A 40,494-nucleotide genomic window follows, 5' to 3' on the forward strand; every position below is an offset into this window, starting at 1 on the left:
GGGTACAGCATTTCCTGCATGCCCGGGCCGCCCTTCGGGCCTTCGTAGCGGATCACCACCACATCGCCGGCCTTCACTTCGTCGGCCAGAATGCCGGCCACAGCCGCGTCCTGGCTTTCATACACGCGCGCCGTGCCTTCGAACACGTGGATCGACTCGTCCACGCCGGCGGTTTTCACCACGCAGCCATCCACCGCCAGATTGCCGCGCAGCACCGCCAGCCCGCCTTCGGCCGAATAGGCATGCTCGACGCTGCGGATGCAGCCTTCAGCGCGATCCACGTCCAGCGTGGGCCAACGCGTGGCCTGGCTGAAGGCGACCTGGGTGGGGATGCCGGCCGGGCCGGCGCGGAAGAACTCGTGCACGCGCTGCTCGTTGCTGACCGCCACGTCCCAGCGCTCGATGGCATCAGCCAGGGTGCGGCTGTGCACGGTCGGCACCGTGGTATCCAGCAGGCCGCCGCGCGCCAGTTCGCCGAGGATGCCGTACACGCCGCCGGCGCGATGCACGTCCTCCATGTGGTACTTGGGCGTGTTCGGCGCCACCTTGCACAGCTGCGGCACGCGCCGTGACAGCGCATCGATGTGGGTCAGGTCGAAGTCGACCTCGGCCTCCTGCGCGGCGGCCAGCAGGTGCAGGATGGTGTTGGTGGAACCGCCCATGGCGATATCCAGGGTCATCGCGTTGGCGAACGCGGCCGGGGTGGCGATGCCGCGGGGCAGCGCGCTTGCTTCTTCGCCGCCATACCAGCGGTGGCACAGTTCGACGATCAGGCGGCCGGCGCGCAGGAACAGCTGCTCGCGGTCGGCGTGGGTGGCCAGGGTGGAGCCGTTGCCGGGCAGCGACAGGCCCAGCGCTTCGGTCAGGCAGTTCATCGAGTTGGCGGTGAACATGCCCGAACAGGAACCGCAGGTGGGGCACGCGCTGCGCTCGAACGCGGCCACCTTCTCGTCGGAGGCGCTGTCGTCGGCGGCCACCACCATCGCATCGACCAGGTCCAGCTTGTGCTCGGACAGCTGGGTCTTGCCGGCCTCCATCGGGCCGCCGGAGACGAACACCACCGGGATGTTCAGGCGCAGCGCGGCCATCAGCATGCCAGGGGTGATCTTGTCGCAGTTGGAAATGCACACCAGCGCATCGGCGCAGTGCGCGTTGACCATGTACTCCACCGAGTCGGCGATGATCTCGCGGCTGGGCAGCGAGTACAGCATGCCGTCGTGGCCCATGGCGATGCCGTCATCCACGGCGATGGTGTTGAATTCCTTGGCGACGCCGCCGACCTTCTCGATCTCGCGCGCGACCAGCTGGCCGAGGTCCTTCAGGTGCACGTGGCCGGGCACGAACTGGGTGAAGGAGTTGGCGATGGCGATGATCGGCTTGTGGAAGTCGCCGTCCTTCATGCCGGTGGCACGCCACAGGGCGCGGGCGCCGGCCATGTTGCGGCCAGCGGTGGAAGTGCGGGAGCGGTATTCAGGCATGGCTGGCGGAACGGGCGGGCCGTACGACGTGGGGGTCGGCCGATCATGGCCAATTTTTTCGGTTGCTGCTGCAACCACCGGAGGTGGTCCGGCCGGACTGCGCCCGGCACCCGCGGTAGTGCCGGCCGCTGGCCGGCAACCTCAACAGCAACAGCTGGGCTATCCAAGGGATGGCGGGGTGGGTCCGGTTGCGGGGGACGCCGCAAGTACGTCCCTGTAGGCTCGGTCGCGCCCTCCATGGCGCTCACGCCCCCGCAACCGGACCCACCCCGCCTTCGACAGTTGGCCGGTAGCCCGTAGATCTGCTCTGGTAGGTGTCGACCTTGGTCGACACGCTAGATCCGTGCCATGCGTGGATGGAGCTCGGGGGACGACGAAAATGAAAGTCCGTTCATCTTCCGGACTTTGCCGATTCCGGTTGTTGGCCCGGATTTGGCATCATTGGGCCATTGATCCGTCGATAGGGCATGAGGCCATGAAACGTTCCCGCACCACCGCGCTGCTGCTGATGAGCGCCGCGCCGCTGCTGTTCACCGCCTGCCAGAAGGAGCCGGAGGTGAAGGTGCAGGAAGGCCTGTACACCTCCGTCGAGGCCTGCACCGAGGCCACCGGCGATCCGTCGTCGTGCCGCAATGCCTTCGCCGAAGCGCAGAAACAGGCTGCCGATGCAGCGCCGAAGTACGCCAGCAAGGAAGCCTGTGAGCAGGACTACAAGCCGGAACAGTGCGTGCAGCAGCACACCTCGGCCGGCACCTCGTTCATCGGCCCGATGATGATGGGCTTCTTCATGTCGCAGATGCTGAGCAACCGCGGTGGCCTGGCCCCGCAGGCGCCGGCGGCGTCGCCGGCCTACCAGGACAAGAGCGCCGGCTGGGCGCGCCCGGCTCCGGGCGGCAGCGGTGGCCTGAACACCGCCAGCGGCATCGGCGCCGGCAAGGCCGGCCTGGCGCCGGTCACCAGCGAGCCGAACCGTGCGGTCACCGCCAGCCGCAGCGGCTTTGGCAGCACCAGCGCCCGCCGCAGCGGCAGCAGCGTGGGCGGCTGATCGACCCATGCAGCGCATCCGGATTGCCGAGCGTGCCCAGTGGCGGGCACGCGCGGACGAAGCGGGATTCCGCTTCCACACCATCGACGGCCAGCCGTACTGGGATGAAAGCGCGTACTACGCCTTCACCCTGCGCCAGATCGAACAGGACATCGAAGACCCCAGCGCCGAGCTGCACCAGATGGCGCTGGACCTGGTAGGTGATGTCATCGCCAGCGAACGGCTGATGGACCAGCTGGCGATTCCGTCGCATTACCGCGACTGGATCGCCGACAGCTGGCGCCAGCGCCAGCCGCACCTGTACGGGCGCCTGGACCTGGCCTACGACGGCACCGGCCCGGCCAAGCTGTACGAGCTGAACTACGACACGCCGACCTCGCTGTTCGAGGCCAGCTTCTTCCAGTGGCAGTGGTTGGAGGACCAGCGCAACGCCGGCCGCCTGCCGCAGCACGCCGACCAGTTCAACGCCATCCACGAGGCGCTGGTCGAACGCTTTGGCGAACTGGCCACGCAGCTGCCGCCGCCGCTGTACTTCAGCGCGGTGGGCAGCTCGGACGAGGATCGCGGCACGGTCGACTACCTGCGCGATTGCGCCTCGCAGGCGGGCCTGCATGGTCAGGCGATCGCCATCGAGGATATCGGCCTGTCCGAGGACGGCCGTTTCACCGCGCTGGACGATTCGGTGATCGGCACGCTGTTCAAGCTGTACCCGCTGGAAGACCTGATGGCCGAGGAATTCGGCCGCGCGCTGCCTGGTTCGGGCGTACAGCTGCTGGAACCGGCATGGAAGGCGGTGCTGAGCAACAAGGGCATCCTGCCGCTGCTGTGGCAGCGCAACGTGGGCCACCCGAACCTGCTGGAAGCGCACTTCGACGACGGCAGCACGCTGGCTTCGGGCTGGGTGCGCAAGCCGCTGTTCTCGCGCGAAGGTGCCAACATCGAGATGCACCTGGCCGATGGCAGCACCCAGCGCAGCGACGGCCCCTACGATGGCCCCGCGATCATCCAGCGCGCACATCCGCTCACCCGTTTCGAAGGCGGCTACCCGCTGATCGGCAGCTGGGTGATCGGCGACCACGCCTGCGGCATCGGCATCCGCGAGGACGACAGCGCGATCACCCGCGACAGCGCGCGTTTCGTGCCGCACGCGATCGTGGATGAGGCGCCGACGCGGATCTACGTCTGATGGTGGTGCCGCCGCGGCGCCATCGCGATGACGGCCGTGCCCTGTTCCGCTATGCCGACCGGGTGGCGGTGCGCTGCCATCGCTGCGATACGCCGGGCTGGGTGACAGGCCCCTCCAACGCGCGGCGCTTCCGTTGTCTGGGGTGCAGCGAAGCTTTGGACGGCGGGTGTGGCTGCAACCGCTGTGGTGCCGGTGACTGGGTGGGGCCGGTGCGCTACAGCGGTTACCGGCCGTGTGGTTATTGCGGCCACCAGTGGGTACGCATCGAGGTGCGTCGTGCCCGTGCCACCATGCCGCTGCGGACCATGGCTGCGGACTGCAGCCAATGTGGTCGCAGCAGTGATGTGGACGTCACCCTGTCGCGCTGGCGTGGCAACGAAGCCATCGACCCCGACTTCGGCCTGCCGTTGCGGTTGGTGGAAAAGACCGCCGCCGGTCTGCTGTGGGCGTACAACGCCGAACACCTGCAGGCACTGCACGATTACGCCACGGCCACGCTGCGCGAGGGCAGTGGGTACAACCGTTCGAAGTTCTCGCGCCTGCCGCAGTGGATGAAGCTGGCCCGCAACCGGGTGCTGCTGCAGCGCGCGGTGGAGCGGTTGCAGCGGCGATTGCTGCAGGGGTAGTGCCGGCCGCTGGCCGGCAACGCCGTGGTAGGTTGATGCTCGGCTCCGGTCAAGCGCAGGACTACAGCAACCCTTCGCGCTTCACCGCCAGGTAGCGCTCCACCAGCGCACCGGGCAGGGCGTCGGCGGTCACGTCCAGCACCATCACCTTCTCGCTGCGCAGCGCCTCGTGCGCCTTCGCGCGCTGTTGCAGGTACAACGCGGCGGCACCGGCCTGGGCTACGTCCTCCAGCGTCTGCACCCCACCCTCCATCGCGCCGTCCAGCTCGCGCTCACGCAGGCTGGCCACGCACACCAGGTGGCGTTTCTGCAGCAGGCGCACCGCCGCCAGCAGATCCTCGATGTCTTCGTCGCGCACGTTGCTGACCAGCATCACCAGTGCGCGCCGGCGCTGGCGCAGCGACACCTCGGTGGCGGCGGCCAGGTAATCGGTGGCCACCGCGCGCGGCTGCAGGTCGTAGCTGGCACGCAGCAGGTGCTCGACCGTGCCCATGCCACGCTGCGGCGCCACCCAGCGGCGCTCGCCGCCGGCGGCGAACAGGCCGGCCGCATCACCCTGGCGCAGCGCCAGGTACGCCACCACCAGCGAGGCGTTCAACGCATGGTCGAAGTGGGACAGTCCACCTTCGCTGGCCAGCATGCGCCGCCCGCTGTCGAGCATCAGCAGCAGCTGCTGGTTCTTTTCGTCCTGGTACTCGCGCGAGATCAGCTTGCGCGCCCGCGCGGTGGCCTTCCAGTCGAGCTGGCGCAGGCTGTCGCCCACCCGGTACTCGCGCATCTGATGGAAGTCGGTGCCTTCACCACGGCGACGCTTCACGTGCGCACCGACCAGCCGCGAGGCCTGGTCGGCACTGAACAACGCAAAGCGGGTGAGCGGCACGAAGTTTGGGTACACGCGCACGTCCAGCGCCGGTGGCAGGGTGCGCTGCTGCCACCACAGGCGACATGGCGAGCGCATGCGCACGTGCACGCCTTCGAAGCGGAAGTGCCCACGCTGCAGCGGCTGCAGGTGGTAATGCAGGGTGGAGGCGGTGCCGGCCTGCAACCGCACGCGCTGCGGCAGCGATTCCAGCGGCCAGCCGCCCGGCACCAGGTCGAACACCTGCACGGTCATCGCCTGCGCTGCCTGCAGGCGCAGCGCGGCCTCACGGCGAACGCCCAGCGCCAGCGCCTCGGGCAGTTCGCGCTGCACCTGCGGCGATGGGCGCCGCCATTGCCGCCACAAGTCCAGCACCGCCAGCGTGGCCACCACCAGCGCCGCCAGTACCCAGCTCCAGGACGGCAGCCATCCGCCCACGACCAGGCCGCCCAGTGCAGCCCAGCCCAGCAACAGCGCCAGCAGCAGCGGGGCCGGCCTCATCGGCGCGGTGCTTCCACCTTGGCCAGCAGCGCGCCCAGCACGTCGTCGGCATCCTGCCCTTCGATCTGCAGTTCCGGTGCCAGCGCGATACGGTGGCGCAGCGCCGGGCGTGCGATGTCGCGTACGTCGTCCGGGGTGACGAAGTCACGACCGGCCAGCACGGCCTGCGCCCGCGATGCGCGCACCAGCGCGATGCTGCCGCGCGGGCCAGCGCCCACCGCGATGCCCGGCCACTGCCGGGTGGCGGCGACAATCCGCACTGCGTAGTCGATCACTTCGTCATCGATGCTGATCGCCGCGGTGGCACGCTGCAGTTCCAGCAGCTCGCCGGCTCCGAGCACGCGCGGCACCTGGCTCAGATCGAAATCGCTGGCGGCGCGGCCACGAGTGATCGCGGCCACCATGCGCCTTTCGTCCTCCAGCTGCGGGTAGTCGATCAGCACCTTCAACAGGAAGCGATCCAGCTGTGCTTCCGGCAGCGGGTAGGTGCCTTCCTGCTCAAGCGGATTCTGCGTGGCCAGCGCCATGAACGGCGGTGCCAGGGTGAAGGCCTTGCCTTCGATGGTCACCTGGCCTTCCTGCATCACTTCCAGCAGTGCCGACTGGGTCTTGGCCGGTGCGCGGTTGATCTCGTCGGCCAGCAGCAGATGGGTGAACACCGGCCCGCGGCGGATCTTGAAGCTCTCGCTCTTCGGGTCGTACACGGCGTGGCCGCTGACGTCGCTGGGCATCAGGTCCGGGGTGAACTGGACGCGGCCGTAGTCCAGCTCCAGCGCCTGGGCCAATGCCCGCACCAGCAGGGTCTTGCCCAGCCCGGGCACACCCTCGATCAGCACATGGCCACCGGCCAGCAGGGCCACCAGGATCTGGTCCAGCACGTCGGCCTGGCCGATGAAGGCATGGCCGACGGCCTGGCGGATGGCATCGACGCGCTCGATCAGGCGGGCGTGGGCCGCTGCCGGCAGTTCGGGAACTTCGGTCATAGCAGGGATCTCATCTGGAGCAGCAAGCGGATGCGCTCGCGCAGGGCGGAGGAATCATGCGGTGGTGGCGGGGTCAGTGCGCTGGCAACGCGGCTGCGCGGCCAGGCCAACAGTTCGGCGATGGCCTGTTCGCGCGGTGCGCCCTCCAGTGCGGCGGCGACCGGTGCGCGCAGGCGCAGGCGATGCAGGAACAAGGCGTGCACGGCGTCGTACAGGCGCGCACCCTGGCCGAAACGCAGCAGCAGTTCACCGCTGGCGCGCACGTGTTCCAGCAGCGAGCGGCGCTCCAGCACCGGCGATGGCAACAGGCTGCCGAAGCGTTGCGAGCGGCCCCACAGCCAGCCCAGGATGGCCAGCAGCAGCGGTACCCACAGCGGCCAGCCCTGGTAGAACACGCGAGCCCACAGTGACGGCGGGCGGCTGGCGTAGACCAGCCAGACGCTGCCTTTGCCGTAGTTCGGATCAAGCAGGTAACGGGTCAGGTCGCGGTGCGCACGATCGTGCAGTCCGTCGCTGGCGTTGCCGGCGGCGGCCGCCAGGCGCGCAGCAGGCGAATCCACCTCGCCGCGCATGAATGCCATGTCGGCCAGTACGCTCACCCGGCCCTGGCCATGGCGCAGGCGTGCGAACACCAGGTCGTGATCGCTGCCCCAGCGACGCTCGGCCTGCGCGCTGGCGGCAAAGCCCAGGGTGAAGCGCCTGCCCGTGCAGAATTCCACGTGGCCGGGATCATCCTGCACATGAAACGGCTGGCACTGGCTGCGCTGGAACAGGCTGTCCACGCCCAGCTGGTCCAGCAAGGGGCCCTGCGTGCTGCCGGCGTCATCTTCGGCCGGCGGTGGGGTGCGCACCAGCAGATGACCTCCTCGCCCGGCCCAGGCCAACAGCGCACGCGCCACCGGTGCGGGCAGTTCGCTGCTGTCCTGCAGCAGCACCACCGTGTCGTGCCGGCCCAGTGCCATCTGCTGCAGCTCCAGCCGGGGCCGTGCATGCACCTCGATACCGTCGGCGCGCAGCGCCTGGCCGAGCACATACAGCGGGTTGTAGGCGGCCTCGCCCTGCGCGGGCAGCGTGATGGTCTCGGTCACGCGCTCATGCGTGCGCAGGTAGAGGATGGTCAACGGCACGCCAAGCAGCACCAGCACACCCAGCAACAACGACCAGAACAGGCGCGGGCTCATGCCTGCCACCGGTACTGCTGGCGCAGCGTTGCGGCCAGCGCGTCGAAGTCGCTGCGGTTGGGCAGGCGGCCACCATAGGCGGCGTACTGCCACATGCGCACGATGCGCGCGAACAGGTCACGGTCGGCAGCCTCGGGCATGCGCCGCGATGCGCGCAGGCACTGCGCTTCGGTGGCGCCGGGGGGCAGGGCGATGCCGCTGCGCTCACCCACGGTACGCACGCTGGCGCGGTACAACAGGGCCAACGCCTGCCGCGGCCGCCCCTGGTCCCACAGCAGGCCGGCCTGGGTGGCCACATCCGGTGGCAGCACGGCCGGCAGTTCCAGGTGATCTTCCACCACTTCTGGCGCGGCAACGACCTTGCGCCGGCCACTGCCACGCAGCCACGGCAGCCACACCCGGGCGCTCAGCAGCAGCACCAGCAACAGCACGCCCAGCAGACCCCACAGGCCCCACTCGGCCAGGCGCGCCAGCCAGGCGATGCCGCTGCTGCGGGCCTTGCGCTCACCGGTGTTGCGGCTGTCGCGCTGCAGCGCCTTGTCGTCCTTTTTCTTTTCCTCGGCCTGCTCGATCGGTTTCCAGTGTGTGACCTGGCGCGTCGGGCGCTGCAGTGGATCTTCATAGGCGCGGCTCACCGCCTGGCGGAACCCTGCGGTATCCACCGGTGCGGTGCCAAAGATGGTCGCCGGGGCGTTGGCCGGGTCATTGTCGGCCGTGGCGGCTTCCTCGTCCGGCGTCTCGTCCAGGCCCGTCTCGCTGGCCTCTTCTGCGCTCTGCGCTGCGTTCTGCGCGTGCACCGGCCCGACCGCCAGTGGCAGTGCCAGGCACAGCAGCAGGGCCAGCGTCGGGGCGACCGGCAGCAGGCGCCCACGCAGGCGGCGCAGCGCGATCTCCACGTCCCAGGCTTCCATCTGCGTGCGCCGGTTCAGATACAGGCCGAAGCCGGCACCGACGAAGAACGGGCCGATCAGCACCGAGGCCAGCCAGCACACCAGGTTGAAACCGAAGCGTGCCCAGGCCGGCGTGTCCTTGCCGATCATGTCCCACGCCGCGCGCCAGGATTCGGACATCAGCTCCAGCGGCATGAACATGAACACCGCGCCGATCGCGCCGGAAACCAACACCGCTTCGAACACCATGCACAGCACCGTCAGCGCCGTCGCGGCACCGGCCGCACCGGCGGCCACCGCGCGGCGGCGGGGGCCACGCTGGTTCGGCGCATTGCCTTCCAGCAGGTTCACCGGCAGGCACAGGCTGCGCAGCACACTGAAGCGGCGCCAGCCGAGGTAACCCCAGAATCCGCTGTGGCCCCAGCTGTGTTGCGCGCGCAGGGCGCCCACCGCCGTCACCGGTTCGCCGAAGATGCCGCGCGACAGCACGTACAGAGGCGCGCGCTCGAACAGCGGCTTGCACCACCACATGGCCAGCCACGCCCAGCCGAAGGCATCCAGCCACCAACCCACTGCATTGAAGATCACGAACAGCGGTGCACTGGCCAGCAGCCAGCTGCCCCATACCGCGCGGGCATGGCGGCGGGCCAGGGCGCTGCCCAGCTCCATCGCCTCCCAGCCGCTGCGTGCACGCAGCACCACGTCCAGGCGGTCAATCCGCATCGCCGCCTCCGCGCCCGCCACGCCACAGCCAGAGCAGCACGCCGGCCCACAACACGCCGGCCACGCTGAACTTGCCCCATGCCGGTACTTCGGCAATCGACGACCAGAACGCCTCGATGAACGCCGCCACCAGCAGCATGAAGGCCACGCCCAGGCACAGCCGCGCGCCGATGCGTCCGCCTTCGACCAGCGCGTCCAGGCGGCTGCGCCGGCCCGGCGCCAGCAGCTTCATGCCCAGCTGCAGGCCGGCGCCACCGGCAATCACGATGGCGGTGAGTTCGAAGGCAGCGTGGCCAACCACGAAGCGCCAGAACGGGTCGCCGTGGCCGATGTGCTGCAGGTGACCGGCCACCGAACCGAAGATCACGCCGTTGAACAGCAGCACCAGCAGCGTGCCCAGCCCGGCCAGCAGGCCGCTGGCAAAGGTGCGCAGGGCGATGCTGGTGTTGTTCATGATGTAGTGGCCGAACATCATCCAGTCGGTGCCGCTGTCGCGGCCCAGGCGCTCGGCGGCCGGGTCGTACATGCGCTCCATCTCGGCGATCTGGCGGTTGTCCATCAGCTGATGGATCAGGTCCGGGTAGAGCTGCACCAGCACGAAGCAGGCCACGGTCGGCAGCGCGAACATCGCCAGTGCCACGCCCATGCTGCGCGCCTGGCTGCGCACCAGCTGCGGGAAGCCGCCGACCAGGAATTCCAGTGCCGCACGCCAGCGAGTGGGCGGCGTGCGGTACAGCGCGCTGTGCCCGTGCTGCATCAGCTGCTGCAGGCGCTGTACCAGCTGCGGGCTGTAGCCACGCTCGCGGGCCAGGGCCAACTGTTGGCACAGGCGCCGGTAACGTTGCGGGAAGGCGGTATCGTCCAGGGCCAGTTCACTGGCCTGGCGGCGCCGGCGGCGCGACACACCTGCGCGCAGCCGCAGCCATTGCTCCAGGTCCTGCCATTCCTGCTGGTAACGGGCGACGAACTGCTCCTGCTTCATCGCCGCCCCAACAGCCAGTTGGCCATTGCATACAGGCGCAGCACGCCCACCTGGCCGTGGGTACCGGTGAGGGGTTCGGCAATGCCGGCCAGCTCCTGCTGGCGTGCCGGCGACAGCCGCGGCGCGCGCTCGGCGAAGGCCAGCACCGCGGCCTGTTCCTCCGGCCGCAGCGGCTGCGGCGGTACCAGCACGCTGTCGATGGTCGGGGGTGGCGGCAGGTACAGCGCCGGCGCGTGCACCACCACGGTGCCGGCCACCAGGTCGCCGAGGCGCCGGCCATGCGCGTCGAACAGGCTGCTGACCAGGCCCAGTGCATAGCCGAACGGCAGCATGTCCACGGTGCGCAGAAGGTTACGGGTGATCGCCGCCATCCAGCCCACCGGCGCGCCATCGCGGGCGAGCACGCGCAGGCCCAGTGCGCGCTTGCCCAGGGTGCGGCCCCACAGCGCCTCGCAGATGATCGGGTAGAGCCAATAGACCAGGAACATCAGCGCCAGGTAGAGCCCGGAGCCGAACTCGTCCAGCAGCGCGAGCGGAAACGACATCACCACCAGCACGGCGAAGCGTATGCCGAGGTCGACCAGCCAGGCCATCGCCCGCGGCACCGGGCCGGCGGCCGGCAGCTGCAGCGGTACACCCTCCGGCGTCACCACCTCGCGGTAGGTGTCGAGCATCGGGGCGGCCATCAGCAGCGTGGCCTGGGGTGTGGGTGCGGGAGTCCTCTCCGGCAGGCAGCCACGGGCATGGGCGTCTCGACAGGTCCTGGTCGGGCCCAGACTTTAGCAGAGCCGCGTGGCGCTGTTGCCCGCTCAGGCCAGGTACTGGTCCTTCAGCCGCACGTAGTGGTCGGCCGAGTAGTGCAGCGATTCGATCTCCTTGTCGCTGAGCGTGCGTGCCGGACGTGCCGGGTTGCCGACCCACAGCTCGCCTTCGCCGACCACCTTGCCCGGGCCGACCACCGCACCGGCACCCACGAACGCATGGCGTTCCACCCGGGCACCGTCGAGGATGCAGGCGCCCATGCCGATCAGGCTGTAATCACCGATGGTGCAGGCGTGGATGATGCAACCATGGCCGACGGTCACGCCTTCGCCGATCAGGGTCGGGTAGCCGGCCTTGTTGTACGGGCTGTGGTGGCTGACATGGATGATGGTGCCGTCCTGCACGTTGGTGCGCGCGCCGATGCGCACGTAGTTGACGTCACCGCGGATGACCGTGCCCGGCCACACCGATACGTCGTCGCCCAGTTCCACGTCACCGATGACGGTGCAGGCCGGATCGATGTACACGCGCTCGCCGAGGACGGGCATCTTGTCGCGGAAGGGGCGCAGCGGGTTCATCGGTGTCTCCGGAAATCAGGTCGTTCGCGACGATGATACGCGGCAGAAGCATCGGTAGTGCCGGCCGCTGGCCGGCAACCCCATGAGCCCGACTGGATTTCCGCGATTGCCGGCCAGCGGCCGGCACTACCAGAAGCAGGTGCGGCCGCTCAGGTTGGCGCGTGCTCGGCCAGTATCTGCCGGAACAGCGCGTCCAGCCAGGCGCTGTCGCCCTGGCCGGCCGGAAGCTGCGGGGCTTGCGCGGCGCGGGCGGCCATCGCATGGTCGATGTACTCGCTGAGGAGTGCGATGCGCGGGCGGGCGGTGACCTCGGCGCTGGCGCGCTTGACCACCAGCAATGCGTCGATGGCGTCGCGCACCGGGCCGTCCGGCAGCAACCGGTCCAGTAGATCCTCGAAGGCCATCGGCGGCGGCGTGGGCTCGCTCTCGATCCACTGGCAGGCAAGCAGGGCGCGCAGCACATACAGGTACTTCTTGGTGCTGATGGCGGGCTCACCCAGGTGGCGGCTGTGCGTGGTCCTGGCCATGCTCATGTAGTGCCACCAGCTGCCCAGGGGCGAATAGAAGCGTTGGGCCGCTTCCCACAACTGCGACACCGCAGCGTGATCCTGCTGGTAGATGATCGGCGAACGCAGCCATTCGATCAGTGTCGGATTGGATTTTGAGACCAGCCGCAGTGCCTTGCGCAGGTCCCAGCCGCTGACGTCGAGCTCATCGTCGATCGGCAGTTCGATCACATCGCGCTGCGCTTCGCCGGGACCAGTGCTTTCGTTGACGCTGAGATACCACGGCTGGCGATGCACGTAGATGAAGCGCGCGTCGTAGTCGCTGTCCGGCGAGGAAAAGCCCCAGCCGCGGCTGCCCGATTCGCAGGCCAGCAGCACGCGCACGTCGTGGCGCCGTTCGATCTCGGCCAGGGTGGAAAGGATGGCGGCGCGCTTGTCCGGCGCGATCGGGTGGATGTCGTCCATGCAGTCGTGTTGGTAGTCGAGCGTGCTCGACTGTAACGCAGGTGTGCATCGCTGCGCCCGCCGGGCATGGCCCGGCGTTACCGGCGCAGGGGGGCGACATTCGCCGGCGAGGCCTGGCGGGGTGGCGCCGGGCCGTGCCCGGCGAACGCGATCACGGCTCGTAGCTGTACCCCATTCCATACACCGAACGGATCGGATCTTCGTCCATGCCGGCGTCGGCCAGCTTGCGGCGCAGGTTGCGCACGTGGCTGTCGACGGTGCGGTCGACTACCACCCGATGGTCCAGGTACAAGCGGTCGAGCAGTTCATCGCGCGCCCAGATCCGGCCCGGCGTGGCCAGCAGGGTGCGCAGCAGGCGGTACTCCACCGGGGTCAGGTCCAGCCCCTTGCCGTTCCAGGTGGCGCGCGCGGCCGGCTCATCGATGCACAGGCCGGCCCTGGCACGCGTGGCCGGATCGGGACGGTAGCGGCGCAGCACCGCCACCACCCGCGCCACCACCTCGCGCGGGCTGAACGGCTTGCAGATGTAGTCGTCGGCGCCGATCTCCAGGCCCAGCAGGCGATCGATCTCCTCCACCCGCGCGGTCACCATGATCACCGGTACATCGCTGCTGGCGCGCAGTTCGCGGCACAGGTCCACGCCATCGCGCTGCGGCAGCATCAGGTCCATCAGCACCAGGTCCGGCTGGTAGCGCGCAAACGCCTCGATCACCTGGCCGCCGTCGTCCACCCAGTGGCTGGCCATACCGGCGGCGGCCAGGTAGTCGCGCAGCACCGAGGCCAGGCGCGGCTCGTCCTCGACAATCAGGATCTTCGCGGCGTCGGCGGGGGACGTGCTCATGCAGGCTCCGGCAGGATGATGACCACGCGCAGGCCACCCAGTGGCGACGGTTCGGCGTGGATGTGGCCGTGGTGGGCGAGGATGATGTTGTGGCTGATCGCCAGGCCCAGCCCACTGCCGCCGCTGGCGCGGTTGCGCGAGCTCTCCACCCGGTAGAAGCGCTCGAACAGCAGTGCGCACTTGTCGGCCGGCACGCCCGGCGCGGTGTCTTCCACGATCAGCTGCACGCCGGCCGGCACGCGCGCAGCCTGCACGTGTACGTGGCCACCGGTGTGGGTGTAGCGCAGCGCATTTTCCAGCAGGTTGGCCAGTACCTGCTGCAGGCGCCGTTCGTCACCGGACACTTGCAACGGCGTGGCGGGCAGGTCTTCGTCCAGTGCCAGACCTGCATGGGCGAAGCGCACACGCATGCCATTGAGCTCGCTGCGCAGCAGTGCGCCCAGGTCCAGCGGCGCGAAGCGGTAGGCCAGGCCGCCGGACTGGGTCATCGACAGGTCATGCAGATCGTCGACCAGCTTGCCCAGCTGGCGGATCTCACCCTGCAGGGCGCCGAGGTTGGTGCGGTCCAGCGGGCGGATGCCATCTTCGATCGCCTCCAGCTCGGCGCGCACCACCGCCAGCGGTGTGCGCAGTTCGTGCGAGATATCGGCGATGAAGGCGCGGCGGTTGCGTTCGGTATCGTCCAGCGCCTGCGCCATCCGGTTGAAGTCGTTCACCAGCGCATCCAGTTCATCATCGCTGGTGCGCTCGATGCGGGTGGCGTAATCGCCGGCGGCCAGACGGTGCGTGGCCGCAGCCAGTTTGGCCAGGCGCTGCCGCAGCGCGCGCGAGACCAGCCAGGCCAGCAGCACGGTCACCAGCAGCAGTGAAATGCCGATCACCCACCAGGCGCGCACCTGGGTGTTGTAGAAATTCAGATCGTTGGTGGCGATGACGGTCTGGAACGGCACCATGCCCAGCCAGCCCACGGTCTGCCCATCCACCTGCACCGCATGCGGCTCGTCATCGCTGGTGGCGTCCGGGTTGCCGGCCACCCAGCGGTGCTGCGCATCGAACAGGCCCAGCCGCGAGGGCACGCCGGTCTGGTCGGACAGCGGGGGCACCGGGCCTTCGTGGCCATGGGCCAGATCCGGCCGCAACATGCGTGCCCAGCGATCGGCATTGCCGCGCAGATGCTCCCAGCCGCTGTGCTCGCGGAACTCGCGCTGCAGGTGCGGCATCAGGCGCTGCATGCGCAGGTCGCCCTGGTCGTTGAGGTAATCCAGGAAGCCGGTCTGGAATGCCACGCGGCTGGCAATGCCGTTCACTGCCAGCACCAGCAGGCAGGCGGTGAAGATCGCGAGGAAGGTCTTCGCGGTCAGGCCGAATGTGAGTCGAATCTTCGCCATTGCCGGGCCATTAGCGGCGCATGTAGCGCTGAAAGCAAGCGCCAGCTGAGCCGGTCGCACAATCTCCATATTCTCTGCACAGTTTCACGGCAGCGTGCCGGGGTCAACGCAAGGCCCCCACGCCCCCCATGCCACTCCTGCGCCCGCTTTTCCGTACGTCCCGTCCACTGCTGTTGCCCCTGCTGCTGGCCCTGGCGGCCTGCTCGGCAGGCAGGACCGACGCCCCGGCCACGCCCGAGGTCGGCGTCATCACGGCCAGTGCGCAACCGCTGGCGTTGCAGCAGACGCTGCCGGGCAGGGCGGTGCCGTTCGAGATCTCCGAGGTGCGCCCGCAGATCGGTGGTCTGATCCGCCAGCGGCTGTTCACCGAAGGCCAGCAGGTCAAGGCGGGGCAGCTGCTGTACCAGGTCGATCCGGCGCCCTACCAGGCAGCGTTCGATACCGCCCGTGGCCAGCTGGCGCAGGCCGAGGCCACCGTGCTGTCGGCGCAGCCGAAGGCCGAGCGCACCCGCGCGCTGCTGGGCATGGATGCAGCCAGCAAGCAGGATGCCGACGATGCCACCTCGGCATTGAAGCAGGCACAAGCCAACGTGATTGCAGCGCGCGCGGCAGTGCAGGCCGCGCGCATCAACCTCGACTACACCCGCGTGACCGCCCCCATCGACGGTCGCATCGGCACCTCCAGCGTGACCGCTGGTGCGCTGGTCGCCGCCGGCCAGGACGCCGCGCTGGCCACCATCCAGCGGCTGGACCCGGTGTACCTGGATGTCACCCAGTCCAGTACGCAGATGCTGGCGCTGCGCAAGCAGCTCGACGCCGGCCTGGTGAAGGCCATCGATGGCAAGGCGCAGGTGAAGGTGCTGCTGGAGGACGGCAGCACCTATGCGCATGAAGGCACCCTGGAGTTCGTCGGCAGCGCGGTCGACCCGGGCACCGGCAACGTCGTGCTGCGCGCGGTCATTCCGAACCCGGAGGGCCTGCTTCTGCCGGGCATGTACCTGAAGGCGGTGCTGCCGATGGCCACCGACGCGCGCGCGCTGCTGGTACCGCAGAAAGCGGTGCTGCGCAACGAGCGCGGCGAGCCGCTGCTGCGCCTGCTCGATGCCAGGGACCACGTGGTCGAGCGCCGGGTCAGTACCGGCCAGGTAGTCGGCAACCAGTGGCAGATCACCGACGGCCTCAAGGCCGGCGAACGGGTGATCGTCAGCAACGGCAGTGCGGTATCGCTGGGCCAGCAGGTCAAGGCGGTGGCGGCCACGACGGCGCAGCTGGCAGCGATGCCGGCGATCGACCCGACCGGCAACACCGACGAAACGTCGCACTGAGGCCTGCCACGCATGGTTCGTTTCTTCATCGACCGGCCGATCTTCGCCTGGGTGATCGCCATCGCGGTCAGCCTGCTCGGCCTGCTTGCGATCCTGATCCTGCCGGTGGACCGCTATCCGCAGATCGCGCCACCGACCATCACCATCCGCGCCACCTACACCGGCGCTTCATCGCAGACCGTGGAAAACGCGGTCACCCAGGTCATCGAGCAGTCGCAGCAGAGTCTCGATCACCTGATGTACATGACCTCCACCAGTGCCTCCGACGGCTCGGCGCAGGTCAACCTGGTGTTCGCCACCGGTACCAATCCGGATACGGCGCAGGTGCAGGTGCAGAACCAGCTGCAGGCCGCCATGGCCACGCTGCCGCAGGCGGTGCAGCAGAACGGCCTGACCATCACCAAGTCCAGTGGTTCGATCTTCGAGGTGCTGTCGTTCACCAGCGAAGACGGCAGCATGGACAACTTCGACGTTGCCAACTTCATGGAAGCGCGCATCGACGACCAGATCAGCCGCGTCAGTGGTGTCGGTAACATCCAGCCGATCGGCCAGGAATACGCCATGCGCATCTGGCTGGACCCGGAGAAGATGCGCCAGTACGCCTTGATGCCCTCGGACATCGAGAGCGCGCTGCAGGCGCAGAACACCGATGTCTCCGCCGGTGAACTCGGCGGCCAGCCGGCGCTGAAGGGCCAGCAGCTCGACGCCACGGTGACCGCGCGCAGCCGCTTGCACACCCCTGAGCAGTTCGCGCAGGTGGTGCTCAAGGCCGATGCCAACGGCAGCGTGGTGCATCTGGGCGATGTGGCGACGATCGGCCTGGGTCCGGAGAGCTACGACAGCATCAGCACCTTCAACGGCAAGCCGTCGGCGTCGCTGGGCATCGAACTCAATGCCGGTGCCAACGCCATCGCCGTGTCCAAGGCCATCGATGCACGGCTCCAGCAGCTGCAGAAGTACTGGCCGCATGGCTACACCGCCCACGTGGCGTTCACCACCACTCCGTTCGTGACCATTTCGCTGAAGGAAGTGGTGATCACCCTGATCGAGGCGATCATCCTGGTGGTGCTGGTGATGTACCTGTTCCTGCAGAACTGGCGCGCCACCCTGATCCCGACCATCGCGGTGCCGGTGGTGCTGCTGGGCACGTTCGGCGTGCTGGCCGCGTTCGGCTATTCGATCAACACGCTGACCATGTTCGCGCTGGTACTGGCCATCGGCCTGCTGGTGGACGATGCCATCGTGGTGGTGGAGAACGTGGAACGGGTGATGACCGTCGAAGGGCTGGCGCCGAAGCCGGCCACGCTGAAGGCGATGGGCCAGATCACCGGTGCGCTGGTCGGCATCGTGCTGGTGCTGACCGCGGTGTTCCTGCCGATGGCGTTCTTCAGCGGTGTCACCGGGGTGATCTACCGCCAGTTCTCGGTGACCATTGCTGCAGCGATGATCCTGTCGGTGCTGGTGGCGATGACCATCACCCCGGCGCTGTGCGGCAGCATCCTGCACCCGATTCCCAAGGGCGGGCATCCGCACGGCGACCACGGCGGCGAACCGAGCCTGCTGGGCAAGTTCTTCATCTGGTTCAACCACCGTTTCGAGCGCACCTCGAACGGGCTGCGTCGTCGGGTGGATGGTTTCCTTGGCCGGCGCACGCTGGGCGTGCTGTTCTACCTGGTGCTGAGTGTGGTCACCGGCCTGCTGCTGTGGCACCTGCCGGGCGCGTTCCTGCCTGATGAAGACCAGGGCATGCTCAACGCGCTGGTGAAGCTGCCGGCCGGCGCCACGCTCGAACAGACCCGTGCGGTGATGGACCGCCTCAGCGCAGCGGCGGTGAAGGATGACAGCGTGCTGTCGATCCAGGCCACCGCCGGCTTCAGCGTGACCGGCAGCGGCCAGAACGTCGGCCAGGCCTTCATCCGCCTGAAGGACTGGGATGACCGCAAGGACGATGCCGATACCATCGCGGCACGGCTGACGCAGGCGATGGCCGGCGTGCCCGATGCGCAGGTGTTCATCACCTCGCCGCCGGCCATCCTTGGCCTCGGTGATGCCGGCGGCTTCACCCTGGAACTGCAGGACGAAGGCGGTGCCGGCCATGCGGCCGCCGTGGCTGCGCGCAATACGTTGCTGAAGGAAGCCGCCAGGGATCCGAAGCTGGTCAACGTGCGCTATGCCAGCCTGGAAGACGCGCCGGTATACGCGGTGAAGGTGGACGACGCCAAGGCACAGGCGATGGGCGTGAACCCGCAGGACATCAATGACACCCTGAATGCCGCGCTGGGCGGCGACTTCGTCAACAACTTCATCTACAAGGGCCGCATCAAGAAGGTGTTCATCCAGGGCACCGCCGAAGCGCGCATGCAGCCGCAGGACATCGAGCGCTGGAGCGTGCGCAACCAGGCCGGGCAGATGGTGCCGCTGTCATCGCTGGTCAGCGCGCACTGGACCAGCGCACCGGCCGCACTGCAGCGCTACAACGGCATCTCGGCGATGGAGATCACCGGCCAGCCGGCGCCGGGCGTCAGCTCCGGTGAGGCGATGGCCGAGATCGCGCGCCTGGCCGACACATTGCCGGAAGGCTTCAGCCACGCCTGGTCGGACATGGCCTACCAGGAACAGCTGTCGGGCAACCAGGCGCCGATGCTGTACGCCATCTCGCTGCTGTTCGTGTTCCTGTGCCTGGCCGCGCTGTATGAAAGCTGGGCGGTGCCGTTCGCGGTGATGCTGGCGGTGCCGGTGGGCGTGTTCGGCGCGGTGCTGATGATGAACCTGCGCGGCCTCAGCAACGATGTGTACTTCCAGGTCGGCCTGCTGACCACGATTGGCCTGGCGGCCAAGAACGGCATCCTGATCGTCGAGTTCGCGCGCATCCTCGAACAGCAGGGCAGGAGCACCCGCGAGGCGATCCTGCAGGCGGTCTACCTGCGGCTGCGGCCGATCGTGATGACTTCGCTGGCGTTCCTGATGGGCGTGCTGCCGCTGGTGTTCGCCAGCGGCGCCGGCTCGGCCGCACGTCGTTCGCTGGGCACCGGCGTGGCCGGCGGTACGGTCGCCTCGATGGTTCTGGGCATGTTCTTCGTGCCGTTGTTCTACCTGCTGGTGCGCCGCCTGTTCCCGGGCCGCGCGCCGGCCGAAGCCACTGCCGCGGCGGCAAGCCCATGAAGCCGATGCTGCTGCGCGCCCTGGCGGCCGCAACGATGACCACCGTGCTCGGTGGCTGCGTGAGCATGGCCCCGCATTACCAGCGGCCCGAGGCCCCGGTGCCGGTGCAGTTCGGCAATGCCGCCACCGGCGAGGCCGACCCGGCGTTGGCGATGCCGGCATGGCGCGAGGTGTTCCTCGAACCGCGCCTGCAGCAGGTGATTGCGCTGGCGCTGCAGAACAACCGCGACCTGCGTGTGGCGGTGCTGCAGGTGCAGAAGGAGCGCGCGCAGTACCGCATCCAGCGCGCAGCGCTGCTGCCATCGGTGGATGCCAGCGGCAGCGTCACCCGTTCGCGGGTCAGTGATGCCAACAGTGAGACCGGGGCCACCCAGGTGACCGAGTCCGACGCGGTGCAGGTCGGCATCAGCAGCTGGGAGCTGGACCTGTTCGGGCGCATCCGCAGCCTGAAGAACGAAGCCCTGCAGAACTGGCAGGCCAGTGCCGAGAACCAGCGTGCGGCGCGCACCAGTCTGGTGGCGGAAGTGGCCACGGCATGGCTGACGCTGGCCGCCGATGGGCAGTCGCTGGCATTGACGCAACAGACGCTGGACAGCCAGCAGCAGACCCTGCAGCGCACCGAAGCCCGTCATGCGCAGGGGCTGGCCTCGGGACTGGACCTGTCGCAGGTGCAGACCAGCGTGGAAGCCGCGCGCGGCGCGCTCGCCAAGCTGCAGACGCAGCAGGCTCAGGATCGCGATGCATTGCAGCTGTTGGTGGGGTCGCCGCTGGATCCGGCCCTGCTGCCGACCGCGCAGGCGCTGGAGGGCAGCGTGGCACTGGCGCCGTTGCCGGCCAACCTGCCCTCTAGCGTGCTGCTGCAACGCCCGGACGTGTTGTCCGCCGAACACGCGCTGCAGGCGGCCAATGCCGATATCGGTGCCGCACGCGCGGCGTTCTTCCCCACGCTGGCCCTGACCGCCAACTACGGCCACAGCTCTGCCGCGTTGTCGACGCTGTTCTCGGCTGGTACCCGTGGCTGGTCGTTCGCGCCCAGCATCACCGCGCCGATCTTCCATGCCGGCGCACTGAAGGCCTCGCTGGATGCCTCGAAGATCGGCAGGGACATCGGCATCGCGCAGTACCAGAAGGCGATCCAACAGGCGTTCAGTGAAGTGGCCGATGCGCTGGCCACGCGCGATCACCTGACCGCGCAGATGGACGCGCAACGCGCGCTGGTGGCTGCCAGCCAGCGCAGCTACACGCTGGCCGATGCGCGTTACCGCACCGGGCTGGACGGCTACCTGCAGTCGCTGGACGCACAGCGCAACCTGTATGCCGCGCAGCAGGACCTGATCGCGTTGCAGCAGCAGGAGGCGGGCAACCGGGTGACGTTGTTCAAGGTACTGGGCGGCGGCGCCGACGCACGGTAGCGCGTTCGCCAATGTGGGTGCGTCTTCCGCTCCGGTGGGTGCCGGTCTTGGTCGGCACCCACCAGAAGCAGGTTCGACCGCTTACGCCACGCGCCCGCGTCGCGCGCGTTCCAGGTGCACCAGCAGCAGCGAGATCGCCGCCGGGGTCATGCCCGGAATGCGCTGTGCCTGGCCGATGGTCTGCGGGCGCACGCGCTCGAGCTTCTGCAGCGCTTCGGCCGACAACCCGCGCACCGTCGCATAGTCGAACGCCTCGGCAATCGGCGTGGCTTCATGCCGCTGCTGGCGCTCGATCTCTTCGCGCTGGCGGTCCAGGTAGCCGGCGTACTTCACGCCGATCTCCACCTGTTCGGCCACCTTGCCGTCGGCCACCGCCGGGCCCAGCGACGGCACCTGCATCAGCTGCGCGTAGTCCAGCTCGGGACGCTTGATCAGGTCCAGCACGTTGGTTTCGCGGCTGACTGCCACGCCCAGCGTTTCCTGCACTTCACGGCCCAGCGCATTGGCCGGGGTCGCCCACAGCGCGCCCAGCCGCGCACGCTCGGCGGCGATGGCGGCCTGCTTGGTTTCGAACGCGCTCCAGCGGCGGTCGTCGACCAGGCCCATTTCGCGGCCGGTCGGGGTCAGTCGCTGGTCGGCATTGTCCTCGCGCAGCTGCAGGCGGTACTCGGCGCGACTGGTGAACATGCGGTACGGCTCGTTGGTGCCGTGGGTGATCAGGTCATCCACCAGCACGCCCAGGTACGCCTCGTCGCGACGCGGGCACCAACCATCCAGCCCGCGCACCTGGCGTGCGGCGTTGAGGCCGGCCAGCAGGCCCTGCGCGGCGGCTTCCTCATAACCTGTGGTGCCGTTGATCTGGCCGGCGAAGAACAGGCCGTTGACCAGTTTGGTCTCCAGCGAGGCCTTCAGTCCGCGCGGGTCGAAGAAGTCGTACTCGATCGCATAGCCGGGGCGGGTGATGTGCGCGTTCTGGAAACCGACGATGCTGCGCACCATCTCCAGCTGCACGTCGAACGGCAGCGAGGTGGAGATGCCGTTGGGGTAGATCTCGACGATGCCCAGGCCTTCGGGTTCGACGAAGATCTGGTGGCTGGCCTTCTCGGCGAAGCGCACCACCTTGTCTTCGATGGACGGGCAATAGCGAGGACCGATGCCTTCGATCTGGCCGCTGTACAGCGGCGAGCGGTGCAGCGCGTCGCGGATGATCTGGTGGGTCTGTTCGGTGGTGTGGGTGATCCAGCAGCTGACCTGCTGCGGATGCTCGTCCACCGAACCGAGGAAGGACATCACCGGCCGCGGCGTGTCGCCGGGCTGCTCGTCCATCACGCTGTAGTCCAGCGAGCGGCCATCGATGCGCGGCGGCGTGCCGGTCTTCAGGCGGTCGACCTGGAACGGGCGCTCGCGCAGGCGCGCGGCCAGCGTGGTGGCCGGCGGATCGCCCATGCGGCCGGCGGCGTACTGGGTCGGGCCGACGTGGATCTTGCCGGCCAGGAAGGTGCCGGCGGTCAGCACCACCGCCTCGGCGTCAAAGCGCAGGCCGGTCTGGGTGATGACCCCGCGCACGGCGTCGCCTTCGATGACCAGGTCATCCACGGCGGCCTGGAACACGGTCAGGTTGGCCTGGCCTTCCACGATGGCGCGGATCGCCATGCGATACAGGTTGCGGTCGGCCTGGCAGCGGGTGGCGCGCACGGCCGGGCCCTTGGAGGCGTTCAGGGTGCGCCACTGGATGCCGGCACGGTCGGCGGCGTGGGCCATGGCCCCGCCCAGGGCATCGATCTCCTTCACCAGATGGCCCTTGCCGATGCCGCCGATGGCCGGGTTGCAGCTCATCGCGCCCACCGTTTCGATGTTGTGGGTCAGCAGCAGGGTGCGCACGCCGGTGCGGGCTGCGGCCAGCGCGGCTTCGGTGCCGGCGTGGCCACCGCCGATGACGATGACGTCGTAACGATGGAAGGACGGGTTCATGGAGGCTGTTCAGCTGGGGGCGGGCGCGACCGGGGGCGGCGCCGGGGTGGCGATTTTAGCGCCAATCGGGGTGGCGTCGTCGGCGCCATCGGGCCGGCGACGAAATCAACACTAAAGTTGGCAGGTTTTTTGCGGATAACCCAATAGCACCCACCGTGGCTGGCGCCGCAGGCGCCCGTGACCGGAATTGGAACAGGGGCCGGTACAGGCGCACGGTGGGGGAGCAGAGGGCCGGCAGTCGGGGGACTGTCCGGCCCTGTTTTTTTGCGGGCGTGCCGGGCACACAAAACAAACGGCCCCGCAATGCGGGGCCGTCTGCCATCAGAGGTGCCGACATCCGACAGGGCCGGAACAGGGGGGATCCAGATGTTCCTGTCGGATATCGACGTAGAGCTGTTTGCGACGGCCCATGTCGTTTTTGTCACTTTGTGACGCGGGCCGTCACTGTCCCCGTAGATTGCGGCTTGGACCGTGTGAAATGCAAGACGGTTCAGCGCTCAAGTGTGCGCTGCGTCCCACGATCCATGTTGCGCCAGGGGGAACCGTTCATCCTCGGCGCGCTCGGTGCTGGCGCCGGGCGTGCCGGCGGCGCCGGTCGGGGCATGTCCGCCTGCGGCGGGCGACGCATCGAGTCCATGTTGCGCCAGGGCGAACCGCCATTGTTCGGGCGCGGCGGCGGCCGATGCTCGCCCCCGTTGCCCGGCGGACGCGGCGGCGGCCGGTGGTTGTGCGGCGGGCGGTAGACCGGGCGCGAGTAGTACGGATAGCCGTAGCCGCCGTAATAGCCGCCGTAGCCTCCGTAATAGGGGCCGTAGTTGTACGGATAGCCGGCCGGGTAGCGGTACTCCACCGACGGCGCGCCGTGGTAGTAGCTGCCACTGCGTCCGCCGCCGACGTAGTCGTAGGTGGTGCAGCCGGTCAGGGCCAGCAACAGGCCACCGGCAAGCAACAGGCGCGTTTTCATCGTGGGTCCCCCCAGAGGACGGGTGTGAGGCCAGCTTCATGCGCGGGCATTGAATCGGCCCTTAATTCCACCGGCCAGGATGAATGGAGGCGAAGGCATCCATGCTGGCATGACCTGTGCCGGGGTCGCCAGCGTGGAGCCATACGTTAATCTTGCGTCATGAGCGATTCACTGTGGCCCCGAGTCGAAGACGTCCTGCTTGCTGCTGCGAGGATCGCCCCGCATGCCAGCGTGACCCCGGTGCTGCGTTCGCGCACGCTCGATGCGCTGACGGGCGCGCAGCTGGCGTTCAAGGCCGAGCATCTCCAACGCGGCGGCGCGTTCAAGTTCCGTGGTGCCTGCAACGCGGTGTGGTCGCTGGATGCTGATCGCGCCAGCGCCGGCGTGGTCACCCATTCTTCCGGCAACCACGGCGCCGCCCTCGCGCTGGCCGCCCGGACCCGGGGCATTCCCTGCCATGTGGTGGTGCCGGAAGGCGCGGTCGCGGCCAAGCTGGCCAACATCGCCCGCCACGGCGCCACGCTCTGGCATTGCCCGCCGACCATCGCCGACCGCGAGGCCACCTGTGCCAAGGTGCAGGCCGATACCGGCGCAACTCTGGTCCATCCCTATACCGACCCGGCGGTCATGGCCGGGCAGGGCACCGCCGCATTGGAACTGCTGCACAGCGACGGTCCGTTCGACGTACTGGTGGTTCCGGTGGGCGGCGGGGGGCTGGCCAGCGGCACCGCCCTTGCGCTGCAGCATGCCAGCCCGCAGACCCGGCTGGTGCTGGCCGAGCCGGCCGGTGCCGATGACACGGCGCGCTCGCTGGCCGCCGGCGAACGCCAGGGCGCATTCACTCCGGACACGATCTGCGACGGCCTGCGCACGCTGATCGGTGCGCCCAACTTCGCGTTGCTGCGCGCTGCCGGTGCCGAGGTGATCGTGGTCGATGACGCGGCCACGATGGCCGCGATGCGCCTGCTGTGGGAGGTCCTCAAGCAGGTGGTGGAGCCGTCTTCGGCCACCGTGCTGGCGGCGGTACTGGCGCAGCCGCAGCGCTTTGCGGGGCTGCGCGTGGGGCTGGTGTTGTCCGGCGGCAATGTCGACCTGCCGGCACTGCGCTGGGGCGCGCCATGAGTCGCGACCGGCAGCGGCGGCGTACCGGCCTGCTGGGCTGGATCTGGCGGCTGTTCGTGGTGCTGGTGATCTGGCTGCTGGGCGTGACCGCCTGGATCGTCTGGATCGGTGAGCGTGACCAGGCGGCCAAGGCCGACGCCATCATCGTGCTGGGTGCCGCCGCCTATGACGCCAAGCCGTCACCGGTGTTCGAGGAGCGCATCCGCCATGGCCTGGATCTGTATGACGCCCGCTACGCGCCGCTGCTGATCTTCACCGGTGGCTATGGCGGCACCGGTGCGCGCTTCTCCGAGTCGCAGGTGGCAAGGCGTTACGCGCTCAAGCATGGCGTGCCGGACGACGCGATCCTGATCGAGACCGCCTCGCGCAACACGGTACAGAACCTGGTCGAGGCCAAGCGGCTGATGGACCAGCGCCATCTGCGCCGGGTGATCATCGTCAGCGACCCGTTGCACATGGCGCGCGCGCTGCGCCTGAGCAAGGCGCTGGGCATCGATGCGCTGGCCTCGTCCACGCCGAGCACGCGCTTCCGCAGTTTCCACACCAGCTGGCGCTTCCTGGTGCAGGAGATCTACTTCTTCCACCGCGATCTGGTGCGCCCGCCGCTGAGCTCACCGGCCAATACCTGAGGGCCGGAGCCTGGCTGAGCTGGGTGCCGACCAAGGTCGGCATCTACCAGAGCGATTCGCGTTCGGCGTGGCATGCGGTAGTGCCGGCCGCTGGCCGGCAGATGCCCACCATGGAAACGTGAGGTTGCCGGCCAGCGGCCGGCACTACCAGGCCGTCAGGTCTGCTTGCGCCGGATCGGAATCGCCGACACCGGCACCGAGGCCACGTCATGGCCTCCTTCGCGGATCGGCGCGCCAGGGTCCGGCGCCCAGGCGTGGGCGTAGATCACTTCCCAGCTGCTCGGCAGCTTGCCGTCGGCGCGACGCATCGGCTCGTACGCCGCCGCGGCGGCGGCAAAACGACCGCGCCCGGTCAGGGTATGGCGGCGGTCCACGCGGGCGTTGGTCGCGCCCATCGCGCGCAGCTCGCGCATCAGCGAAGGCAGGTCGTCGTAGGTCAGGGTGAACAGGTCTCGGTCCAGCACCGGGTCGCGGAAACCGGCCATCATCAGCGCGTCGCCAAACTGCGCGATCTGCGCGAATCGGCTCACGTGCGGGCGGTCATCGGCAGCGGCGAAGGCCTCATTGAGTTCGACCAGCGTTTCCGGGCCGAAGGTCGAGCACAGCAGCAGGCCACCGGGCTTGAGCACACGGCGGAAGCCGGCGAAAACGGCCGGCAGGTCGTCCACCCATTGCAGGCACAGGTTGCTGAAGATCACGTCCACGCTGTTGTCGGCCAGCGGCAGCGCAGTGGCGTCACCGCACAGGCGCTGGAACGGCTTCCACCAGCCGGCCTGGCGCTTGGCCTGGTCCAGCATCGGCAGCGCCATGTCCAGGGCGATCACCTGCGCCTTCGGCCAGCGCTTCTTCATCAGCGCACTGGCGTGACCGGTGCCGGCGCCGATGTCCAGCACCACCTCCGGCTTGCGTGCCTCCAGGTAGTCCAGCGATTCGATCAACCGCGACTGCACCTCGCGCTGCAGCGCCGCAGCGGCGTCGTAGCGGGTGGCGGCACGCGAGAACGCGCGGCGGACATGGCGTGCATCGAAGTGGGACGGCATTGCGAAAGTCTCTCAGAACGTACCAGGGTAGGCGCCGCCGTCGATCAGCAGGTTCTGCCCGGTGAGGTAGCCGGCCTGCGCGCTGCACAGGAAGGCGCAGGCGGCGCCGAATTCGTCCGGCGTGCCGAAGCGGCCGGCGGGAATCTGCTGGCGGCGGCGCTCGGCCACTTCACCCGCGTCGCCGCCCTTGCCCGCGCTGTGGGCGAAGTTGGCGCGCAGGCGGTCGGTGTCGAACTGGCCGGGCAACAGGTTGTTGATGGTGACGTTGTGGACCACGGTGCGCCGCGACAGGCCGGCGACGAAGCCGGTCAGGCCGCTGCGCGCGCCGTTGGACAGCGCCAGGATATCGATCGGGGCCTTCACCGCCGAGGAGGTGATGTTGACGATGCGGCCGAAGCCGCGCTCGATCATCGCGTCCACGGTGGCACGGATCAGGGCGATCGGCGCCAGCATGTTGGCGTCCAGCGCAGCGATCCAGTCGTCGCGCTCGAAGGTGCGGAAGTCACCCGGCGGCGGGCCACCGGCGTTGTTGACCAGGATGTCCACCTGCGGGCACGCAGCCAGTGCGGTGGCGCGCCCGGCTTCAGTGGTGACGTCGGCGGCGACCGCGCGCACCTCGCCCGCACCGGGCAGCGCACGCAGTCCAGCGGCCGCTGCCTGCAGCGCGGCGTCGCCCCGGGCGACGATCACCACGTTCACGCCCTCGCGCACCAGTGCACGCGCGCAGCCCAGGCCGAGCCCCTTGCTGGCGCCGCAGACCAGTGCCCAGCGGCCAGTGATACCCAGATCCATGCGTCAGTCCTGCCGAATTCGGAAGGCGCTCATTGTCCGCCATCGGCCGGTGACAGGCCGGCAACGAAGTGTTGCAGGGCGGCGGCCACCTCGTCGGCATGGCCGAGGAAGGGCGCGTGGCCGCCGTGGGCGATGGTCCGCGCCTGCGCGCCCGGGGTAAGCGCCGCAGCGGCCTGCATCGCCGCCGGCGACACCAGGCGGTCACGCTGGCCGGCGATCCACAGGCTGGGCTTGCCCAGCGAGGGCAGCGCGCCGCGCAGATCGGTGCCTTCCAGCAGGCGCAGGCCTTCCAGCAAGGCGCGTTCGGTCGGCGCGCCGCGTTCGACCAGGCGCTGGCGCAGGGTGCGCAGCTCCTCGCGGGCATGCGCCGAGCCCATCACATCCAGCGCCAGGAAGCGTTCCAGGGTGCCGCCGAAGTCAGTGGCCAGCTCGCGCCCGAACTGCTCGAACACCGCCGGTTCCACCGCATGCGGCCAGTCCTCGCCGCGCACGAATCGCGGCGTGGCGGCGATCATCGCCAGCCCGCGCACCTTGGGCAGCGTCGCCGCGGCGTGCAGCGCGAACAGGCCACCCAGCGACCAGCCGCACCACACCGCCGGCGGCGTGGCCGCAGCAATGGCGTTGACCACGAACGGCAAGCGCAGCGGCGTGGTGTCTTCGCGGCTGTGGCCGTGACCGGGCAGGTCGACACGATGCAGGGTGAACTGATCCGCCAGGCGCTCCACCAGCGGCGCGAACACGCCGCCCTGCAGGGCCCAGCCGTGGATCAGTACCAGGTCCGGCCCCTGGCCGGTCACTTCGATATGCATGGGGGAACGACAGCAGACTCAGGCAAAGGCGGGCAGTGGTGGCGGCGCGGCTTCGCGCACGGACAGGGCCACGCGGTCGCGCGCGCTGGCGATGGCTTCGACCAGGCCGCGCACCTGCTCCGGCGTGTGCAGCGCGGACAGGGTGACGCGCAGCCGTGCCTTGCCTTCCGGCACGGTCGGCGGCCGGATCGCACCGACCAGCCAGCCGGCCTGTTCCAGTGCGCGGGACATCGTCACGGCGGTGTGGTCATCGCCGCACAGCAGCGGCTGGATCGGCGTTTCCGACGCCATCAGATCCAGCCCGTGGCGGCGCGCTTCACCGCGGAACAGGGCGATCAGGTCGGCCAGCTTGGAACGCCGCCAGTTGTCCCGGCGCGCCAGGCGCACCGCTTCCAGTGCAGCGGCGGCCATCGCCGGTGGCAAGGCGGTGGTGTAGACGTAGGGGCGAGCGGTCTCGGCCAGATGTTCGATCAGGTCGTCGCGGCCCAGCACCAGCGCGCCGGAACCGCCCAGCGCCTTGCCCAGCGTCACCAGCTGCAGCGGAACGTCGTCCACGCCCAGCCCGGCGGCGGCCACCGCGCCACGGCCGTCGCCGACCACGCCCACACCGTGCGCATCGTCCACATAGAACAACGCCTGCTGCAGGCGTGCCACCAGCGACAGCGCACGCAACGGCGCGATGTCACCGTCCATGCTGAAAACACCGTCGGTGGCCAGCATCGCCGCGCCCTCCGGCGCATGCTTGAGCTGGCGCATCGCCCCTTCCGCATCCAGGTGCGGATAGCGGCGCAGGCGTGCACCGGCCAGCCGCGTCGCATCGAGCAGGCTGGCGTGGTTGAGCTTGTCCTGCACGCACACGTCGTTCTCTTCGCTCAGCAGCGCCTGCTGCACCGCCAGGTTGGCGGCGAAGCCACTGCCGAACAGCAACGCACGCGGGTAGCCCAGCCACTCGGCCACTTCGCGCTCCAGCGCGTCGTGCATCGCGTGGTGGCCGCAGACCAGGTGCGAGGCACCGGCACCGGCGCCTTCGCGCGCGGCGGCATCCTGCAGTGCGTTGACCACGCTGAACTGCTGGGCCAGGCCCAGATAGTCGTTGCTGCAGAAGCCGGTCAGCCACTGGCCGTCCACTTCCAGGCGGACGCCATCACGGCGGCTGACCGTGCGCCGCGTGCGGCGTCGGCCTTGGGCATCGCGCAGGGCGCGTTGGGCGTGGAGGCGGGCGGTCAGGTCCGGGCGGGCCATGGCGGCTGAATGCGGCGACGGGGCGGCTAGGGTAGCGCGTTGCTGCCGCGCCTGCCTGTGCCGCGTCTCAGGCCGCGTGAGCGCAGCCGCCAGCCGGGCGCATCGGCACTGATATCGGCATGCACGGTGCCGCCGTGGTCATGCCCTTCGGCATCGACCTGCACCGCCATCGGCTGCAGCCCAAGCCGGGCGAACAGGGCCAGGTCGCGCTCGCTTTCCGGGTTGCCGGTGGTCAGCAGCCTGTCGCCGTAGAAGATCGAATTGGCCCCGGCCAGGAAGCACAGCGCCTGCAGCTCGTCGCTCATGGCCTCGCGACCGGCCGACAACCGCACCATCGCGCGCGGCATGGCGATGCGCGCAACGGCGATCATGCGCACGAACTCGAATGGATCCAGCTCGGCACTGCCATGCAGCGGCGTGCCTGCCACCTGCACCAGCTTGTTGATCGGCGCCGAATCCGGATGTGCCGGCAGCGTGGCCAGCGCCAGCAGCAGCCCAACGCGCTGCGCGCGCGTTTCGCCCATGCCGACGATGCCGCCGCAGCAGGTCTTCAGGCCGGCATCGCGCACGTGTTCCAGCGTATCCAGGCGGTCCTGGTACTGGCGCGTGTGGATGATCGAATCGTAGTAGTCCGGCGCCGTATCCAGATTGTGGTTGTAGTAGTCCAGCCCGGCGTCCTTCAGGGCGCGCGCCTGTTCGCCGCTGAGCATGCCCAGCGTGGCGCAGGTTTCCAGGCCCAGCGCCTTCACCCCGGCGATCATTGCCGCCACCTTCGGGATGTCGCGGTCCTTGGGCGAACGCCATGCGGCGCCCATGCAGAAGCGCGAGGCGCCGGCGGCCTTGGCCTGGCGCGCCTTGGCCAGCACTGCGTCGGTCTCCATCAGCTTCTGCGCGTTCACCCCGGTGCTGTAGCGCTGCGCCTGCGGGCAGTACGCGCAGTCTTCCGGGCAGCCGCCGGTTTTCACCGACAGCAGCGTGGAGACCTGCACCTGGGCCGGGTCGAAGTGCTCGCGGTGGACCGCTGCGGCGCGGAACAGCAGCTCGGGGAACGGCAGCTCGAACAGCGACTGCAGTTCGTCGTGTTGCCAGTCGTGGCGGATGGCAGCAGCCATGGCGGGACCTTGAGTACGAGTGGAGCGAGGGCGGCAGTGTGGGTGGCGGAGGGTTTGCTGTCAACCGAGACGTTATTTTTATGGTTTACAGCGATAAGGCCATTTCCGGCCCATCGCGGCGGGCGCTACCATCGGCCGGAGCCACCATTGGACAGCAGGGAATGCAGACGTTGCCGGTGCCAGGCAGGCGCAGTTGGGCCCAGGTGATCACCGTGCTGTTGTGTACGGGGTGGGCCGTGCAGGCCCACGCGGAAGGCCGCGCGCGCGGCGCCATTACCTACGCCTCCCCGCAGCAGGCGCTGGCCGCACTGCGTGCGCAGCCCTCGATCAGCGAGCGCCAGGAGAACGACTGGATCGTGCTGCACGATCCGGCCGGGCCGGTGTTCTGGTCCGTCACCACGCCGGCCAATGGCTGGCATCCCTCGATTGTCCGGCGCGAGCTGGTGGCCGAAGACGGTCAGGTGGCCATGCAGATGTCGGTGAAGTGCGGCGTCTCCACGCCAGACTGTGATGCGCTGGCGCAGAGCTTCCAGGCGAGCAACGAGCGTCTGCGGCAGCGCGCCGTCGTGCAGGCGCAGGCCGCACAGCCGCTGGCAGCGGAGGATGCGTCGGACGAGCCCACGGTCGCGGAAATCGGCGAGAACGCCCGTATCCGCGAGGCGATCTTCAGTGGCGAGGCAGGCGGCCCGAAGCTCGCCGACTATCCGGTGGCGAAGGTCTACAGGGGGCCAGCCGCTGCGCTGGACATGAGTACGCGTGAAGCGCGCATGTTCAAGACACGGATGTCGGCGGCACTGAAGGACGGCAAGGTCGAGTTCGCGGGCGAGTACACCGTCGCCGGCTGGGGCTGCGGCACCAGTTGCTTCTCGCAGACCTTCATCAGCCTGCGCACCGGCAAGCCGCTGCCGCAGAGCCTGGGCGGGGAACTCGGCCCGAACATCGTCAGGATCGATCCGCACAGCGCGCTGGTGGTGGCCGAAGGCAGCGAGTACGACAGCAACTACGACAGGACCGGTCACTACGCCTACTTCTATGTGCTGGAAGGGCATACGTTGAAACTGCTGCGGAAAGTGGCGGTGCCGGAGGCGCTGGGCGAGGACTGATTGTCCGTCGCGCTGCGGTGGGTGCTGCATTTCACCGCATCCTGCAAGGCCTTCAGCCACAGTAGCCGCTGTCCGCGTGCTCCGGCCGCGTCCAGACTGCCCAGCATGACCGATCTCCATCGCCTTCGCGGCCGCATCACCGCGCTGGTCCTCAGCGAGGCCTGGCGCCGACGTGCCGCGTTGTGGGGCGGCGCCGTAGCCGTGGCACTGGTGGCGATCCTGTTCGCCAAGGCCAGCGACGCCGCCTTCCATCTGTTCCAGCGCATCACCGCGCACTCCCCGTGGTGGGCCCTGCTGCTCACGCCGGGCATCTTCGCGCTGCTGGCCTGGTTGACCGCAGGTGTGCTGAAACCAACCCGCGGCAGTGGCATTCCGCAGGTCATCGCCGCGCTGGACAAGCCGGATGAGTCATTCCGCAGCACCAATCTCTCGCCTGCGGTCTCGGCCGGCAAGCTGCTGCTGACCTCGCTGTCGCTGCTGGGCGGCGCATCCGTCGGCCGCGAAGGCCCGACCGTGCACGTGGGCGCCAGCCTGATGTATCTGTTCGGCCGCTGGTTCGGCTTCAAGGATCCGCGTGAGCTCTCGCACTTCCTGCTGGCCGGTGGCGCAGCCGGCATCGCTGCCGCGTTCAATACGCCGTTGGCTGGCATCGTGTTTGCCATCGAAGAACTCAGTGGCCGCTTCGAGCATCGCTTCTCCGGCACCTTGCTGACCGCGGTGATCGTCGGTGGCGTGGTGTCGTTGGGCCTGCTCGGCAGCTACACGTACTTCGGCCATGTGAGCGCGCGCCTGCCGCTGGGCCAGGGCTGGCTGGCGATCCTGCTGTGTGGTGTGGTGGCGGGCCTGCTGGGCGGTCTGTTCGCACGTGCAGTGCTGGCCAGTGCGGCGGGCCGCCCGCGCTGGCTGGGCCAGCTGCGGCAGCGCCATCCGGTACTGCTGGCCGCTGGCTGCGGCCTGGTGGTGGTGCTGCTGGCGCTGGTGTTCGGCGAAGGGGCGTTCGGCACCGGCTACGAGCAGGCGCGCAGCCTGGTGCAGGGCCAGGCGCTGGTTGGCCACGAGTTCGGGCTGATGAAGCTGCTGGCCAATCTGGCCTCCTATGTCGCCGGTATTCCCGGTGGCCTGTTCTCGCCGGCGCTGGCGGTCGGCGCGGGACTGGGCCACAACCTCGCCGTGTTGATGCCCGGCGTGGACCCGCGCGCGTTCGTGCTGCTGGGCATGTGTGCGTACCTCACCGGCGTCACCCAGGCACCGCTGACCTCGGCGGTGATCTCGCTGGAACTGACCGACAGCGGCGATCTGCTGCTGCCGATCCTGGCCACGGTGCTGATTGCGCGCGGCGTATCCGGTCTGGTGTGCCGGGTGCCGATCTATCGCGGGTTGGCGGAGTTGCTGATGGTGCCGGCGGTCGTTGACCCTGCCGCAGATGCGGGGCCCGCTGCCCGGTCGTGAAGCAGGAGATGCAGCGAGCCGTCGGCGAATCACGGCGGCGAAGCAGACCGCGGCCGCGCTGATAGACGACGATCATTGCTGCGATAAGTGCCATAAATCAGTTCGATATCTTCACTCCAGCGGTGAAGCTGATTCCCCATTCGACCGTCTACCCCATGACGGGCGCGGCGCAGAACATGCGTCCACGCCGGGGCTCCGCCCGGACCTGCATGGAGAGAGCGAACATGTTCAACTGCCGCATCCGCCGCCTGGCGGCCACCGTCCTGGCCCTGGTCAGTTCACCTGCGCTGGCATTGGCCGGCACGCCCCTGCTGCCCAGCGAGCGCAGCATCGGCACCCTCGAGCCTGTCGCGCGCTTCGAAGGCGCGATGCCGACCAGCGTAGCGGTGTCCGAAACCGGGCGCATCTTCGTGAACTTCCCGCGCTGGGGCGACGAGGTGCCCTACAGTGTGGCGGAGTGGCGTGATGGCCACGCGGTGCCGTATCCCGATGCGCGCATCAACCGCCACGACGGCGCCGATCCGGCGGCCCACTTCATCAGCGTGCAGAGTGTGGTGGCCGACGGCCGGGGCCACCTGTGGGTGCTGGATACCGCTGCGCCCGGTTTCTCCGCGCCGCAGGCCGGTGGTGCCAAGCTGGTGGCGATCGATCTGGCTACCAACACCGTGGCCAGGACCCTGGTGTTCCCGGCCAACGTCATCGATGCGCGTACCTACGTCAACGACGTGCGCTTCGACTTCCGTATCGGCCGCGAGGGCGTGGCCTACGTGACCGATTCGTCGCTGAGCGGCATCGGCGGCATCATCGTCATCGACCTCGCCACGGGGGCGGCATCCAAGCGTCTGATCGGTCATGTATCCACCTCGGCCGATCCCGCGTTCGTGCCGATCGTGGAAGGCCGGCAGATGCGGCTGCGCAAGGCCGACGGTTCCTCGGCACCGTTCACCGTTGCCGCCGATGGCATCGCGCTTTCGCCGGATGGAAGCACGCTGTTCTACACGCCACTGTCCAGCCGCCATCTGTACAGCGTGCCCACTGCACTGTTGCGCGACCCGAAGGTGAGCGAAGCGGCGCTGGCTGCTGCGGTCGTTGACCTGGGCGAGAAGGGCGCCTCCGATGGCATGGAGATGGACGCCAACGGCCGGTTGTATGCCAGCGATTACGAGCACAACGCCATCCATGCCCGTGACGCACAGGGGCACTGGACGACGGTGGTACGCGATCCGCGCATCCTGTGGCCGGACACGTTGTCGATGGGACCGGATGGCTATCTGTACTTCACCGCCAACCAGCTGCATCGGCAGCCGGGGTTCCATGGCGGCGTGGATCGACGGCAGAAGCCGTACATGGTCTACCGCACGCCGGTGGATGCGGCACCGGCGCCGACACGGTGAGGTGAGCGCAGGGCGGTGGCTATGCCCACAGGGCAACGAGCAGACCCCTGATGGCCCCGGGTCGGCAATGCGATCACGCTGCAACGCATGCCGGCCTTCAACAACCCAGCACATCCTCTGCAGGCGGTGCTGCGCATGCTACTGCCACTGCGCTGCCTGGTCTGTGGTGACCGGGGCCACGATGAGCTCGACCTCTGCCGCGCCTGCCTCGCCGATCTGCCCTGGTCCGGCCGTGCCTGTCTGCGCTGCGCACTGCCGCTGCCGGACACCGCGCTGATCGTCTGCGGCAGTTGCCGCGAGGAAGCACCACCGCAGGCCGCCACCCATGCCAGCCTGCTGTACCTGCCACCGGTCGATCAGTTGCTGGTGCGCTTCAAGTTCCACCAGGATCTGGCCGCCGGGCGCCTGCTGGTGCAGCTGATGCTGCGTGCTGCACCGCCGTGGTCGTGCCCGCCGCTGGCTCCGGTGCCGCTGCACAACCGGCGCCTGCGCCAGCGTGGCTACAACCAGGCCGCGGAACTGTGCCGGTTGTTGCCGATGCCGGTCTGGCACGGGCTTTGCCGGCGCCGGCATACCGCACCGCAGTCCGAGCGCAGCGCCGAACAGCGCCGGGAGAACCTGTTCGATGCCTTCGATGTGCGCGGACCGGTGCCTGCACGGTTGACCGTCGTGGACGATGTGATGACCACCGGCAGCACGGTCATGGAGATTGCCGAGACGCTGCGCTTGGCGGGCGCCGACGAGGTGCGCGTATGGGTCTGCGCGCGGGTGCCGTGATCGCCGCTTTCATGTGGAGCGGCTAGGATGAGGCCGATTCCGGATCGAAGGAGTGGCCATGAATTCCCCCTTGTCTCCCTTGTTGTCGGCGGTTGGGCGCAGCTGGTGGATCCTGCTGCTGTACGGCCTGGTTGCGTTGGGCTTCGGCATTGTTGCCGTCGGCTGGCCGCTGTCGGCGGCGATGGCGCTGGCGTGGACACTGGGCGTGGTGGCCATTGTCGAAGGCGTGATCAGCCTGTTCGCGCTGGTGAGCGGAGGCAGTGGCGCTCCGCGTGGCTGGCTGGCCCTGTACGCCATCGCCTCGCTGGGCTTCGGCATCCTGGCGGTGATCAATCCGCTGGCCACCGCCAGTGTGCTGGTGTTGTTCCTGGCCGCGTGGCTGCTGGTGGCCGGCATCTACCGCATCGTGTTCGCGATCCGCGTACGCAAGCAGATCCAGGGCGAGTGGCTGCTGATTCTCAGTGGGGCGCTGGCCGTGGTGCTGGGCCTGTTGTTCGCCGCCAACCCGTATGCGGGTGTGGCCGTGACCACGTTGTGGATCGGCATCGGCAGCCTGTTGTACGGGCTGCTGCAGGTGCTGGTGGCATTCAAGCTGCGGAAGCTGAGGTGAGGGCGCTGCTTCCGGTGTTGCTGGGCGCGGCGATGGCTCTGGCCGGCTGCACGCCAGCGGCCCCGCCCGGTACGCGGGTGGGGGCGGACCGCCCGCCACTTCCCGGGGTGGATGTGCGCCTGAGCGCGGTCGATGCGGCCGGCAAGGGCGTGCCCGTGCAGTGGCAGGACGAGACATTGACGCTGCGCGAGCCGCCGATTGCCAGCAGCGCGGACATCGCCGATGTGCGCTCTGTGCAGGATGACTACGGCCTGACGGCGCTGCAGATCCGCTATCGACCCGAGGCGCACCAGCGCCTCCACGATGGCACGGCGGCCATGGTCGGTCAGCGCATGGCGATCAGCGTGGATGGCCGGGTGCTGATGGTGGCCACGGTGCAGGGGCCGTTCTCTGAATCGATGAAATTGAGTGGGTTGGCCGGTAGTGATGCCAAGGCGCTGGAGAGGCACATCACCGGGTCTGCGCCGGTGGAGCGGTAGGAGCCGGTAGATGCGTGCAGAAGGCTACACATTCACCTTTTCGATTGAGGAGTGGATGCTCCGGCTCATCATGACGCTGGAAGCTCCATAGGAGATCGAGGCCGCCGGCCTTTAATCCTGGGTAGGTGTAGTCGCGTGGCCGGCCGACACTCATGGATGCGACCTTCTGCCGTGTACATGGTGGCGGGTGGTTCCGGGCAGTTGATGGGGCCGAGTGCACTGCCGGGTAGTCGATCAAAGTCCATCTGGACGCCCGCAAGCGCTGCAACAAGACAGAACGCGATCATGTTCATGAGCGGTCAGTCGATGGGAGTTCGCCCTTGTCGGCATCGCACTGCGCCAGACACGTTCCATCTCGGCCCATGATCGGTCGTACAGGCGAGTCATGGCGCTGCACGCTCCAGATCATGTTGAGGCCATCGATCGAAGACCCCGGGTAAGCGAGCCATTGCCCGTGCGAATCTGGAATCAACGCAGAAGTCGTGGGGAACGCCTGCGCGCAGTGTCCGTGGATGTAGGCGGCTGAAACATCCTGAGGAGCACTGGGATGCTGCCAGTCGTCGTATAGACGGCTGTAGAGCGTCGGGCACAGTGTGCCGCCCTCAATGACCATTGCGTACTGCGATGTAGCAGCAACACGCACGTCGACGTCGAAGTCCTTCTCCGCGCGCAACGCAGAAGTCGCTGGCACGCGATAGTAGACGCGCGATCGAGGCCACAGAAGTACGCCTGACAATCGAATCTCCATCATCTGTTCGCCGATGGCACTGACATCATTGGAATCAATCACAGTGCCAATTTGGTCAAACACGAAATAGCGATCCTCCTCTCGCGCGCCAGGTTGCTTGGAAACAACGATAGCCCTGAATGGCCAAGCTTGGATGGAGGCGTAGCTGAGCAGGTCCGGCTCAGAAAAGCCGTTCAAGCCGAGCAGATGTTGCCAATGTGACGCGTCATCAGGGAAAGGAAGGTGCCGGTATGCGTCATGACCAGGTCCCGCGCAGCGCAGCATCCTGCCGTCGGCGACGACATGGATCGTCGCCGGAGCTGGCGGGCACTCGAACGAGGGTGCCGCCATCTTCCCGGAATCATCCGTGGCGTGAATGGATGAAGCGAACAGCAACAGGGGGAGCGGTGAAAGGCGCTTCATTGGCTGCACCAGAGTGGAATGATCTGCATCGTGCGTTCATTGGCATCTGGTTAAAGCACATTGCCTGACGGCATGCAGAGCGCGATGCATTCGCCCTGCTTGTTGCGAACAGGGCGTTCTGGCTCATCGTGGCGCTGGAAGCTCCACTCAAATGGCTGTCGGTCGTCAGGAAGCCCCGGGTAGGTGTACAAGACCTGAGTTTCCTGATCAGGTTCAAGTGGAGAGGTTTGTTGTTTTCTCGCATCCTTGCAATGACCATTGATGTGGAACCCGCCGGTCGAGCGATGGCGATCATCATTCTTCCACTCGGAATATCCACTGTCATCCAGCGCGGGGCACAGCATCCTGCCATCGACCACTAAGGCATACTTCATCGTGCCGATTGACGTGTCTCCGGTTTCCCTGATCAGGTGATCGCCCCTTTCATCTGAATCCGGAAGGCGGTAGTAGACATTCGCAGTGGGCCAGATTCGAAGGTCGGAGATCCGGATCTCCATCATGCGCTGACCAATGGCGTCGGCTTCGCTGGATTCAGTGATTCGCCCATTGCGATCGAAGATGTAAAAGTACTCATTGCTGTTCAGAAGAAGCGTCTGCGTTGCATACAGCGAGCGGAAAGGCCAATCCTGTACGGGATGGTAGGACCCGGAGCCGTTGGGACGTTTGGCTGAAAGTCCGAAGCCGAGTCGCCAGTGTGCCTCGTCATCGGGCGGGGTTACGTCTACCGGAACAATCGTCCCATTGCGCGGTTGACAGATGTAGACGCGTCCCTCTGTGGAATTCAAGGTGACTGACGGGGCGGGGCAGAGCCTGCCCTCAATGGGTGCTGATACCGCAGCAATTACCTGCGATATCATCAGTACGGGTATGAGGAATTCCGTCATGGCTGTTTGTCGCCCAGACTGATGTGTATGTGATGAATGTGGGTGGCATCTGTTCTTATCGAAACCTTGTTTGGATTCTCAGCGTCATGGATCCCCAGCTTCGCGTAGCTCAGTTCCCATGGACCTCCCAGCCAGCCCAGTTCTCCATTTGCTTGACCCTGCGCCAGGTAGGAATGCAGTCTGCATGAGAGCTCTCGCATGCGTACCCGAGCTGGCGTTTCTGTCGCCGCCATCTGCAATGGATGCGAGTTGGGCGAGTTGGTTCGATGAAACTGGATCGTTACGTCATGCCGTTGCTCGTCGTTCGACACAATTGTGGACGTTGCTTCGGTAATATCCAGTGCAGAAGCATAGCGATGCAGAACGGAGCCGAAGTGCGGGCGCCACGCACCGGTAGATCGAATGTACGAGATGTCCAGGTCATGCATCATCCTCAAGAGGAACTCCATGGCTGCTGGATGTGTCCTGCGTAGGCTCTCATCTGCAGTCATGCGGTTTCCTGCATGGCCGTTATCTTCGCGGAAGGAGAGTCGCCCGCGTCCGCCGGTGGTTGACTGGTGGTTGAACTCAATCCGTTTGTCGCCATGCTCAAATATCCGGTCATGCAAGTGAGCGTCGTGTGCGCTGTTCATCGTCAATCGCTCGCCATAGATGATGCGTAGTTGTTCGCGATAGTCGCTGGCCTCGATGAGAGGGTGCTCACTGCCATAGGTGCGAGAGGCATCAGCCCACGCCTGGAAGGAGATAAGGTGCCGCCCAAGATCCAAGGGTTTGATCTTCTTACCATTGGCCTCTTGATGGTTCGTCAACTGTAGGACGGCGCCGTCCGCTGCGATGGAGTCAGCTGCCACGCCACGAGTGCGCAGCAGACCATTGGGGTGGGTGGTGCGGACAGACAGGCTCAGGTCGGCTGCTTCGACGACATCCAGCTCGACCAGTGGCTGCACGTCACGACCGCTACTTCGACCGTCGGCAAGTGCATGCTGCTGTATCGAAAAAGTGCTGCGCGGAAGAAACTGTTCTGTGGGCTCGTTGATGTAGATTCTGTACTTCCCCGCACCCTGGAGGAGCACATGTGCTTTTCCCTCCGAGGACGTCTTCCCTGAAGTGTTCCTTGGGCGCTCCAGGACACGCCAGTGGCTGGGGTCCTCCGGTCGAGCATGTACTACGACGTAGGGCAGCCCCTTGGTCAGCTGAGTAGTCTTCCCGTCATTCCCGCCTCTCATCATGAAGGTGATCTCGACATGGTGCATGACTGGAACGTGGTAGACGTTCATGGCCACGTTGTCGCGATCGCGGACCACGATGGCCGCGGCGGGTGGCTGGTTCCGATGCCGCATCAGTTCTTCCTCCGCTTTGCGGATGTCATGCGATTTCCACCTGGAAGGGGAAGGCGGTAGCGTTGGTCGTGATCACTACGTTGCTGCGCTGGTGAGCGTGATGGCAGAAGCTTCCGATGTGCTTCCAGGAGTCATCGTCGCGACGTATATCGATCTGCACATGGCCAGAGCCGGACAGCCGCCAGGTTCCTTCATGCTCCACCGGGCCGCCGTCGTGGTGGGAAGACAGCCTGACACCCCGGCCATCCGTTGAGGTGATGCCAACATAGGTATTCCCTCGACCGTCTCTCAGTCGGTATGTGACTCTGTCCAGCGGTTCGCCGAAACTGGTCGCAAAGTGAAGCTGCGTCGAGCCTGTTGAACAGGCATCAGAGGATGCGTGCACGGGTGGTTTCTCCTGGATATTTCCCGATATCAAGACTCAGCAGTCGCATGCGTCACCCTGTCCATCGATCAATGTTTCGATGGTCCAGCCTCCATTGCCGATGTAGGCCGTAAGCGCGTCGCCGGATTCAGTTCCCACCGTGATGCTGCGCCCACTGTCATCGGTAACGCCCTGGGCCAACACCTCGCCAGCAGCGGTGACAATCCTGTAGTACGTACCGGGCCGCGCCCGCTGCTGCGCATCCACCACCCGAAGCTTCCCGCGATACTTCAAGCGCGGCGCAAGCTGCCTCGGCAACGCGACGATGCCTGCGGGCTTGAACTCTCCAGCCATGAACGGATGCTCACCG

At 67.8% G+C, this 40,494-nt stretch carries 37 protein-coding genes (1 of these 37 cut by a window edge); 14 read left to right on the plus strand and 23 right to left on the minus strand.

All coding sequences use genetic code 11. The features are described from left to right. Window positions 1-1,478: the 5' portion of a dihydroxy-acid dehydratase gene (ilvD, locus tag AC5YGJ_RS14540; RefSeq protein ID WP_496186934.1), read on the minus strand. Its footprint begins 361 nt before the window's first position; the window shows 1,478 of its 1,839 coding nt (coding positions 1-1,478); it begins with the start codon at window positions 1,476-1,478; its stop codon lies beyond the left edge, outside the window. A gap of 475 nt (window positions 1,479-1,953) precedes the next feature. Here ilvD and AC5YGJ_RS14545 point away from each other — a divergent pair, with 475 nt between their 5' ends. The 3 genes from AC5YGJ_RS14545 to AC5YGJ_RS14555 are packed head-to-tail and all read left to right on the plus strand — an operon-like array spanning window position 1,954 to window position 4,335. Further along, the gene (locus tag AC5YGJ_RS14545) at window positions 1,954-2,523 is read left to right on the plus strand and encodes a DUF1190 domain-containing protein (protein WP_107232523.1); all 570 of its coding nucleotides are present in this window, start codon (window positions 1,954-1,956) and stop codon (window positions 2,521-2,523) included. Between the two features lie 7 nt (window positions 2,524-2,530). Continuing rightward, window positions 2,531-3,709, plus strand: coding sequence for a glutathionylspermidine synthase family protein (locus AC5YGJ_RS14550; protein WP_107232522.1), 1,179 nt, complete (start codon window positions 2,531-2,533; stop codon window positions 3,707-3,709). After that, window positions 3,709-4,335, plus strand: a complete 627-nt coding sequence (locus AC5YGJ_RS14555; RefSeq protein ID WP_496186935.1) for a hypothetical protein — start codon at window positions 3,709-3,711, stop codon at window positions 4,333-4,335. Before AC5YGJ_RS14550 ends, AC5YGJ_RS14555 begins: the two co-directional genes overlap by 1 nt. A gap of 61 nt (window positions 4,336-4,396) precedes the next feature. Here AC5YGJ_RS14555 and AC5YGJ_RS14560 read toward each other — a convergent pair whose 3' ends face one another. From AC5YGJ_RS14560 to baeS, 10 genes are all read right to left on the minus strand, one after another. Next, window positions 4,397-5,695, minus strand: coding sequence for a DUF58 domain-containing protein (locus AC5YGJ_RS14560; protein ID WP_496186936.1), 1,299 nt, complete (start codon window positions 5,693-5,695; stop codon window positions 4,397-4,399). Beyond that, window positions 5,692-6,678, minus strand: a complete 987-nt coding sequence (locus AC5YGJ_RS14565) for an AAA family ATPase (protein WP_496186937.1) — start codon at window positions 6,676-6,678, stop codon at window positions 5,692-5,694. Before AC5YGJ_RS14565 ends, AC5YGJ_RS14560 begins: the two co-directional genes overlap by 4 nt. Beyond that, window positions 6,675-7,859: a DUF4350 domain-containing protein gene (locus tag AC5YGJ_RS14570; protein WP_496186938.1), complete on the minus strand. Its 1,185-nt coding sequence runs from the start codon at window positions 7,857-7,859 to the stop codon at window positions 6,675-6,677. Before AC5YGJ_RS14570 ends, AC5YGJ_RS14565 begins: the two co-directional genes overlap by 4 nt. Beyond that, a complete protein-coding gene (locus tag AC5YGJ_RS14575; RefSeq protein WP_496186939.1) occupies window positions 7,856-9,472 on the minus strand; it encodes a DUF4129 domain-containing protein in 1,617 nt (538 codons plus the stop codon). The genes AC5YGJ_RS14570 and AC5YGJ_RS14575 overlap by 4 nt, the downstream gene beginning before the upstream one ends. Then, window positions 9,462-10,454 carry a stage II sporulation protein M gene (locus tag AC5YGJ_RS14580; protein WP_496186940.1) on the minus strand — a complete coding sequence of 331 codons (993 nt, stop codon included), beginning with the start codon at window positions 10,452-10,454 and terminating at the stop codon, window positions 9,462-9,464. The genes AC5YGJ_RS14575 and AC5YGJ_RS14580 overlap by 11 nt, the downstream gene beginning before the upstream one ends. Beyond that, the gene (locus AC5YGJ_RS14585; protein ID WP_249842540.1) at window positions 10,451-11,140 is read right to left on the minus strand and encodes an RDD family protein; all 690 of its coding nucleotides are present in this window, start codon (window positions 11,138-11,140) and stop codon (window positions 10,451-10,453) included. The genes AC5YGJ_RS14580 and AC5YGJ_RS14585 overlap by 4 nt, the downstream gene beginning before the upstream one ends. Window positions 11,141-11,263: 123 nt before the next feature. Beyond that, entirely contained in the window at window positions 11,264-11,794 is a 531-nt protein-coding gene (locus AC5YGJ_RS14590; RefSeq protein WP_496186941.1) for a gamma carbonic anhydrase family protein, read from the minus strand. Between the two features lie 149 nt (window positions 11,795-11,943). After that, window positions 11,944-12,765 (minus strand): nucleotidyltransferase domain-containing protein, encoded by an 822-nt coding sequence (locus tag AC5YGJ_RS14595; RefSeq protein ID WP_496186942.1) that lies wholly within the window; start codon window positions 12,763-12,765, stop codon window positions 11,944-11,946. A gap of 151 nt (window positions 12,766-12,916) precedes the next feature. After that, window positions 12,917-13,606 (minus strand): response regulator, encoded by a 690-nt coding sequence (locus AC5YGJ_RS14600; protein ID WP_249842543.1) that lies wholly within the window; start codon window positions 13,604-13,606, stop codon window positions 12,917-12,919. Beyond that, the gene (gene baeS, locus AC5YGJ_RS14605; RefSeq protein WP_496186943.1) at window positions 13,603-14,994 is read right to left on the minus strand and encodes a sensor histidine kinase efflux regulator BaeS; all 1,392 of its coding nucleotides are present in this window, start codon (window positions 14,992-14,994) and stop codon (window positions 13,603-13,605) included. The genes AC5YGJ_RS14600 and baeS overlap by 4 nt, the downstream gene beginning before the upstream one ends. Before the next feature lie 128 nt (window positions 14,995-15,122). On the opposite strand from baeS, the gene smeA reads away from it, so the two are divergent. Genes smeA through smeC form a run of 3 tightly spaced genes read left to right on the plus strand, consistent with a single transcriptional unit; the run spans window position 15,123 to window position 20,893 of the window. Next, window positions 15,123-16,319 (plus strand): multidrug efflux RND transporter periplasmic adaptor subunit SmeA, encoded by a 1,197-nt coding sequence (gene smeA, locus AC5YGJ_RS14610; protein WP_496186944.1) that lies wholly within the window; start codon window positions 15,123-15,125, stop codon window positions 16,317-16,319. A gap of 12 nt (window positions 16,320-16,331) precedes the next feature. Beyond that, a complete protein-coding gene (gene smeB / locus AC5YGJ_RS14615; RefSeq protein WP_496186945.1) occupies window positions 16,332-19,481 on the plus strand; it encodes a multidrug efflux RND transporter permease subunit SmeB in 3,150 nt (1,049 codons plus the stop codon). Then, window positions 19,478-20,893 carry a multidrug efflux transporter outer membrane subunit SmeC gene (smeC, locus tag AC5YGJ_RS14620; protein WP_496186946.1) on the plus strand — a complete coding sequence of 472 codons (1,416 nt, stop codon included), beginning with the start codon at window positions 19,478-19,480 and terminating at the stop codon, window positions 20,891-20,893. Before smeB ends, smeC begins: the two co-directional genes overlap by 4 nt. 81 nt (window positions 20,894-20,974) lie before the next feature. On the opposite strand, the gene mnmG is transcribed toward smeC, so the two are convergent. Both mnmG and AC5YGJ_RS14630 read right to left on the minus strand, forming a co-directional pair. Next, entirely contained in the window at window positions 20,975-22,864 is a 1,890-nt protein-coding gene (gene mnmG, locus AC5YGJ_RS14625; RefSeq protein ID WP_496186947.1) for a tRNA uridine-5-carboxymethylaminomethyl(34) synthesis enzyme MnmG, read from the minus strand. A 490-nt stretch (window positions 22,865-23,354) separates the two neighbouring features. Further along, window positions 23,355-23,828, minus strand: coding sequence for a hypothetical protein (locus AC5YGJ_RS14630; RefSeq protein ID WP_249842549.1), 474 nt, complete (start codon window positions 23,826-23,828; stop codon window positions 23,355-23,357). Between the two features lie 159 nt (window positions 23,829-23,987). On the opposite strand from AC5YGJ_RS14630, the gene AC5YGJ_RS14635 reads away from it, so the two are divergent. Further along, window positions 23,988-24,950 (plus strand): pyridoxal-phosphate dependent enzyme, encoded by a 963-nt coding sequence (locus AC5YGJ_RS14635; RefSeq protein WP_496186948.1) that lies wholly within the window; start codon window positions 23,988-23,990, stop codon window positions 24,948-24,950. After that, a complete protein-coding gene (locus AC5YGJ_RS14640; RefSeq protein WP_181358704.1) occupies window positions 24,935-25,579 on the plus strand; it encodes a YdcF family protein in 645 nt (214 codons plus the stop codon). Before AC5YGJ_RS14635 ends, AC5YGJ_RS14640 begins: the two co-directional genes overlap by 16 nt. Before the next feature lie 155 nt (window positions 25,580-25,734). Here AC5YGJ_RS14640 and bioC read toward each other — a convergent pair whose 3' ends face one another. The 5 genes from bioC to bioB are packed head-to-tail and all read right to left on the minus strand — an operon-like array spanning window position 25,735 to window position 30,574. Beyond that, window positions 25,735-26,619, minus strand: coding sequence for a malonyl-ACP O-methyltransferase BioC (gene bioC, locus AC5YGJ_RS14645; protein WP_107232504.1), 885 nt, complete (start codon window positions 26,617-26,619; stop codon window positions 25,735-25,737). Window positions 26,620-26,631: 12 nt separating this feature from the next. Beyond that, window positions 26,632-27,411, minus strand: a complete 780-nt coding sequence (locus AC5YGJ_RS14650; protein ID WP_496186949.1) for an SDR family oxidoreductase — start codon at window positions 27,409-27,411, stop codon at window positions 26,632-26,634. A 29-nt stretch (window positions 27,412-27,440) separates the two neighbouring features. Continuing rightward, window positions 27,441-28,220: a pimeloyl-ACP methyl ester esterase BioH gene (bioH, locus tag AC5YGJ_RS14655; RefSeq protein WP_249842552.1), complete on the minus strand. Its 780-nt coding sequence runs from the start codon at window positions 28,218-28,220 to the stop codon at window positions 27,441-27,443. 18 nt (window positions 28,221-28,238) lie between these two features. Then, window positions 28,239-29,462 (minus strand): 8-amino-7-oxononanoate synthase, encoded by a 1,224-nt coding sequence (gene bioF / locus AC5YGJ_RS14660; protein WP_496186950.1) that lies wholly within the window; start codon window positions 29,460-29,462, stop codon window positions 28,239-28,241. 26 nt (window positions 29,463-29,488) lie between these two features. Next, window positions 29,489-30,574 (minus strand): biotin synthase BioB, encoded by a 1,086-nt coding sequence (gene bioB, locus AC5YGJ_RS14665; RefSeq protein ID WP_496186951.1) that lies wholly within the window; start codon window positions 30,572-30,574, stop codon window positions 29,489-29,491. A gap of 236 nt (window positions 30,575-30,810) precedes the next feature. Between bioB and AC5YGJ_RS14670 the strand changes: the two genes are divergently transcribed. From AC5YGJ_RS14670 to AC5YGJ_RS14695, 6 genes are all read left to right on the plus strand, one after another. Beyond that, window positions 30,811-31,677: a hypothetical protein gene (locus AC5YGJ_RS14670; protein WP_496186952.1), complete on the plus strand. Its 867-nt coding sequence runs from the start codon at window positions 30,811-30,813 to the stop codon at window positions 31,675-31,677. 105 nt (window positions 31,678-31,782) lie between these two features. Then, window positions 31,783-33,126, plus strand: a complete 1,344-nt coding sequence (locus tag AC5YGJ_RS14675; protein ID WP_496186953.1) for a chloride channel protein — start codon at window positions 31,783-31,785, stop codon at window positions 33,124-33,126. 224 nt (window positions 33,127-33,350) lie between these two features. Next, window positions 33,351-34,520 carry an L-dopachrome tautomerase-related protein gene (locus tag AC5YGJ_RS14680; protein WP_496186954.1) on the plus strand — a complete coding sequence of 390 codons (1,170 nt, stop codon included), beginning with the start codon at window positions 33,351-33,353 and terminating at the stop codon, window positions 34,518-34,520. Window positions 34,521-34,607: 87 nt separating this feature from the next. Further along, entirely contained in the window at window positions 34,608-35,297 is a 690-nt protein-coding gene (locus AC5YGJ_RS14685; RefSeq protein WP_496186955.1) for a ComF family protein, read from the plus strand. Window positions 35,298-35,355: 58 nt separating this feature from the next. Next, window positions 35,356-35,907, plus strand: a complete 552-nt coding sequence (locus AC5YGJ_RS14690) for an HdeD family acid-resistance protein (RefSeq protein ID WP_496186956.1) — start codon at window positions 35,356-35,358, stop codon at window positions 35,905-35,907. Continuing rightward, window positions 35,904-36,386, plus strand: coding sequence for a SecDF P1 head subdomain-containing protein (locus AC5YGJ_RS14695; protein ID WP_496186957.1), 483 nt, complete (start codon window positions 35,904-35,906; stop codon window positions 36,384-36,386). The genes AC5YGJ_RS14690 and AC5YGJ_RS14695 overlap by 4 nt, the downstream gene beginning before the upstream one ends. 289 nt (window positions 36,387-36,675) lie before the next feature. Here the strand turns inward: AC5YGJ_RS14695 and AC5YGJ_RS14700 are convergent, their stop codons facing one another. The 5 genes from AC5YGJ_RS14700 to AC5YGJ_RS14720 form a co-directional block, all read right to left on the minus strand. After that, window positions 36,676-37,536: a hypothetical protein gene (locus tag AC5YGJ_RS14700; protein ID WP_496186958.1), complete on the minus strand. Its 861-nt coding sequence runs from the start codon at window positions 37,534-37,536 to the stop codon at window positions 36,676-36,678. Between the two features lie 50 nt (window positions 37,537-37,586). Further along, window positions 37,587-38,420: a hypothetical protein gene (locus AC5YGJ_RS14705; RefSeq protein WP_496186959.1), complete on the minus strand. Its 834-nt coding sequence runs from the start codon at window positions 38,418-38,420 to the stop codon at window positions 37,587-37,589. Continuing rightward, entirely contained in the window at window positions 38,417-39,760 is a 1,344-nt protein-coding gene (locus AC5YGJ_RS14710; RefSeq protein ID WP_496186960.1) for a hypothetical protein, read from the minus strand. The genes AC5YGJ_RS14705 and AC5YGJ_RS14710 overlap by 4 nt, the downstream gene beginning before the upstream one ends. Before the next feature lie 25 nt (window positions 39,761-39,785). Continuing rightward, window positions 39,786-40,145: a hypothetical protein gene (locus AC5YGJ_RS14715; protein ID WP_496186961.1), complete on the minus strand. Its 360-nt coding sequence runs from the start codon at window positions 40,143-40,145 to the stop codon at window positions 39,786-39,788. A gap of 36 nt (window positions 40,146-40,181) precedes the next feature. After that, window positions 40,182-40,494 (minus strand): hypothetical protein (locus AC5YGJ_RS14720; protein WP_496186962.1); only part of this gene is annotated, 313 nt, incomplete at its 5' end.

Source organism: Stenotrophomonas sp. CS3K5 (genome assembly GCF_059515225.1).

Coding starts and splice junctions, on each gene's coding strand:
- AC5YGJ_RS14685 (WP_496186955.1), top strand. CDS start 34,608: ATGCCGGCCTTCAACAACCCAGCACATCCTCTGCAGGCGGTGCTGCGC.
- AC5YGJ_RS14550 (WP_107232522.1), top strand. CDS start 2,531: ATGCAGCGCATCCGGATTGCCGAGCGTGCCCAGTGGCGGGCACGCGCG.
- baeS (WP_496186943.1), bottom strand. CDS start 14,994: ATGGCGAAGATTCGACTCACATTCGGCCTGACCGCGAAGACCTTCCTC.
- AC5YGJ_RS14565 (WP_496186937.1), bottom strand. CDS start 6,678: ATGACCGAAGTTCCCGAACTGCCGGCAGCGGCCCACGCCCGCCTGATC.
- AC5YGJ_RS14675 (WP_496186953.1), top strand. CDS start 31,783: ATGACCGATCTCCATCGCCTTCGCGGCCGCATCACCGCGCTGGTCCTC.
- AC5YGJ_RS14630 (WP_249842549.1), bottom strand. CDS start 23,828: ATGAAAACGCGCCTGTTGCTTGCCGGTGGCCTGTTGCTGGCCCTGACC.
- AC5YGJ_RS14705 (WP_496186959.1), bottom strand. CDS start 38,420: ATGACGGAATTCCTCATACCCGTACTGATGATATCGCAGGTAATTGCT.
- smeB (WP_496186945.1), top strand. CDS start 16,332: ATGGTTCGTTTCTTCATCGACCGGCCGATCTTCGCCTGGGTGATCGCC.
- AC5YGJ_RS14555 (WP_496186935.1), top strand. CDS start 3,709: ATGGTGGTGCCGCCGCGGCGCCATCGCGATGACGGCCGTGCCCTGTTC.
- smeA (WP_496186944.1), top strand. CDS start 15,123: ATGCCACTCCTGCGCCCGCTTTTCCGTACGTCCCGTCCACTGCTGTTG.
- AC5YGJ_RS14560 (WP_496186936.1), bottom strand. CDS start 5,695: ATGAGGCCGGCCCCGCTGCTGCTGGCGCTGTTGCTGGGCTGGGCTGCA.
- AC5YGJ_RS14585 (WP_249842540.1), bottom strand. CDS start 11,140: ATGGCCGCCCCGATGCTCGACACCTACCGCGAGGTGGTGACGCCGGAG.
- AC5YGJ_RS14575 (WP_496186939.1), bottom strand. CDS start 9,472: ATGCGGATTGACCGCCTGGACGTGGTGCTGCGTGCACGCAGCGGCTGG.
- AC5YGJ_RS14545 (WP_107232523.1), top strand. CDS start 1,954: ATGAAACGTTCCCGCACCACCGCGCTGCTGCTGATGAGCGCCGCGCCG.
- bioC (WP_107232504.1), bottom strand. CDS start 26,619: ATGCCGTCCCACTTCGATGCACGCCATGTCCGCCGCGCGTTCTCGCGT.
- smeC (WP_496186946.1), top strand. CDS start 19,478: ATGAAGCCGATGCTGCTGCGCGCCCTGGCGGCCGCAACGATGACCACC.
- AC5YGJ_RS14680 (WP_496186954.1), top strand. CDS start 33,351: ATGTTCAACTGCCGCATCCGCCGCCTGGCGGCCACCGTCCTGGCCCTG.
- AC5YGJ_RS14570 (WP_496186938.1), bottom strand. CDS start 7,859: ATGAGCCCGCGCCTGTTCTGGTCGTTGTTGCTGGGTGTGCTGGTGCTG.
- AC5YGJ_RS14700 (WP_496186958.1), bottom strand. CDS start 37,536: ATGAAGCGCCTTTCACCGCTCCCCCTGTTGCTGTTCGCTTCATCCATT.
- bioB (WP_496186951.1), bottom strand. CDS start 30,574: ATGGCTGCTGCCATCCGCCACGACTGGCAACACGACGAACTGCAGTCG.
- mnmG (WP_496186947.1), bottom strand. CDS start 22,864: ATGAACCCGTCCTTCCATCGTTACGACGTCATCGTCATCGGCGGTGGC.
- AC5YGJ_RS14580 (WP_496186940.1), bottom strand. CDS start 10,454: ATGAAGCAGGAGCAGTTCGTCGCCCGTTACCAGCAGGAATGGCAGGAC.
- AC5YGJ_RS14690 (WP_496186956.1), top strand. CDS start 35,356: ATGAATTCCCCCTTGTCTCCCTTGTTGTCGGCGGTTGGGCGCAGCTGG.
- bioH (WP_249842552.1), bottom strand. CDS start 28,220: ATGCATATCGAAGTGACCGGCCAGGGGCCGGACCTGGTACTGATCCAC.
- AC5YGJ_RS14600 (WP_249842543.1), bottom strand. CDS start 13,606: ATGAGCACGTCCCCCGCCGACGCCGCGAAGATCCTGATTGTCGAGGAC.
- bioF (WP_496186950.1), bottom strand. CDS start 29,462: ATGGCCCGCCCGGACCTGACCGCCCGCCTCCACGCCCAACGCGCCCTG.
- AC5YGJ_RS14590 (WP_496186941.1), bottom strand. CDS start 11,794: ATGAACCCGCTGCGCCCCTTCCGCGACAAGATGCCCGTCCTCGGCGAG.
- AC5YGJ_RS14710 (WP_496186960.1), bottom strand. CDS start 39,760: ATGCGGCATCGGAACCAGCCACCCGCCGCGGCCATCGTGGTCCGCGAT.
- AC5YGJ_RS14650 (WP_496186949.1), bottom strand. CDS start 27,411: ATGGATCTGGGTATCACTGGCCGCTGGGCACTGGTCTGCGGCGCCAGC.
- AC5YGJ_RS14595 (WP_496186942.1), bottom strand. CDS start 12,765: ATGGACGACATCCACCCGATCGCGCCGGACAAGCGCGCCGCCATCCTT.
- AC5YGJ_RS14635 (WP_496186948.1), top strand. CDS start 23,988: ATGAGCGATTCACTGTGGCCCCGAGTCGAAGACGTCCTGCTTGCTGCT.